Here is a 41,456-nt window from a genome sequence, read left to right as displayed (position 1 = left end):
TGAGGTGTTTCGGGATCACCTCACTATGAGCAGAGAAAAAAATCGAATCCTGGATTTTTGTTTCATTTCTGCTTCCTCCGTTTCTTTCCATTGCATGAAGGCATGATCCGGACCTTCATCATTCCAGAAGTTGCAGTATCATGCTGCAGGTAGGGTTCAACAGAGTTTTGTCGCTTGGTGGGCCCGTCCTTCTACTTTGTCCCGGGACTACCCGGGGTTGTCCACGAGCGGAGGCTTTCATTTACTTTTATTTATGTTTATCGGCGTCTCTACCCGCCTCTATGTCTTTGGGTCCTTCGGCGCAACTGCATCGAGGAGATCCGGTATGGCGGTGGTGTCATCCCGATACCCGTCAGATTGCAGAGGGATGTACTGCGGTATATCGCCGGGATTGAGGTGTTCAAGAAAGATCACTTCGATATGAACGCCATGAACACTTGCCGCCACGGTTCGCTGCATAGGTACATACCTCCGGAAGGACGAACCGGGCCGCGATATCTCGTGCTCGTTGTCACCTCTTTTGCGACGGACGGGAAGTTGCGAGAACTCTGTACAGACTTTAAATCCGTTAATTATTGGATTTACACGGGATTTCGGGGTGCGCCCCCTTCAGCACTCGACGCCCCGCTTCCTGAGTTCCTCCGACTTCTTCTTCGAGCATGCCTCGCACCGGAACTCGGGCGCCGGGTCGTCCGATTTGTCGTAGTTCTTCGCCCTGACCAGGCGGTAGCCCCGGGCGACCGTTCCGCAGTCCACGCACCGGACCTCCTCTTTGACCTCCCACTGAGCGGCGAGCGTCTCGGAGGTGAAGATGAACCGGTCGACCCAGAAGAAGATGAGGCCGCCGATGAGGTTTGCGACGATGGTGGCGGCGAGCGCTCCGAGACCCGCGAGCCAGTAGAGCACGACGGCGAGGATCGGCGTCGAAAGCTGCCACCGGATGAGGTAAAGGCCGTAGCGCTTAAAATTTACATTCACCTATAAAATTCAGCGTGGCCCCACTTAAAACCGGGGTCCGTAACCTTGCCGGCATCGTCAGGAGAGCACCAGTATCCGGCGGGTCAGGCTCCTGTGCACCCGCTGCTCGTGCTCCTGCAGGACGGTGAAACGGCGGGCGGCGATTGCCGCGATGTCGCGATGCGTGACGACGACCGCGCGTCTCCCGGGCCGGAGGATGCGCCGGATCTCGGCAAGCGAACCATCGTAGAGCCGGTCCATGCTCTCTGCACGGATCCGGACCGACTGGCCGTAGGGGAGGTCCGTCACGACCGCATCGAGGGCATGGTTGCAGATCGGGACCGCCGTGGCGTCGGCGATCATCACGTCCGACCCCGGGAGGTTCTGCCGGTAGCCGGCAACCATTGCGGGGTCGAAGTCGCTCCCGAAGACCCGGGCGCCGACCTCCCGTGCCTCAAGGAGGATGCCGCCGGTACCGCAGAACGGGTCGAAGACCACCTCGCCGGGCAGGACCAGGGAGATGTTCACGAGTGCGCGGGCCATCCGGGGCATCATCACGCCGGGATGGAAGAACGGCCGGCGCATGGGGTTCCGGGCCTCGAAAGCCCCCCGGTCGATCTTCAAAATGACGCGGCCGAAGTAGCAGCGGTCCCCCGATACGACGGCACGGTACTCTTCGACGGGCTCACGGAGCGAGACCGGACCGGCGATCAGGCTCCCGATCAGCCGTTCCAGTTCAAGGTGCGCAGCGTCCATCCCGCTCCCCTGGACCGTCTTCACCCGGCCCGCAAACGGTTTATCGGTCCGGATGGCGAGATGGCGGAGGAGGGCTGCGAACGCCTCCCGCGTGGGCTCGCACTCTCCGAGGTACTCCATCACCACATGCGTCAGGGCAAGGCGTCCGGTGGCCTCCGGGTCCGGACACTCGGCGACCGCGACCTGGGGGACCCGCCGCTCGAGCACGGTCCCCACGCACTCCAGTTCCGCGACCGGGAGGTCGGGGTGCTCGCCGGAGAGTTCGAAGAGCAGCTTCATTCCCATGGTATTGGGGTGCGAGGGGGATAAAGCGGGAGGATGGGGGGGCGAAGTTCTTCGAGGACTGGATACTTGGGGATTGTGAACCTTGCATCCCTGGTCGGTTGGACTTGAAACCTGGTGGACTATCGGCTTCCCGGAAACATCAGGTGGTGCGAGGAAAAAGCCCCGTGAAGTGGACCGTGGGGGCTATCGCATCTGGGGGGTGGGGGCAAAGACTACATTTTGTACTGTTCCAGCAAACACATCTTACCGCCGTCCCTATCTTGGGCTCATAAGACAGTTTTCAAGGGAGATCGTCAAGCCGCTTGCAGGGACGAGAATCTAAATACAGTGAAAATTCACTGGTGTATTATTAAAAAATCAAGAGGAGGAATATCCATGTTGAAAAATCCCCAAGCGGGAGTTTGTGTCCATACTATTAAGAGGCGGCGAATTAGAAACACAATGAAAATGGAGGAAATTTATGTTTACAATCTATGTTTACGTTCTTGATACTTTAGCCGACTGGGAACTGGGGTATGTTATTTCGGAGCTGAATTCTGGTCGATTTTTCAAAAAGGGCGAGCAACGTGTATCGCTCAAAACGGTTAGTTATTCTAAAGAGCCAATCAATACAATGGGCGGGATGACAATAGTGCCCAATTGCTTAATTGATGATATTGTTGTGAGTGAAACAAGCATGTTGCTATTACCGGGCGCAGATACATGGAACGACCCAAAGCATGGCGCTATCATCGAAAAAGCAAGCGAATTTCTCTCTTTAGGCGCTACGGTGTGTGCAATCTGTGGGGCTACCGCTGCGCTTGCCAACTTTGGGCTATTGGATAAGCGTCCGCATACCAGTAATGGACCGGGATTTCTTGAAATGGTTTCTCCTGGTTATAAAGGGCAAAGTTTCTATATAGATAAGCCATCTGTAGCGGATAACAACCTTATTACTGCAAGTTCCACCGGAGCTTTGTTGTGGGCGAAACAAATTATTGAGCATTTAGGTGTTTTTCAATCAAACACACTGGAGTCTTGGTATGAATATTTTAGTACCGGTGAGCCTAAACATTTCTTTGCCCTCATGCAAACTTTGCCGTCTAGCAATGAAAACTGATCCACCTTTGTCATAAACAGAACGGGAACATAGACCATATGGGATGTCTAACAAACAATCTTGAAATTTACCCGCCGCGCAAAGCGAAAAAAGAAAAAATCGTTGTTCGGTGGGTAGTTAGTTGTGTCCGAATACTGTTTTCTCGTCCCCGATGAGATGCGTGCTCTCATCGGGTGGTACCGGCAGAATAGAGGACATCTGAATCCATTCGAACTCACCATATTACTCCACACAAAATTTGAGATGATCCATCCGTTCGTCGATGGAAACGGACAGGTTGGACGAGCGTTGATGAATCTAATCCTGGAACGATCCGGTTATCCAACGCTCTACCTGGGTTTAGAACACCGGTCGGCCTACCTGAACGCGCTCGTGAAGGTGGATGAGGGGGACTATGCGCCAATCATCGAGACACTGTATACTATTTACAAGGAGCAGCACGGGCGTATCACAAAAGGGGTCAGGCAAAAACTTTCCGATGGAAACAGTGGCATTCAGGAGGAAAACGCCAGGATCATCCGGCAGTTCGGTGAACTGAAGAAAAAGGTTTGATACCCGATCGAGTAATCACCCGGAGTGCAGGAGCGACGACCCGGGTTCAGATCCCGACCGGAGCTCACAGCACAACGGGCTCAAAAAAGCAAACCGTTGAAGTAAGGGAACCCCTCACTTCACCGTCTCTTTCATCTTGTCGACGACATCCTGAAAGAATCCCTTGCCCTTCTTCGCGCCCTTCGCGGAGGGTTTGTTCCCTTCGATCTCAAGCAGACGGCGGTAGAGTTCGCGCTCCTCGTCTGAGAGGCGCGTGGGCACGACGATGTGAACCCGCACCAGCATATCGCCGGGTTTCGTCTGCCACCGCACCCCTTCGCCGGATATCCTCAGCCCGGTGTTGTCCTGCACCCCGGCCGGGATAGCGAGGGCGACGGTACGCCCGTCGATCGTCTGCACCTCCACCTCGGAGCCCAGGGCCGCCTGGGCGGGGGTGATGTCGACAGTCGTCTCCAGGTCGTCGCCGCGCCGGGTAAACTTCCGGTGTTGCGCGACGCTGATCTCGATGTAGAGGTCCCCCGGCGGCGCACCGTAATCGCCGGCGTCGCCGTAGCCCTCCATCCGGAGGCGCATACCGGTGTCCACGCCCGGCGGGATATGGACCTTCACGGTCTGCCTGGCCCGCCGGTGCCCGCTGCCGCCGCAGACCTTGCACCGGGACTCGGGTATCTTCCCCCGTCCGCCGCAGGCGGTGCAGGGCGTCATCCGGACAAAACTCCCGAAGATGGACTGGCTCATCTGCCGCATCTGGCCGCTGCCGCCGCAGGTCGGGCAGGTGACGAACTTCTTCGTCTCGCTCCCCGAACCGTCGCACGCAGGACAGGGCTCGATATGGTCGAGGCTAATCTCTTTCTCGGTCCCGAACACCGCCTCTTCAAGCGTCACCCGCATCTTCATCATGAGGTCGGCCCCGGGGCGCGGACCGGAACTCTGCCTGCCCCCGAAGCCTCCGCCGAAGAACGAATCAAAGATATCCCCGAATCCGGAGAAATCCGCGCTGAACCCACCGGAGAACCCTCCTCCGCCGGAGTACGAACCCCGGGACGCACTACTGTAGGCGTCGTGTCCCATCCGGTCGTACTGGGCGCGTTTCTGGGGGTCGGAGAGGACGCTGTAAGCTTCGTTGATGCCCTTGAACCTCTCTTCGGCCCCCGGCTCCTTGCAGACGTCGGGGTGATATTTCCGTGCCAGGTCCCGGTAGGCTTTCCTGATCTCCTTATCGTCGGCGTCACGCGAGACGCCGAGGATATCATAGTAGCTGTCCGGACCCATCGCCCTCACTCTTTGTCTTTGACTTCGTAATCGGCATCAACGACGGTATCATCCTTTTTCTTTTCCGCCCCTTCCGCCGCTTTCTGCTGCTGGGCGGCCTGCTGCTGTGCCTGCTGGTATATCTTCGTCGTGACCGCATATACCGCTTCGGTCAGGGCGTCCATCTTCTGCTTGACGGCGTCGAGATCGTCCCCTTCAAGTGCCTTCTTGAGGTCGGCGATCGCACCCTCGATCTTCTCCCGCTCTGCAGCATCGATCATATCCTTCGCGTCTTTCAGGGCCCGTTCGGCGGTGAAGATGGCGGTATCGGCGCTGTTCCGGAGGTCAATCTCCTCATGCTTCTTCCGGTCCTCCTCCTCGAACTTCTTCGCGTCGTCCATCATCCGCTGGATCTCGGTCTCCGAGGGGCGGGAATCCTGCGGCTTGATGGTGATCGACTGCTCGTTCCCGGTGCCGAGGTCTTTCGCCGAGACATGGACGATGCCGTTTGCGTCGATATCGAACGCGACCTCGATCTGCGGGATGCCGCGGGGAGCCGGCGGGATCCCGGTGAGCTGGAACCGGCCCAGGGTGAAGTTGTCTTTCGCAAGCGCCCGCTCACCCTGCACCACGTGGATCTCGACCGATGTCTGGCCGTCGGCGGCGGTCGAGAAGATCTGGCTCTTCCTTGTGGGGATGGTGGTGTTGCGCTCGATCAGTTTCGTCGCGATACCGCCGAGCGTCTCAATGCCGAGCGAGAGCGGCGTCACGTCGAGGAGCAGGACATCCTTCGTCTCGCCCGTCAGCACGCCGCCCTGGATGGCGGCGCCGAGGGCGACGCACTCGTCGGGGTTGATGCCTTTGTCGGGCTCCTTCTTAAGGATCTTCTTTATGGTCTCCTGGACGAGCGGCACCCGGGTCGACCCGCCGACGAGGAGTATGTGGTCGATGTCGTCGGCGCTCAGTTTGGCGTCGGCGAGCGCCTGTTTCACCGGGCCGAGGGTCGACTCGACGAGGTCGGCGATGAGTTGCTCGAACTTTGCACGGGAAAGATCGAAGTCCAGGAACTTGGGCCCGCTCTCCGTCGTGGTGATGTAGGGAAGGTTGATGTTGGTCTTCTGGACTGTGGAGAGTTCGATCTTCGCGTTCTCGGCCGCGTCCCGCAGCCGCTGCATGGCGACCGGGTCCTTTCGGAGGTCGATGCCTTCCTTCTTCCGGAACTCCTCGGCAAGGTAGTCGACGACAAGTTTGTCGAAGTCGTCGCCGCCGAGGCGGTTGTTGCCGGCGGTCGCCTTGACCTCGAAGACGCCGTCGCCGAGCTGGAGGATCGAGACATCGAACGTACCGCCGCCGAGGTCGTAGACGAGCACCGTGGCTTCGCCTTCCTTATCGATGCCGTAGGCGAGGGCGCTCGCGGTCGGCTCGTTGATGATCCGGAGGACCTCGAGGCCGGCGATGGTTCCCGCGTCCTTCGTCGCCTGCCGCTGCGCGTCGTTGAAGTAGGCGGGCACCGTGATGACGGCCTTTGCGATCTTCTCGCCCAGGTACTCTTCCGCGTCCAGTTTCAATTTCTGGAGGATCATCGCGGAGATCTCCTGCGGCGTGTAATTCTTTCCCTCGATGGTTACCTTCTCGCTCGTGCCCATCTTGCGCTTGATCGACTGGATGGTGCGGTTCGGGTTCGTGATCGCCTGCCGTTTCGCGACGTTGCCGACCAGCCGCTCGCCTTCCTTGGTGAACGCTACGACGGACGGGGTGGTCCTGCCGCCCTCGGCGTTGGCGATGACCGTCGCCCGCCCGCCTTCCATGATTGCCATGCATGAGTTGGTTGTTCCAAGATCGATACCGAGAATCTTTTCCGAAACCATGTGTTTATTCCTCCTTTCCTTTAGATACGACAACCTTTGCGCATCTGATGACCTTGTCCTGCATACAGTATCCGCGAACGGCCTCGTCGATCACGGTGCCTTCCTTTGCATCTGAAGGAACGTAGGCTATCGCCTCGTGCCGTTCAGGGTCGAAAGGAAGGCTGCGGCATTCGATGGGTCTGATGTCGTGCCGCTCAAGGATGGTCAGGAAGAGCTTCTTAATCTGCTCCATCCCTTCCTTGAGACCTGTGCCCTCGACCTTCTCCGCCCGCTCGAAGTTGTCCACGACATCGAGCAACTCCACCGCGAAATCTTCGATGGCAAACGCCGTACGGGCGTCGAGCTCCCGGGCCATTCGCTTCCGGTAGTTGTCGAAATCGGCCGCAAGACGCAGATAACGGCTATTAAGGTCGTCATATGCTTTTTGCAGCTCTTCAAGCGCCGGAGATGCTGCATCCGCCGTTTCAGCGAGATCCTGTTGCTTCTCGTTTGGTTCGGATGTATCCTCCTTCATACGCCTAACCTGCTTTTAAAATGATGGGTTTCTCGTGTTTGATTATTTATTGTAATGTAGTTCTATATATTATTAACTGATGTCGCAGGTATCCGCCCATTTTAATGGGTCGAATCACCCATCCGGAACCCTCCCACGAGTATTCTTCCGACGCTGCGCGGATCGACGGGTGAGGCATCGGGATCTCCGCAATCCGGACGCCAACGTATCCCGGTGGGAAAAACATGGCCAATCGAGCAGGCGGCGCCAAATATATATCCCTTTATCCCGCTCACATGTAACCATGAAGTGGGCACTGCTGTCTGTCTGGGATAAAACCGGCATCGTCGATCTTGCAAAGGTGCTCGTCGAGCATGATTATCGTCTCCTGAGTTCCGGCGGCACCGGGGCGGCGCTCGCGCAGGCGGGGGTTCCGTTTACCGAAGTCTCCGCCTACACCGGTTCGCCGGAGATGATGCACGGGCGGGTAAAGACCCTCCACCCGAAGATCCACGGGGGCATCCTCGGGCGCCGGGGTATCGACGACGCCGTTATGCAGGAGCACGGCATCGAACCCATCGACCTTGTGGTGGTGAACCTCTACCCCTTCGAGACGATGAGCGGCAGGGGACTCTCGCTTGATGAGACGATCGAGTACATCGATATCGGCGGTCCCGCGATGGTGCGGGCGGCGGCAAAGAACCATAAGTACGTCGCGGTCGTGGTGGACAGCGCCGACTACGGGATGGCGGCGGACGCCGTCAGGAGAGGCGGTTTCTCGGCTGAACAGCGACAGGCTCTTGCTGCAAAGGCGTTCGCCCGGACGGCGGCATACGACGGCGCAATCGCGAACTACCTGACCGGTATCGACCGGCCGTTCCCGGAAACCCTCACCCTCCAGTTCCGGAACGGGCGGACGCTCCGGTACGGCGAGAACCCTCACCAGGCGGCGGCGGTCTACGGAGATGCCGGCATCGCCGCGGAGCAGCCGCTCCAGGGAAAGGCGATGTCCTACAACAACTACCTCGACGTCCATGCCGCGGTCGGCCTGCTCCGGGAGTTCGACGACTGCGCCGCAGTCATCGTCAAGCACAACAACCCCTGCGGCGTGGCGACGGGCGGGGAACTCCTTCCGACCTACATCGCCGCCCGTGAGGTCGACCCGGTCTCGGCCTACGGCTCCATCGTCGCCCTGAACCGTGAGGTGACGGCGGATGTCGCCCGGGAGCTCATCGGGACGTTCGTCGAGGTCGTGATCGCCACGTCGTACGCCCCGGAAGCGCTTACGATCATGAAGGCCAAGGAGAACATGCGGGTGCTCCGGCTCCCGGAGCCGGTCGTGCAGGACGAGATCCGGAGCATCGACGGCGGCGTTCTGGTCCAGAGGACGGAGCCCTACCGCGAGAACTGGCGGGTCGTGACCGAGCGGGAGCCGGACGCCCACGAGATGCGGGCGATGGAACTCGCCATGAAGGTCTGCAAGCACACGAAGAGCAACGCCATCATCTTCGCGAACGAAACGGCAGTACTCGGGATCGGCGCCGGGCAGATGAACCGGGTCGAGTCCGCCGAGATCGCGGTCAAGAAGGCCCGGAGTTCTCTTGCCGGCTCGGCGGTCGCCTCGGACGCCTTCCTGCCGTTTCCCGACACCCTCGAGGTCGCGGCGGCGGCGGGCGCGACGGCGCTCGTTCAGCCGGGAGGCTCCATCCGCGATAAGGAGGTCATCGACGCGGCAAACCGGGCGAACGTTGCGATGGTTTTCACCGGGGTGCGGCACTTCCGGCACTGAGGCCCGCCCCGGGCCCCTTTTTTTTATGCGCAGTCCCGTTTGAATCGATCATACCTGCCTTCACCCCCGCAAGATAAATAAGGGTGTATATGAAATATGAAATAATGTCGCGCGACGAAACGGATTCATACAGTTACAAGGGTTGGCTGGTATCGGATAGCTTCTTTAAACGTGCATTTGCGGTATTTGGATACAATCTCGTTGCGGGTATTATAATCTGGTTTTGTTTATTCGTTCTCTTCATGTTATTTGCAGTGATTGCTGCGTTCATATTTGGAATGGCCGCTTTGTAACGGGTACAGAGGCAGCAACCTCTTTATTTTTCCGAGAATCCGCCGATCCTCTTGCATGTAGAGCACCCCAACATGAACCTGAACGCCCGTTGCGAGAGAATTACCGTTATAACATATCTGCAATAATTTATTATACGGTAATTCCTGCCCGAAGCAGGATAACCGACCTCCGGGGGAGTCGTCGAAGCAGGAGGCCGCGCACCGATGAGCACAGGGTAGTTCACGTCCCCGCTCCCCCCTCGTTGACGGAGTCTTGGGTGCCTTAGGGCCGCGGTACCTCCGTCTCTGCCGGAGTATGTGGACATCCTTGCCTGTTTTTCACAACAATCTCGGATGAACACCTGAATTTAAACAATACGTTTATATCCGGTTTTCTCACACTTACTCGTAGGTGATATACCTATGGACTATGGTAATGTAATCTCAAGGTCGTTTGAGTACGCCAAAGATGTCTGGTTGGAAAGTGGCTGCGATGGATTGCACTGATCATCCTGTCGATCATTCAGGCGTTCACGCTCTTCCTGGTCCCGCTCTTCAGCGGCTACATAGTGCGGGTCCTCTCCGGGAAGACACCGGCCCCCGAGATCGATCAGTGGGGCAAGCTCTTCGTCGACGGATGGAAACTGAACATCATCGTGCTAATCTACGCACTCCCGGCGATCATCGTCTTCCTGGTACTCGGCGGAGTCGGTCTCCTCGGCATCCTGGCAAACGAAGCAGCCGGCGGCGATGCGGCAGCGCTGGGTGCCGCTGTGCTGAGTCTCCTCGGAGGCTTCCTTCTCGCAGGGCTCGTTGCGATTATTGTTGGGTTCGTCGCCCTGTTTGCCGTACTGCGCTTCGCCCACACGGACAGATTCGGTGAGGCGTTCAACTTCGGTGCGATCTTTTCGCACATCGGCAAACTCGGCTGGGGAACCTGGATCATCGCGGTCATCGTTCTCCTTGTCCTTGCGTTCATCTACGACCTCGTTGTCGGTCTCATCATCCTGATCCCCTTCCTCGGCTGGATCATCGCTCTCTTCCTCAACGTTGCGTTCGTCGTCTTCTACACCCGTTACCTTGCCCAGGTCTATGAGGAAGTGCCTCCCCCCGCGTAAAACCGGGATAACCCTTCTTTTTCTTTCAAACGGAACCATTTTCTACCCCGGTCGTTCTTCCCCCGTACGGGCTTTTCTCCTCTGCGAACAAAACAGCGCGTTTATCCCCGTAAACGGTAGATCCTTACCGGAACATACAGTGATATCCATGGACTCCTTACGAATGCTCAGCGATGCCTTCGACTACACGAAGGAAGCCCTCTGGGGCAGGTGGGTCCGCTGGCTCCTCCTGATCGTCAGTACGATCCTCTTCCCGTTCATCTGCGGCTACACCGTCCGGGTCATGAGCGGCGCAAAGCCCGCCCCCGAGCTCAAAGGCTGGATCGGGCTTTTCGTCGACGGCATCAAACTGCTCGTCATCACGGTCATCTACGCCATCCCGATCTGGGTCATTGCGCTCGTAGGCTTTGTCGCGTACTTCATCCCGGTTTCGGCGACGACGACTCCCGGGCCCGGCTCCGGATCGGGCCTCGGCCCTGAGGCGGGCATCTTTGTAGCCATCGCCCTCTTCGTCGTCTTCATCGTCCTTGCCGTCGTCGTCGGCATCCTTTCGACCTTTGCGATGGTCCGGTTCGCCCGGACGGGGAGGGTGGGCGAAGCATTCCGGTTCGGCGCCCTCCTCTCCCACATCGGCAGGGTCGGGTGGCTCGACGTCTTCATCGCCCTTCTCATACTGGGCATCGTGGTCGCGGTGGCACAGTTCATCCTTCTCCTGATACCGGTTCTCGGTGTGCCGCTCCTGTTTATTCTCATGCCGGCGTTCATCATCTTCACCTACCGCTACATCGCCCTCGTCTACGAGAGCGCCCCGGCGTCGGCGTAGAGTCCTTTCCTCTTTTTGCCGCCCCGGCTGCCCAACCTTTAAGTACTGTCGCCTCCAACCCTCTGGTGGTGAAACCCACTATGAGTGATTGCTTTATTTGGTGAATCGATCCGCTTTTTTGACACAACGCTCCGGGACGGCGAACAGACACCGGGTGTCTCTCTCACGCCGGCCGAGAAGCTTGAGATTGCAACGCACCTCGCCGATATCGGCGTCCACGTCATCGAGGCAGGTTCTGCGGCCGCGTCCGCAGGAGAACGCGAGTCCATTCGCTCAATCGCCGACGCCGGGCTTGCCGCCGAGGCTTGCACCTACGTCCGGGCTCTCCCCGGCGATATCGACCTCGCCGCCGACGCCGGCGCCGACTCCGTCCACCTCGTCGTCCCGGTAAGCGACCTCCATATCAGCAAAAAACTCCGCAAAACCCGCGAGCAGGTCTGTGATATGGCCTGGAGCGCCGTCGAGTATGCGAAGAGCCGGGGGCTCATCGTCGAGCTCTCCGGGGAGGACGCGTCCCGCGCCGACCAGGCGTTCCTTGCCGAAGTCTTCAGGGAAGGAGTCGAGCGGGGCGCAGACCGGCTCTGCTTCTGCGACACCGTCGGCATCCTCACGCCCGAGCGTGCGGCCGCGGTCGTCCCGCCGCTCCTCTTCGCTCCGCTCTCCATCCACTGTCACGACGACCTCGGCTTTGGGCTTGCAACCACCGTCGCCGCCCTTCGTGCCGGGGCGTCCTGTGCTCACGTCACCGTCAACGGCATCGGGGAGCGGGCGGGAAACACCGCCCTCGAAGAACTGGTGATGGCGCTCGAGGTGCTCTACGGGGTCGATACCGGGATCGCGACCGAGAAACTCTACCCCCTCTCGACCCGCGTCGCCCGGCTGACCGGGGTGCCGCTTGCGACCAACAAGCCCATCGTCGGCGAGATGGCCTTCACCCACGAGAGCGGCATCCATGCCCACGGGGTGATGCGGGACGCAAGCACCTACGAACCGCTCCAGCCCGAACGAGTAGGAAGGCGTCGTCGCATCGTCCTCGGGAAACACTCCGGGTCGGCGGCGGTCGAGGCCGCTCTTCACGACATGGGGTATACCCCCGACAACGCGCAGCTTGCGGAGATCCTCGCCCGGATCAAGCAGGTCGGGGATGCCGGGGTGCGGATAACCGACGCCGAAGTCATGACGATTGCCGAGACCGTGATGGCAATCGAGTTTACGCCCTGCATTGAACTTCGCCAGTTCACCACCGTCTCCGGAAGTAACGCAATGCCGACCGCCTCGGTGACGCTGCTCGTCAACGGCGAAGAGGTGACCGGTGCCGCGGTCGGGACCGGGCCGGTGGACGCGGCGATCCGCGCGCTTCAGCGATCGGTCGCCGACGTCGGCAGCGTAAGACTTGATGAATACCGCGTGGATGCCATAACCGGCGGCACGGATGCCGTCGTTGATGTATCGGTGAAACTCAGCAAAGACGGTAAGACCGTCACCTCGCGGGGCGCGAGAACCGACATCATCACGGCGAGCGTCGAAGCAGTTATCGCCGGGATGAACAGATTACTCAGGGAAGAGCAATGAAGACCGGAGCCAAGACTCTGATTGAAGCGCTGCAGCGCGAAGGGGTGGACACCATCTTTGGCTACCCCGGCGGCGTGGTTTTGCCGATCTACGATGAACTCTACGATTCGTCGATCCGGCACATACTGGTAAGGCATGAGCAGGCAGCGGCGCACGCGGCCGACGGCTACGCGCGTGCAAGCGGCCGCGTAGGGGTATGCCTTGCCACCTCCGGTCCCGGCGCGTGCAATCTTGTCACCGGTATCGCGACGGCGTATATGGACTCTATCCCCGTCGTGGCACTCACCGGCCAGGTGCCGACCGGCCTTCTCGGAAACGACGCATTTCAGGAGTCGGACATCACCGGGATCACGATGCCGGTGACGAAGCACAGTTACCTGGTGAAGGACGCCGCCGATCTCGACCGTGTAGTCCAGGAGGCGTTCTATATCGCGCGAACGGGCCGTCCCGGCCCGGTGCTGGTCGATCTCCCTAAAAACGTCAGCACGGGCGAAGTGAAGAGCGCGAAGACCGCCCCCGCTCCGGTCTCCCTCCGGGGCTACCGGCCCACCTACCAGGGGCACGTCCGTCAGATCGATAAAGCGCTCGATCTCATCGCGAGAGCCGAGCGGCCGCTCGTCTACGCCGGCGGCGGGGTGATCCTCTCGGGGGCGTCGGCCGAACTCCTCGAGTTCGTGGAGGCCGCTGCTATCCCGGTGACGACGACCCTGATGGGGCTCGGCGCCGTTCCCGGCGACCACCCGCTCAACCTCGGGATGCTCGGGATGCACGGCACCCAGTCCGCGAACTATGCCGTCACGGAGTGCGACCTCCTGGTCGCCGTCGGCGTCCGGTTCGACGACCGGGTGACGGGCAAGATCGAGACCTTCGCGCCGAACGCCGCGGTCATTCACATCGACATCGACCCGGCGGAGATCGGGAAGAACAAGAAGGTCGACGTCCCGATCGTGGGCGACGTGAAAACGGTGCTCCAGGCCTTGATCCGGCGGATGCAGAAGCACGGCGATACGGCGAACTGGGTCGCCCGGATCAACGCCTGGAAGGCGCAGTACCCGCTCCAATATCGCGACGATGACCATCTCCGCCCGCAGTACGTCGTCCGGGAACTCTCCGACGTCCTGAACGGGGAGGGGATCATCACGAGCGAGGTCGGCCAGAACCAGATGTGGACCGCCCTCTACTACTGCTTCAGAAAACCCCGGACCTGGATCACGTCCGGCGGCCTCGGGACGATGGGCTACGGGTTCCCGGCAGCCATCGGCGCCCACTTCGCCCGGCCGGATGTGCCGGTCGTCGACGTCGCCGGCGACGGGAGTTTCCAGATGAACATCCAGGAACTCGGGACGGTGGCGCACTACGACATCCCCGTCAAGGTCGTGATCTTAAACAACATGTACCTCGGCATGGTCCGGCAGTGGCAGGAACTCTTCTACGACCGCCGCTACTCTTACACCGAGCTCCCGCCGGTGGACTTCGTGAAGATCGCAAACGCCTACGGGGTCGAAGGGATCCGGGTCGAGGAAAAAGACGGCGTCCGGGAGGCTCTGGAGGCTGCGCTCGCCGTCGACGGGCCGTTCGTCCTGGACTTCAGGATCGAGCGGGAGGAGAACGTCTTCCCCATGGTCCCGGCGGGGGCCGCCATCAACGAGATGATCGGGGTGCGTCAGGGATGAAGCCGCATACGTTGAGCGTCCTCGTCGAGAACCGGGCGGGCGTCCTCAGCCGTGTCGCCGGGATGTTCTCGCGCCGGGGGTTCAACATCGAGAGCCTCGCCGTCGGGACCTGCGAGGAGCCGGATATGAGCCGGATCACGATCGTGGTGAACGGCGACGATGCCGTGATCGAGCAGGTCATGAAGCAGACCAACAAACTCATCGACGTCATCAAGGTCTCGGACCTGACGGAGCGGGAGAGCGTGGAACGGGAGCTCGCCCTCATCAAGGTGACCGCCGAGCCGGGCACCACCCGCGCCGAGATCCTGCAGATCGCCGATATCTTCCGGGCGCAGGTGGTGGACGTCGGGACAAGGACGCTGGTGCTCCAGGTGACCGGGGATACGGAGAAGATCGACGCACTGGAGAAACTCCTGCACCAGTACGGCATCAAGGAACTCGTCCGCACCGGTAAGATCGCTCTCCTCCGCGGCGCTAAGACCGTCAAAAGTTCCAAATAACTCCCTTTTTGTGCTGGATGCTCATAGGTCCCGTCGGGACGGCCTCCCGGTCTTATACGATTGTGTTATATGTTAACATGTCACACACTAACCTAATATGTTCTTTGGATTACCCTTCCATACGGCCCTCATCGTGGGCAGTGTGACCCTCGTTGTCGTCATACTGCTCGCCCTCTGGGGGCTCAGGTTCAGGGAGGCCGCTTGAATGGCGGACCTCCTCACGCTCGGCATGATCGTGCTCTATTTCGTCGTGCTCGTCCTTATCGGAGGCTGGACTTCGCGGAAGATCCACAACACCGAAGACTACATCCTCGCCGGCAGGTCGCTCGGGTTCTGGGTCTTCACGCTCCTGATCGTCTGCTCCATCTGTAGCGGCATGAGTCTCCTCGGCGTCAGCGGGTTCGGTTATACTTCGGGCTGGCCGGGGATATGGGAGCAGATCTTCGTCCCGCTCGCGGCTTCGTTCTGCATCATCTTCTTCGGGGTGAAACTTCACACCATCGGGAAGGAGCGGGGGTATATGACCATCCAGGACTATCTCGCGGACCGGTTCGAGAGCCCGCGGGCGCTCCGGGGTCTCTCCGCCGTCTCAGGCATCGTCGTCTCGCTGATCTACCTCGTCGGGCAGTACGCCGCGATCAGCATCGTGCTCGTCTGGCTCTTCGGTATCCCGCACTGGCAGGCGCTGCTCATCTCCGGGATCATCGTCACCGCCTGCACGGTCGTCGGAGGGCTCTACGCCGTGTCATGGACGGGCCTCTTTCAGGGCGGCATCCTGATCCTCGGCGTACTCCTGATGGCCCCGCCCGTCATTGCCAGCGCCGGCGGGCTCGCCCACATCAATACCGTGCTCGCCGGGGTCGACCCGAACTTTATCGAGCCCTGGTTCCCGAGTCCGGCATACGCTTCGTACGCCTATACGACGCCCGAGTTCCTCGTCTCGTTCGCCGTCCTCCTGATGGTCGGCCTCGCCTGTGCGCCGCACGTCATCAACAATGTTCTGGCCGCAAAAGAGGACCGTTACTTCAAGTGGGCGCCGCTCATCGCGTTCGGCATCTACGCGGTCGTTATGTTCCTCGTAAAATTCGTCGGGTTCGCCGTGCGGTCGCTCGTCGAGGAGGGGAAACTCGTGCTCCCCCCTGCCGTAAACGCCCAGGACTATGCCTTCATAGCGGGCGTCGAGTATGCCCTGCCGAATGTGGCGTTCTGGGCGCTCTTTGCGGTGATCGTCCTTGCGGCGGTGATGTCCACGACCGACCGGCTCATGCTCACCGTCGGCACCTCGTTCGCATGGGATATCTACAAGAACATCCTCCGGCCCTCGGCGTCCGATAAAGAGGTGCTCCTCGTCTCGAAGGTCGTGATTGTCCTTGCGGCCGCCGGCACGCTCCTGCTTGCCATCAACCCGCCGCCGATGCTTGCGTGGCTGATCTGGATGGGTATCGGGGTCATGCTCGCGACGTTTGCGGTCCCGCTGCTCGCCGGGCTCTACTGGCGCGGCGCCACGGGAGAGGGGGCGGTCGCGAGCATGGCGACCGGGCTTGTCGCGTCCGCTGCCTTCGGTTACTGGCACCAGTTCGTGGCGCCGCTCCCGGTGCACTTCAGCCTCTACGCGCTCGTGTGCTCGCTTCTGGTCATGGTCGTCGTGAGCCTTCTCTCCACCAGGAACTCCGAGACCGCACTCGACAACACCCGAACCGGCTGGTATATCCAGTCGCCCGTTCGCTCTCCGCGGGTGGAGAGTCCGGGTGAGACCTTGTTCGTCGAGCAGGAATCTCACCGTCAGCAGTGACGGCGAAACGCTCCCGGCCCCCCGGGGCAATCGTTTTTTTCATCTTCGTGCGGTCCCGAATCTCCGGGTTCCCTACAAAGTCTATATCTCTATAATCAAATGCTTATACACACATGGACGACTGCAACGGACACCACCGGGACGATGGGCGTCTCCGATCTTGCCGGAAGACTCGGCATCTCTCAGCCTGCCGTTTCGCAGCACTTAAAAACACTGAAGAGCGAAGGGTTCGTGACGTCCCGGCGGGAGGGGTTTCACGTCTACTTTTCGTTCAACCGCGATCGGCTGGCACAGTCCCCGCCCCACATGATGCCGGGAGCAGAGGGACGGGGCCGATACCGGCACCCGGACCTCGCGGTTGCGGACATGGAAGCCCGGCGGCGATGGAAAGACACACTCCCGCCGGAACCGAGGGCGTGACAGGTCCATGAAAGACAGCAACCAATACCGGGAGGCGTTCAACGCCACGATCAGGGAGACCCTCTCCCAGGCAGTCCGGATCATAGCAGCAGTTCCGGCCCTCGCCATCCCTGGCGCCGCCATCCTGCGCCGCCAGCAGAAAGCGGTAGCGGTGCGGAAGCGCTACGAGCGGGAAGGCCTCCTTGTCCCGCCGGTGATGATCGTGAGCATCACCTCGCGCTGCAACCTCACGTGCGCGGGCTGCTACATGCACGGGCGGGGCGGCGAGAACCTGAAAGTCGAGATGACCCCGGAGGTCCTCGCATCGGTCGTGAGCGAGGCCGCAGGGCTCGGGGTCTCCGTCATCGTCCTCGCCGGCGGCGAGCCTTTTATCCGGCAGGAAGAGATCATCAATGTGGCAAAGGCCCACCCTCAGGTGCTCTTCCCGGTCTTCACGAACGGCCTTCTGATCGACGATATGGTTGCCGGGGCGATCGCGGTGTGTCCGAACGTGGTGCCGATCATCAGTTTCGAGGGCTTCCGTGAGCATACCGACCGGCGGCGGGGCGGCGGGATCTATGATCGGCTCCTCTCGGTCTGCACCCGCTTAAAAGATCGCAACGTCTTCTTCGGCTGCTCCGTGACCGCAACACGGGAGAACTTCGAGGAGGTCACGGGTGTTGCATTCGCCCGGGAGATGATCCGGGCCGGTGCCCGGGCCTTCACGTTCGTCGAGTACGTGCCGATGACGCCCGGCACGGAGGACCTCGTCCTGACCGACGAACAGAAGAAGACCCTGCAGACCGTCCTTTCGGACTACAACAGGAAGTTCCCGGCGCTCTTCCTCGGCTTTCCCGGGGATGAGGATACCTACGGCGGGTGTCTTGCCGCGGGCCGGGGGTTCGTGCACGTCAGCCCGTCCGGCGACCTCGAACCCTGCCCCGCGGCCCCCTACTCGGACGCGAACCTTACGGTCGTGCCGCTCAAAGACGCCCTGCAGTCCCGGCTGCTCAACCGGCTCCGCGAGACGCCGGAGGTACTCACGGAGTCGAGCGGCGGATGCGCCCTCCGGGCGAACCGTGCTTGGGTCGAGGACCTCATGGGCAGGGAGGGGTCTCCTGCCGGATTTTTGGGGATACGCGTGGTGCAGGACGTTCCGAAAGAGGGGATGACTGCCGTAGCGATGGAGCACGGCGATGAACCGGAGAGGTGAAGAACGTGCCGCAAGATCCGCAACGCCGTCGGGTGGTCGGCGCTCTGCCTCGCCGCTGACACCGGCCGTTGCCTCGAAGATGCTCGCGGGTTGTCCGATGGGCCTTGATCCCCGCGGCATGGTCCGGGAGAGGAGGACGGGTGCGACAAGAGGCTGCATCGGGGATTGCGGGTCAATTCGTCATCTTATCCGTTTGAGATGTACCTACCGCGACATGCGCCCGCGGGATAACGAAGGAAAGAGCAGAACTCTGATCTGCTCCACATTGCATAAGAAATATGGAAGAGAAAGTAGTTATATTTTTTCAATTTATAAATATAATTGTATATCGGTTGGTTGGAGGGTTCGCAATGTGAATGAACAGTTTATATAAAGCTTGGAATGTGCTGATCGGATTCAGCAGATTAGGTAGTAAGTAGCTCGGTGGCGAATCAAATTTTCTGCAGAGGCATAATGCCCCCCGTCAAGAGTTGTCCATTGTTATATAGGAAATGAGCTTGTTTTTTAGCACCCCATCCATCGCGAATCTCTGCATCGTACGTGTTTTTCGCTACTTTTACCCATTTGCCGTGATACGTCCCAAACTGACCAGACTCCGTGAATGTACCATCTGCATTGAACTGAAAAGTGAGTTCGTCTGGAGAGGATGCGTACCATTTTCCTACGATCGATTCATCTTGTGCTTTTACAGAAGTTGGAGTAGAACTTATTTGGGAGCATCCTGCTGTAAAAATTATAACAAGTGCACAGATAGAAACATAGGTAAAAAAATGGAAATTTCTCATATATATCATCCATCTGGTTCGAAGTCATGAGTCATAAACTTGTTGGTTCTGACCTTGGGCCTTTCTATTGTGCCCTCTATTCCTTTATTGTCTTAACGTCCGCGAATAGATTCCTATAAATTTTCAGTCTCCTCATCCACATCTGGGGTTCCGGGATACTTCTTCGCACAGTGAAGCCTGGATTCCTGGAATATATAACGGGTTAAATAACCTGCCGTATTACCATCCTTTAAATCCTAATCGCCCTTCAAATCAAGGTGATAGATCTATTCATCGTTATGTGTTAGCACGAGGTCACCCCACAATTATATTGGGCCTTGAATAAAACCCGGAGAGCATGGCATTCCGGGAAATCGATGACGAATTCTGGGCAATCATTGAGCCGCATCTCCCTCCTCAGAAACCTCATGTCGGGCGACCCCGAACCGACCATCGGGCGATGTTCAACGGGATTCTCGATGTCCTGACTATCGGTTATACCTGGAGTGACGTCCCTCGACAATACGGCACGAAATCGACGGTACATCGGTTTCACCTCTATCTTGCCGAACAAAGCATTTATCAGGACATGTTCCTCGACCTTCTCCGATCGGGCTATGAGATCCGAAAGACACGGAAAATCAGAGATTTTCCTGACAGGAAACTGCAGAGCAGTTTCCGTGTCGATCTCACCCACTGTTCCACCGATACCAAGGATATCCCGGCCAAAAAAGGGGATCGATCGGTTATGATGGCTATAAGAAAGTAAAAGGGAACAAGCTAAGTGCTCTGGTCGATCGGAACGGTCTTCCTCTTGCCTGCACCGTCTTCCCGGCAAATATCCATGATTCCCAACTCTATGAACCAACTGTTGAAGCGTTTACGATTCTGGAGATGCAGGTGCATCCCACGATCATCTCCGCAGATGCAGCCTACGATGCCCAGAAGATCCGTCAATACAACCAGAGACGAAGGATCAGGAGGAATATCCCGACCAACCCGAGATCCCGGGCACACTCGAAGCGGGGAAGGCCACGCCGGTTCGATCCGATACTGTATAAAGAAAGATGGGCTATTGAACGGTTCTACAGCTGGATTGAGGCGTTCAAGAAGATTGTTCCACGTTACGAGCGGTATGAGCACTCATTCCTCGGGTTGATCCACCGGGCATGTGCCAGCATGATCTGGAGGGTCATGGGATGACCTCGCAACCAGAGGGAAACAGGAAATGGGTGTTCCAGCCAACGGAGAAAAAAACTCCGGAAGTTCTCGGATACCAAAATCCAAAGACATTCACACCTCAAACTTGATGCGAACCCATTTCTTGACAGGGAGTATTTCTTGGAAGGGGTGAGGATGGCAACACCCTCTCCCTATTCGGCCGGGGCAATAAGGAGTTGAAACGGAGAACCAAGATAGTTGGGGTGTTCCCAAATGAAGAGGCACTACTCAGATTGGTCGGATCCATTCTGATGGATGTAAACGAGGAGTGGGTCACCGGCAGAAGGTATTTGACCGTGGAGAGGGAATGATCAGACAAGGAGACAGGGCTCAGACAAATTACAGAAAATATGAAACGTTGCCCAGCGGAGTTCGATAGCATGATTAAAAAGTTTGACCTCAATATAGAAAAAATACTGGAAGATTGGGAGATTTATCATGCCTTAAGAGAAATAATTGCCAATGCTATCGATGAGGAGTTACTGACAAAATCTGAAGAGATTGAGATCTTTAAAGATGATGGGAACTCATGGCATATTCGAGATTATGGAAGAGGGATTAACTCTGAGCATCTAACTCAAAAAGAAAATGACGAAAAAATTAAAAGCGCTCACACCATTGGAAAATTTGGCATCGGCTTGAAGGATGCTCTTGCAACCTTTGATAGAAAAGGTGTAAAGGTCTCAATAAAATCGCGTCACATCAACATGACATTAGAGAGAACCAATAAACATGGTTTCGCTGATATTGTCACTTTGCATGCGAATATAACTCCTTCGTCAGATAAGGGCTTCAAAGGAACAGAGTTTATATTAAAAAATTGTCCGGATATAGAGATTGAAAAAGCAAAAAATCTGTTTTTACGCTTCTCTGGTGAGAAAATATTAGAGGAAACACCAATTGGACAGGTTCTCGAAAAGGAGTCTGAGACTGCATGGATATATATCAACGGGGTACAGGTTGCGCAGGAAGATAATTTCCTCTTCTCCTACAACATTACTGAGTTAAATCAAACCATTAAAAAGGCGCTAAATAGAGAGCGAACAAACGTAGGACGAACAGCATACACGGATCGGGTTAAAAGCATCCTTAAAAAGTGTCAGAGTGAAACGGTTGCACGTAAACTGGTAGATGATCTGAGTAGATATGATACCGGAGGGCAGCATGACGAACTAACCTGGACTGATATAGCTGTTCATGCATGCAAGCTCTGCAACGAACGTTCTAGAGTCGTCTTCTTCACGTCTGAAGAGGTGATTTCTTCACCAAATCTGGTAGATCGAGTTCAACGAGACCAGTATGAGGTAGTTGTACTTCCTCAAAACATCAAAAAGAAGATCAGTGGTAATACAGATCTTTCTGGCAACCCGATCAGGGATATTGAACAATTCACCAGAGACTGGAATGAAAGTTTTAAATTTTCTTTTGTAACCGAAGACCAGTTAAAGCCCGGTGAGTTGCGGGTTTATAAACAAACAGATAAAATCCTGTCTCTTATCGGAGGGAAACCGGGAGATGTAAAAGATATATTGATATCTAAGACTATGCGCCTCGATAAAGAGACCTACTATGAGGTTGGTGGATTGTGGGAGCCCCAAGAAGGAAGGATTGTAATAAGATATGATAACCTGAAAGATCTCGGAAGTTATGCCGGGATTTTACTTCACGAGGTTGCTCACGCAAGAAGCGGGGCGACCGATTGTACAAGAAAATTTGAGAATGAACTTACTGACCTCCTTGGAATAGTTGTCCAGCAAACAATCGGCTAACCCATTCAGCACGCACCTTACTGTATGCTATCTTAGAAAACATATTCCGGGTAGCATTGATTCCCTGTTGAGGCGGATGGGAGCGGCTCCACGCCCTGAGATGATGGGCATATCAGAGTTCTCCAGGGGCCCTCGGACCCCTACTCTGGAGAGGATTCCTGGGGATGCCTCCCCGCCTCCAGGCCAGGAGGCTCTTACCTAATCCTAGGGACCGATATCAACCTCTTCAGAGCGGTTATTGGTCAAAGGCCTTCTCGAATCACCCTCAATGCGAACCCATATCTTGACAGGGAATATTTCTTGGAAAGGACGGAACGCATAAAACAACCAACACCCAGAGACGAGACCAGAGTAACCTTTGTTACGTTGCCGCCCCAAACAGGATAGCGGAATGCGCGAGCCGTATGCGCTGAAAGGCGCACGTACGGTTCCTCCTGCATTCCCGCCGACTCATAACGAGTCACATTCAAACAGGCTGCACTTCAGTCAAAATCCACAACAGAATGAATTTCGTTGGCGGATACAATCATGCTCGTTATGTGTAACGCATAACGATGAATAAATCTATCGCCTTGATTTTGAAGAATGATCCTAATTTAGAGTGATAGCAATGCAGCGAATTATTTAACTCGTTATGTATTCCGGGAATCCAAGGTTCTTGGAAGGGGAAAAAGGTGGCGACACCCTTTCCCTATTCGACATGTTGACAAAGGGGTTCAATTCATCCCCACGGCTCAAGCCGGGGGCTTTCTTGCACCCCCTTGAACCCCGGATCTGTAAGAGCCATCGATCGTTTTTAGATCCAGAGCCAAATCAAAAACAGGCGTCTGGTTACGAATGCCGCATCTCACTTTCCTGCATCACCCGGACCGCATGAGACGGCGGTCGCCGCGTAACCCCCTCTTCCCACAAGGTATATCCGCCCGTCCGCTTCAGATCCGTATATAATACACGAGCAGGTAAAACCATGCAGATCGCTGTCATTTCCGGGAGTCCCAAGGGAGAGCAGAGCGTCACCCTCCAGTACGTCCAGTTTCTCGAGCAGGCATTTCCAGATTATACCTTCACCGTCGTGCATGCAGGAAAGGAGATCCGGACGATTGAGCGGCAGGAAGAGGTGTGGGACGGGCTGCTCGCCACGGTAACGGAGTCCGACGGCGTGCTCTGGGCAACTCCGGTCTACGTCATGCTGGTCCCGGCCCAGTTGAAGCGATTCGTCGAACTGATCGACGAGCGGAACGCGACGGAGGTGTTCTCCGGGAAGTATACCGCCAGCCTCACCACCTCCATCCGCTTCTTCGATCACACCGCCCATGCCTACCTGCACGGGGTCTGCGACGACCTCGGCATGCGTTATGTCGGTTTCTGTTCGGCCCACATGCAGGATCTCGAGAAGGAGGCGTTCCAGGAGCAGCTCATCCTCTTCTTCTCCGATTTCCTGGAGGCGATCGAAGAGCGGCGGCCGATCCAGAGGGAGTTTCCGCCGCTGCCCGCGATCACTTCCTCCTACACCCCAAAGGCCCCGCCGATCACGGTGGATACGCACGGCAGACGGGTGGTCATCCTGCACGACGCAGAACCCGGTTCCGACCTGGAAGCGATGGTTGGCGAGCTCGCGGCGTGTTATGGGGGTTCGGCCCGGGTCGCCCACATCCGGGACGCCATGATGAAGGGTGCCTGCCAGGGGTGCTGCCGGTGTGCCTTCGAGAACACCTGTATCTACGACGACGGATTTCTGGCATTCTGGGAGAAGTACGTCATTGCCGCGGATATTCTGGTCCTGGCCGGGACCGTTCGGGACCGTTTCTTCTCGGCTGCCTGGAAGCAGTTCATCGATCGAAGTTTCTTCAGCGGCCATGTACCGGCATTTGCAGGAAAACAGGTCGCATACCTGGTGGAAGGCCCGCTCGGCCATCTCGCGACCCTCCGTGAGGTCCTCACGAGCCTGGTGATGACGGAAAAAGCCAACCTTGCAGGGATTGTGACCAACGAGCCGGACCCGGGCGAGATCGATGCTGCCCTGCACGCCCTGGCCGAACGCTCCGTGAGGCTCTCGGACCGGGGATATATCGCGCCGGTCACCTTTCTGGCCGTCGCCGGCCATAAGATCTTCCGGGATGAAATCTGGGGGGGAATGCGGGCGATCTTCAAGGCGGACGACCGGTATTACCGGCAGCATGGGCTCTACGACTTCCCCACCCGGGATTACCTGCAGAGGATCGGCACCCGGGTGACCGCTCTTGCGATGAGCATCCCCTCCGTCAGGCGGGAGGTGGTGAAGAACATGCCCGCCTACATGATCGAACCCCTGCAGAAGTCAATAGAAAAGAGTCCGGTCCTCGCAAAGAGAAGAGCAAAACGGTAGTGTACCGGGAGCCGCAAAACCGTTCCGGAGCGAACCCAACTCCACGCTTCCTGCTCATAAGTTCCTGGAGGAATGTTTTATATACGAGCGATGCCCCTCCCGGCACGCGTATCGTCGGAGGATACACGAACAGGAGAGGAGGACTGCCGCATGAAGATTGAACCCTTTACCATCGCCGTGCTGCAGGCCGTCCTCGACGACCTCGCCCGGCGGCTCGCCCGGACCCGTTGGCCCGACGACGGCGCCGGCTGGGCATACGGCACCAACCTTGGGTACATGAAAGATCTGGTCGACTACTGGGAGCACTCCTACAATTGGCGCAGACCTGAGGCGTACCTGAACAGATTCGCCCAGTTCAGGGCGGAGATCGACGGGATAGGTGTTCACTTCATCCACGAGCGCGGCAGAGGCCCGGACCCGACGCCGGTCCTCCTGCTCCACGGCTGGCCCGACTCCTTCTACCGCTACCACAGGGTCGTTCCGATGCTGACCGATCCGGCCCGGTTCGGAGGCGACCCCGGCACATCGTGCGACGTGATCGTCCCGTCCATCCCGGGGCAGGGGTTCTCGGACAGGAAGGCCATGACCACCGGCGATACCGCCGATCTCTTCGCCCGGCTGATGACGGAAGGGCTCGGGTACCGGAAATTTATCGCGGCCGGCGGCGATGCCGGAACCCTGATCGCCCAGTCCCTGGCAGAGCGCCGCGCAGACGCCCTGATTGGCGTCCACCTGACCGACGTCGGCTACCCGGACCAGACGACGGACACATCGACCCTCACGGAGCCCGAGATTGCGTTTGCAGCCTACATCCAGCAGTGGTGGATGAACGAAGGCGCCTTTAACATCGTCCAGTCGACAAAACCGCAGAGCCTCGCCTACGGACTGGCCGATTCGCCTGCGGGCCTCGCAGCCTGGATCATGAGTTTTATCACCACGGGCACGACCGGTGAGGAGATCGAGAGACGCTTCAGCCGCGACGAGTTGCTCACAAATATCATGATATACTGGGTTACGCAGACGATCGGCTCGTCCGTCCGCAGGTACTATCTTGACGCGCACGCCGCTTCCACTCCCTGGCGGCGCACACCGGTTCCGGCAGCCGTCGCTCACTGCCCCCTGGACGCCCCGCTGCCCCGCGAATGGGCCGAACGCAGGATGAACCTCCAGCACTTCACCGAACTCCCCCGCGGCGGGCACTTCGCAGCCTGGGAGGAGCCCGAGCTCTATGCAAAAGATTTACAGGTGTTTATAAGAGAATTTAACAATTTTTAAGCGTCTTATGTGCCGGTCGAGACCGACGCCCCCGTGGATCCGTTGCGGGAGAACAGGCGCACCCACCGTTTCCGGCCTGGTTTCTCCTGATTTCCCCTCGATACGCGGCAACCGTGGGGAACGGATGGTCAACCATATATGGCTTTGACATTAAACAGTAAGAACGTGAAATCGGCGGTACTGGGTGGCGGTCTCACCGGGATTACGCTGGCCCGCCTGCTCCGCGAACAGGGCGACGACGTGACCGTTTTTGAAGAGCGTGAGAGGATCGGGGGGCTCTGCCGCTCAAGGACGGAGGCGGGGTTCACGTTCGATGTCGGGGGCTCGCACATCATCTTCTCCCGCGATACCGAAGTCCTCTCCTTCATGCTCTCGGTCCTCGGTGAGAACGCCGACCGACGAAAACGGAATACGAAAATTTTCTATAAGGGGCGTTACGTCAAATACCCCTTCGAGAACGGTCTTTACCAGTTGCCCGACGAAGACCGCTTTTTCTGCATCGACGAGTTCGTGAAAAACCTCATCGCCGTCGAGAAGGGCGAGGTTGCGCCGCCGACGAACTTTGCCGAGTGGATCACCTACACTTTCGGCCGGGGCATCGCCGAATGCTACATGATCCCCTACAACGAGAAGATCTGGAACTTCCCGGCCGACCGGATGTCGCACCACTGGGTGGAGGGGCGCATCCCCCGCCCGCCGGTCGAGGACATCATCCGGTCGGCCATCGGGATCGAGACCGAGGGCTATACTCACCAGGCGGTCTTCTCCTACCCGGTGGAGGGCGGGATCGAGGCGCTGGTCCGGGCGATTGCGGAGCCGGTCCTCCCTGCCGTCCGGACCGGGTTTTCCGTCGCTTCCGTCCGCGAGGAGAACGGCGAGTTCATTGTCGGCGACGGGAAGGAGACCGTCCGTGCCGACCGCCTGATATCGACCATCCCGCTCCAGAACCTGCTCCCCTGTCTTTCGGACGTCCCGGCCGGGGTGCAGACGGCGTGCGACGCCCTCCGGTACAACTCGCTCTGTTCGGTCTTCATCGGGCTCGCGGGGGAGGTCCCCGATATCTCGTGGCTCTACGTCCCCGACCCGGCGACGGGCCTCTTCAACCGGGTATCGTTCCCCTCAAACTACAGCACAACGGTCGCCCCGCCGGGTCATTCCTCGATCCTTGCCGAGATCACCTATAACGACGGGGACGCGGTCTCCCGGATGTCGGACGCCGACGTGATCGAGCATACCGTCGCATCGCTCGTCGCCGCCGGGCTCCTCCTCTCCCGGGAGCGGATCGTCTACACCGGCGTCTCACGGCAGAAGTTTGCCTACGTCGTCTACGATACCGATTATCTGGAGAACATCAAGATCATCCGGGAGTTCTGCAGGGAGCGGGGCATCGACCTCGTCGGCCGGTTCTCACAGTTTGAGTACCTCAACATGGACGGCTGCATCCGGAGCGCGCTTGACTTCGTGAGGGCGAACGGATGAAGGTCAATATATTCGTCGAGGATTTTCGTTTTCTTCGGTATATCGGGTGCGCAACAGCGGCACGGACGTTGTATAACCACCTCGCCCGGCTCCCCGGCATGGAGGTCTCCCGCAACCTGTATCACGGCGACTTCGACCTGACGCATTACCACACCTTCGGGCCCTGGGCGCTGTATCACCTGAAGTTCACCGACGGCGTGAAGGTCCTGACCGCCCACTCGACCCCCCGGATAAACGAGGGGAATGTCGCCTTTTCGAAGCGGATAAACACCGTATACCCCAAAATTTACCGGCAATTCGACCACATCATCACGATCTCGGAACCCTGCCACCGGGAGATCGAGCAGCTCGTTCCCGACGTCCCGAAAACCCTCATCCCGAACGGTATCGACCGGGCATACTTCAAGCGGGATAAGAAGAAGCGCAAATCATTCCGCAACGAGTACGGAATCGACCACGATCAGAAAGTGGTCCTCTCCGTCGGCCAGCAGACTCCCCGGAAAGGCATCTACGACTTCCTGGACCTGGCCAGCCGGCATCCCGAGATGACCTGGGTCTGGGTGGGGGGGTTCCCGTACGGGACGTTCTCGAAGGACTATGCGAAGATCCAGATGCTCAAGTCCCATTCCCACGAGAACGTCATCTTCACCGGGGTCATCGACGACATCTCCCGGGCATACAGCGGGGCGGACGTCTTCTTCATGCCTTCGCACGCGGAGACCTTCGGCCTCGTGATCGTCGAGGCTCTTTCGGCGGGTCTCCCGGTTATCGCACGGGATATCTTCGAATTCCGGGAAATCTTCGGGGATTCGGTCCTCTTCTTTTGTGACATCGACGAGGCGCGTGACCTCGTGAACGACGATGCAGCCCTGCGGCGCTGCGCCGCACGGGCCCGCGCCTCGACGGAGAAGTACGACATCACGCTTATAGCAAAACGGCATCAACAACTGTATCGGGAGTTGATCGAGGGATGATCTCCGTCGTCGTTCCGACCTACAACGAAGAGCAGAACATCGAGCGCTGTCTTGAGTCTCTCGCCGACCAGACGGTGCCGAGGGAGACTTACGAGGTCATCGTCGTCGACGGGAACTCAAAGGACCGGACCCGGGAACTGGCGGAACCTCTTGCGGACAGGGTCTTTGTCCAGACGAGCAGGAGGGTCGGCGGGGCGCGGAACGACGGGGCGATGGCGGCCACCGGCGATATCGTCGCGACGACCGACGCCGACTGCATCCTCCCCCGGGACTGGGTGGAGCGGATCGAGAGAAACTTTGCGGAACGGGAGATCGTGCAACTCTACGGTACGGTCTACCCGATCGAGGACGGTTTCCGGAACCGGCTCTCGCTTGCCGGTGCAAACATCTTCTCGCGCATCGGCTACTACACCCGGACGATCTACTTCACGCTCGGGTGCAACACGGCTTTCGACCGCGAGACGTTCATCCGGGCGGGGATGTATCGCTGCATCGATGCCGGGGACGACCTGGAGATAGCGCAACGGATGCGAAAGATCGGCAGGGTCCATCTCGATCCCCGCCTGAAGGTCGGGTTCTCGATGCGGCGCTACCAGCAGTTCGGAACGCTCAAATCGATTGGGGAGTGGCTGTATATCGTTCTTCGCGGCGGCAATGCCGGCGGCGTCACCTACTCGAAGCGGGAGTACAAATAGCCTCATGAAGAAGACCGCATCCGTCCCGGAAGCCTACGCCGAAGCAGTGCACCGGTCCGACACCTGCGGGTTTGCGCGCCTGCTCGGCATGGAGGTCACGGAGATCGCCGGGGGCTGCGTCAGGGTGGCCATGCCGACCGCAGGAAGGGAGAACGGCCATGGTATGACTCACGGCGGCGCAATCTTTGCCCTTGCGGACCACGCTTTCGGCATCGCCGGAAACCTTGACGGGGTGGACCAGACGGGGATCTCCGCCCATATCCGCTATTTTTCTCCGCCTGCGGGAGAGACCCTGGAGGCGGTCGCCCGCAGGGTCTCGGAGACGGAGAGGACGTCCGTCTACACCGTCGACGTCTACTCGGGCGGGCGGCTGGTCGCCTCGCTCGAAGGGGTCGGGTTCAAGACCGGGGTTCCGGCGAGGGGGGAGTGAAGGGGGGTTTGGTGCTGATTTAGAGGCGCCTGCCCTGCATCACCAATCATTAGCGTATTTCTCTAAATAGTAGGTATGAGAGCAAGCCCGATGCAGTAGACCGTGGGAACTGCGCACCTCGGTGCTCAAGCTCGCTCCGCTCGCACCTCTGGTGCCCCTGCCTTCTGGCCAGTCGCGTAACGAACCACGGATTTTGTGGGGATATCGCCACGCACTGCCCCCGCCCCGAGGGGCGGGGGAGGAGCGCGAAGCACGGGCGGGGTGGGGGTTGCATGTTAGCCCTACGGGGTAGAGACAGGGGAGGGAGTCTCCCCCCTCCCCGTCGGCCTCACCCCCAATGGCGATAGCCACTGGAAAGCCGTGTACGGGGTTTGTGGAGTGCCATGTCCCATAGGAGCAGAGGTTAGGAAATCTCGCTCCCTCTAGCCGCAGCCAGACAAATGCCTTTCCCCGAATAAACCCCCTTCCGTCCCTCTACCACACCGTCCTGCAGTGCCCGCCGCCGTGCTTCGCGAAGTACTGCTGGTGGTACTCCTCTGCCCGCCAGAACGTCCCCGCGGGCTCGATCGCGGTGACGATGGGGCGCCCGAACCTGCCCGAACGGTCCATCTCCTCCTTCGATGTCCGCGCCTCTTTCTCCTGCTCCGGGGTGTGGTAGAAGATCACCGACCGGTACTGCATCCCGATGTCGGGCCCCTGCCGGTTCGGCGTGGTCGGGTCGTGAGCGTTCCAGAAGACGTCGAGGAGATCGCGGTACGAGACCTTTTCGGGGTCGTAGGTCACCTGTACGACCTCCGCATGTCCGGTCCGCCCGGTGCAGACCTCGGAGTAGGTCGGGTCCTCGGTGGTGCCCCCCATGAACCCCACCGCCGTATCCACGACGCCGGGGACGTGCCGGAACGTCTCCTCGACGCCCCAGAAACACCCTGCGCCGAACGTAGCCTTCTCCGTTGACATGGCAATCAGGGCCCGGTTAGGCGGGTTCTGGGAAAAACGTATCGGTGTCCTCGATCCGGGCATACCCTTATCTCCGGTCGGCACCATGTATGCACATGTTCTCTGAATCAGATGCCGTAGAGATGGTCGCCAGGCTAATGGCGCTCTCTGCACGCACCGCTCCGAAGGCCCGTGGCGTCGACGTCATCAAGACGCAGATCGTTGCCGGAGAGGAGCGGAACGTGCTCGCGGGAGCGATGCGGGAGTTCGGGGAGCGGCACAACGTTGCGTTCTTCATCAGGGATGCCGCGAACGTCGCCGCAAGCGACGCATGCCTTCTCGTCGGTTCGTTGTTCGCCGACGCCACGGGCCTCGACTGCGGCGCGTGCGGCTACTCGACCTGTGCGGAGATGCTCGATGCACAACGGCAGTCGACGGTCACCCCGTTTATGGGGCCGAACTGCGCCGTCAGGATGACGGATCTCGGGATCGCGGTCGGTTCCGCGGCGAAGACCGCAAGCATCCACAACGTCGACAACCGGGTCATGTACTCGGTCGGTGTCGGCGCGCTCGCGCTCGGGTGGCTGGAGGGGTGCGGCGTCGCCTACGGCATCCCGCTCCGGGCATCTGGTAAGGATATCTTCTTTGACCGGCCCCGCTAACCGGGTATTATCATGCCCATCATGAAGATCCGCGGAGGGGATCTGGACCTCGTCGAGTACGAGTTCACCTCCTTCTCCCCGGGCGAACACATCCGGATGTGCGGCCTCCGGCGGGACTATCCGCTCGCGCCGGTTGCCGGCACCGTCGTCGCCCGCGCGCCCGCACGGATTCATCTCACCGTGCTCGACATGAACCGGTTCTCCCCGGACCACCCCGGGGGCGGCGGCATCGGGTTTGCCATCGGGGTCTACTGCACCGCCGAGGTCGAGTGCACGGAGTCGGGGCTTGAGATCGACTACTCCCGCGAACCGCTTCTCCGGCACTTCGTCGAGGCCTTCCGGCAGGTCGTCGGCTACACGGGAGGATTCCGGGTCCGTGCCCGCGACCACCACTATGAGCACGTGGGGCTCGGGTCCACGAGCACGATCCTGACCGCAGTTGCAAACGCTCTCAACACCGCCGTGGGATCGCCCCTGACCCGCGACCAGCTCCGCCTGCTCCTCGGCAACAACTACGTCGAGGAGACCGCGGCCGGGAACGTTGCGTTCGGGTTCGAGACCGGCGTCGGCGCTGCCGCCAGCACCTACGGCGGGATGGCGGTGATGGGGGACGACCTGACGCTCGTCTACCGGCACGCCTTCGCGGCAGGGAGACGGGTCTACATCGTCATCCCGCCCTCCGATGTCTCGTCGGCGGGCGAAAAGGAGTTTGGTCTCCTGATGAACAAGGCCCGGACCCTTGACTACCGCGACCGCACGCTGAAGTCCTACCTCATCCTGATGGACCTCATCCCTGCGCTGGAGCAGGACGACCTTGCAAAGATCGGCGACGTGATCTGGGAGATCGAGTTCCGGGGCTCAAAGCGCGCCGAGGTGGAGCACCACGGGTTTGAGATCTACCGTTATATGGCGGCGCTCCGGGACGCCGGCCTCGAGTTCGTCGGCATGAGTTCGGTCGGCCCCTCCATCGCGGTCATCACCGACCGGCCGGAGGGGGAGGTGGCGGCGATCCTCGCATCGGCGGGGCTCCGGGTCGAGATCGCGACGACGGTCGACAACGAGGGGCTGAAGATCCGGGTGGAAGAGAAGGCCCGACATTCCCCACTGGTCTAACACCGGGAGAGGCTTCTGTCCGATCGCGCCGCCTTTTTTAAGCAACCGGTTCAATCCCGATCAGACACAGTTCTTCCGGTAATCGTACTCTCCGCTCGCGATCCGCTCCATAACGGTCTCGCCTACGGCGCCAAGAAGGCTCCCGGAAAAATACCCCGACGAGACGCTCGTGCCCCCGGTCGAAGAGAGCAGGTACACCCTCCCCTGCGAGACGCCGAAGATCCTGGCGACCGGCCCCTGCGTGATCCTGACCATCTGCACCTTGTCGTAGTTCATCACGACGGTCTCGCGGTCGACTGCGCCGTTCACGAACGTGAAAAGGTCCTTCCCGGCGTCAAACTCCGTGATCCGGTAGGAGACATGCGCGGCATAGAATATCGCGAAGACCGCGAGGGCCGTAACCAGGGGCAGCACGTACGGCAGGACCGCGCCAGCGGCCCCCGGGAGGGCTGCAGCCCCGCGGTAAACGTAGAGCGACGGGTAGGTCATCGCCACGGCGAGCGCGAGAGACGCCGTCGCGGCCCGGATCAGGAGCACGCTCTTTGCGCTTTCGGGCTGCTTCTCCGGACTGCGCTCGTAGACGAACTCCGGCACCACCTCCCGGAGAAGTTTTTGGACCGTTGCGTCGTCTTTCAGGAGACAGAGAACGGGACGAAGGTTCTCTCCGCTCCCGGACGCCAGCCCAACGACTTCCGCCTCAATGCACGACCTGTGCATGAGCCTTGCCGCGAAAGTGCTTTTGATGCGGACGGCGTTGATCCTCGATACATTGAAGGATGTCCGGTAGGTCCTGACCAGGCCGTGCTGCAGGTATACCGTATCGCCTCTGCGGTAGATCCTGTAGTTGTAGTAATGGAAGATCAGCGATACCGACGGCCCTATCTGGATCAGAACGAACATCATCAGAGAGACAAGCGCTTTGCCGTCCGTCCCGAGTCCGGGCCCGACGGAGAGATACTGTTCAAACAGGGAGTAGGCCAGGAATACAGAAGCAACGACGGTCTGGTGGGTTGGAACGCTGAAGAGACCGTGGATGATCACGTCCGCCGGAGAGAACGAGACGAGGGAACCGGCGATCTCATCCTCGCCCGGGGAGGCCTCGCGGTCGTAGATGCGTTGCGACACCACGGAGCGTATCCTCTCCGCCGTATCCTGCCGAAACGTCAGGACCGCCTCCGGGACCGTGGCGCTGCTCCCCGAGTTGATGTTGATCTGCAGTTTCGAGGTCCCGAAGAGCCTGTTCAGGATGCCCCGGTTCACGTTGACCGATGCAATCTTCGAGTAAGGGAGAGTCTTTTTCATCTTAAAGAGGGTGTCCCGCTCCACCACGACGTCCGTTTCGTTAAACTGAACGGTCGTCAGTCTCCATTGCCGGTAGTTGAATAGCAACAGCGCGGCGAGAGCGGCTACAAGTATGGCCGCGACCGCGGTCCTGTCGAGCTGCGTAGCGAGGACCAGCGCCAGAAGCACCATCGCGGAGAGCGACGAGAGCGACTTCTCCACGATGACGCTTTGGTGGTATCGGATCTTTTCGCCGGACATGCTCATTTCAATCGTTTGCAAGCCCCGGTGGGGCGGCCGGGGCCGTTTTCCTCCTCTCAAGGAGCATTCTCCCGATCAGGCCGTTCAGCAGTTCGGCTACCTTCTCCGCCTCGTCAATCTCCAGGTAGTTGATGGTCGCCTCTCCCCCTGCAGTGGTTACGGTGACGTCCGCGAGGCCGAGCATGCTGTTGATCGGCCCCCTGGAGACTTCCACCTGGTGCACCCTCTCGATCGGCACCAGTATGTGGCGGATCACGATGACGCCATACCGCACATCCACCCGATCTCTGGTGATCCGGTATCGGTATCGGGCGTAGTAAACCGGCGGAACCGCCGCCATGTAGACCAGGACAACCACAAGAACCGCCGCAAAGGCGTGCAGAACGAGATCGTAGTACTGACCGAGGAACCCCTGGGCGTAGGTCCTCGCAAGGAGATAAACCGCCAGATATATCGCGTAGGATATGGCATGATCGATGTACATCGAGAGCATGCACTTCCGGTTCAGCCGCCTGTAGCCGTCTCCTCCTCCATCCCCCCCATCAACCTGCCCATCCGGCGGGCTCAAACTCATGGTTAATGGTTTATGCTGCGCTCATATCAAGTTATTTCCAGAGACTGCCTGCGATCTCCGCTCATGATCTTTTGCGGTTGCAGGGGGAGAAAAAAAGGTGCTGACCGATTAAAAGTCAGTCATGATGCGGAACTGGTCGATCTCTTCGGTGTTGAGTTCGTTCAGGAACTCCTCCGCCGCGTGCTGGATGTTCTTGCTCCCGGTAATGGCCCGGCCTACGACCAGGATGTCGGCGCCCGCCTTGAGTGCGTCCTTCACGACACCCTGCCGGATGCCGCCTGCCGTCGCGACCAGCAGCCTTTTTCCGCCCGCCTTCTTGATCGCCGGGATGTCTCCCCAGGCGTACTCCGTGTTCTCGATATCGATACCGCGGTGAAGCTCCACAACGTCCGGTTTCACCTTGAGGTGCTCGACAACGGCACGGGGGTCTTCGACGTTGAGCATATCGACCACCGTGTAGATGCCGGTCTTCCGCGTGTCCTCGATTGCCTTCTCGATCGTGGAGAGAGGCGCAAGACCGGATATCACGACGGCATCGGCACCGGCGTCGGCGGCCATCCGGGCCTCGAGGTTCCCGGTATCGAGGGTTTTTAAGTCGGCGACGATGAACGCGCTCGGGCGGACCTCGCGGATCTCGGAGATGATCGAGAGGCCGAACTTCTTGATCAGGGGTGTTCCGGCCTCGATGATCAGGTGATCGTTCTGGGGCAGCTCTTCAAGAACCTTCGTCATGTGGTTCTTGTCCACAAGGTCCATCGCGACCTGCAGGTACGGCGGGTCCCAGAGGCGCTGCACCTTGAATCCCATGACCGCATGGGCCGCCCGGTCCTTCTCGTGCAGGAGCGTATCGATGTCGGGGAACCGGTCGAGAGCCCGGCGGAGCGCGAGTTTCATCGCACCGTAATTGAACCGGTAGATCTTGTTGGCGTCCTCTGCAGAGGGATCGAGGAAGACGCTTGCCATGATGACGGTGTCTTCAATGTCGACCCCTTCAAAGACGCCTTCTTCGACCGAGTCGGCGACGGCCTTCGCTACCGCTGCCTGGACGGGCCCGAATATCTGGTTCACCTGGTATTCCTTCTTTAGGGTAACCTTAGGGATGACGAGCGTCGAGGGCTTCGTCGGCAGGTTCGGCCTGATGACCGCGAGGAGCGGCGTGTGCCCCTTCGAGAGTTGCGAGAGAGCGTTTGCAAATGCCTGGCCTACCGCTCCCTCTTTGTTCCCCATCATTAGATCTATGTGCGCAAGTTCCGCGCCGTCTCCAACCAATGCTTCACCGATGAGATACATGTGCATGCCCTCAGATAGTGCAGAAATATTGGCGGGACAGGTATTAAAGACCTTGCGGGTATCTCTGTGCGGAGAGAAAATTGAGGCGGTCGGGCAAGACCGTATCCGGGATGCATCCCTCACGCGTCGAGCCGCGTGCGGTTGCGACCGGGACGGAAACAACCAAAGATACCCGGGGGTATCCGGCAAAAAAATCATAAGAACGTGGGGTCGGTGAGATTTGAACTCACGATCGACGGGTCTCTCCGACATGCATCAGTGCTCCAACGGGTCATCATCCCTCTGTCAGGAGACCCATTGTTCATCACGTGCAAAGACCGCTGGAGCCCGTCGCCATTCCGGACTAGGCCACGACCCCTTATCCTCTATACTTTTGATGCCGTCTGCTATAAGTGTTGTGTTCAAAGAACCCGAAATCATAATTGCTCCTGCTTACCTATTCAAATAGAATGGCTGAGGGCAGTTACGCGTGTGGGAACTCGCAAAAACCTCTGCTCGGCATCACCATTGGTGAAATGCTGAACCGAATCGCCGCGGCGCACCCGGACAGCGACGCGCTCATCTCCGTCCACCAGAACATCCGGTGGACGTATGCGGAGTTTCTTGAGCACGTCGACACCCTGGCGCGCGCCCTCATGGCGCTCGACGTCGAGCGGGGCGACCGGGTCGCCATATGGGCGATGAACTACGCGGAGTGGGTGCTTGTCCAGTTTGCCACCGCAAAGATCGGCGCCGTCATGGTGAACATCAACCCGGCCTACCGGACCTACGAGTTCGAGTACGCCATGAAGCAGTCCGAAGTCCAGACGCTCATCATCCAGGGGCGGTTCAAGACCTCCGACTACGTCGGCATGTTCTACGAGTCCTGTCCCGAGGCGTTCGAGGCGAAGCCGGGCCGAATACAGAGCGACAGGTTCCCGTTCTTGAAGAACGTCGTCTTCCTCGGTGAGATCCCCTACAACGGCATGTACACCTGGGATGAACTTCTCGCGAAAGCCGACCTCATCAGCCCCGACGAACTCCGGGAACGCGAGGCGTCGCTCGACTTCGACGATGCGGTCAATATCCAGTACACCAGCGGGACAACCGGGTTTCCGAAAGGGGTTGTCCTGACCCACCATAGCGTCCTGAACAACGGCTACATTATTGGCGAGGGGATGAAGTTCACCCATGAGGACCGGCTCTGCATCCCGGTGCCGTTCTACCACTGTTTCGGCATGGTCCTCTCGAACATGGCCTCCGTCACGCACGGCACCGCGATGATCCTGCCGTCGCCGGCCTTCAACGCCGAGGCAGTCCTTCGTGCTGTACAGGACGAGCGGTGCACGGCGCTCCACGGCGTGCCGACGATGTTCATCGCCGAACTCTCCCATCCGGACTTCGCGAAGTACCGGCTCGATACACTCCGCACTGGGATCATGGCCGGGTCGCCCTGCCCGATCGAGGTGATGCGGGAGGTCAACCAGAAGATGCACATGTCCGATATTGTGATCGTCTACGGGCAGACGGAGACCTCCCCCGGCGTCACGATGACCACGACCGTGGACCCCCTGGAACGGCGTGTCTCGACGGTGGGGAGGCCCTTCCCCCACACCGAGATCAAGATCCTCGACCCGCACACGAAGAAGATCGTCCCCCGGGGGGAGACCGGCGAGATCTGCGCCCGGGGCTACTGCGTGATGCGGTGTTACTACAACAACCCGAACGCCACCCATGCAACGATCGACGCGAGTCACTGGAACCATACCGGCGACCTCGGAGTGATGGACGAGGAGGACTACGTCAAGATCGTCGGGCGCCTGAAGGACATGGTGATCCGCGGCGGGGAGAACATCTACCCGCGCGAGATCGAGGAGTTCCTCCACACGCACCCGAAGATCGCCGACGCCTACGTGATCGGCATCCCGGACAGGAAGTACGGCGAGGAACTGATGGCCTGGATCAAGACGGAGAACGGTTCGACCCTCACCGAGGAGGAGGTAAAGGAGTACTGCCGCGGCCGGATCGCGCATTTCAAGATCCCGCGCTACATCAAGTTCGTCGACGACTTCCCGATGACGGTTGCGGGCAAGATCATGAAGTTCAAGATGCGCGAGGCGGCAATCAAGGAGCTCGGCCTTGAGAGCGAGTCGACGATAGAGACTGCGTAATCTTTTTTTAAAAAGGGAGTGCTTCAGGAGGCCTCTTTCGCCCGCCCCACAAGCGCCCGGGCCGCGGCGGCGGCTTCCCGGACGATCTTCTCCTCTCCCGGCACCGTCCGCTCGTGCATCAGGACCCGTCCCTGGCAGAGGACGGTCCTGACCGCGCCGCCGTTGCAGGCGTAGACGAGGTTCGATTCAGGGTTGAAGAGCGGGGTGTTGCAGACCGCACGGGCGTCGAGGAGGACGATATCGGCCGGAGCGCCCACGGTCAGGGTTCCGGGGCCGGTTCCGAGCGCCCGGGCGCCCGCCGCGGTCGCCATCGCGATTGCCTCGCCGGCGGGAAGGAGCGTCGGCGAGTTCCAGGCGAACTTCTGGAGGAGGGCGGCAACCTTCATCTCCTCAATGAGGTCGAGGTTGTTGTTCGAGGAGCAGCCGTCGGTTCCGAGGCAGACGTTCGCCCCGTACCGCTTCAGCCAGTGGTAGGGCATGGCCCGGTTGACGGCGAGCTTCATGTTGCTTATGGGGTTGTGGGAGGCGTGGACGCCCCGTTCCCCGAGGAGCCGGCACTCGGCCTCGTCGAGCCAGCAGCAGTGCGCGACGACGGTCCGGGGGGTGAGACAGCCGCACTCATCGAGGAGGAACGCCGGGCGTTTGCCGAACTGCGCGACACAGTCGACGACCTCCTTCTCGGTCTCGGAGAGGTGGACGTGGATGCCGATCCCCTGCTCTTTTGCAAACCCGGCGCACCAGGAGAGGCCCTCGGGCGAGACGGTGTAGACGGAGTGGGGGCCGACGGCCGCCCGGATGCGCGGGTTTGCGAGCGATTTTGTGTAGGCGACGAGGGTTTTTGTCGCTCTTATCTCGGCCTCCCGTTTCTCTTCGTTCCCGAGGTCGATGAACCCGTAGGCGAGCGTCGCCCGCATACCCATCTCGGCGGCCGCCTCCGCCGTCCTGTCCATGAAAAAGTACATGTCGTTGAACGCGACGGTGCCGCTTTTGATCATCTCAAGGCACGCGAGTTTCGTCCCCCGGTAAACGTCGTCGCCGGTGAGGTGGGCTTCGAGCGGCCAGATCTTCTGCGCGAGCCAGTCCTGCAGCAGCATGTCGTCGGCATACCCGCGTAGCAGGGTCATCGCGGCGTGGGTGTGGGTATTTACGAGGCCCGGGACGGCGATCCGGTCGGAACCGTCGATGACGATATCGGCGTCGACCGCTCCCCGGGCGTCCTTTCCAAGCCCCGTAATCGTGCCGGTCTCGTCGATTGCGATGTCAACTGTCGATCCGTTGATGGCGGCGCCGGTGATCAACACCGATCCCCGGGCGGTAAAGATATCGTCTGACTCAGTCATGCAAATTGCTCCACGATATTTTCAAGTATCTTCTCGGTCCTCCGGCAGTTCGCCCGGGAGGTTGCAAGGATGTGTTCGTAGGTCAGGACCTCTTCCCCGAGGCCGTTTGCATAGTTGTCTACGGTGCAGACGGCGGCAAACCGCATCCCGAGTTCCAGGGCGAGCGTCGCCTCGCTTGCGACCGTCATCCCGACGATATCCGCTACGCGGGAGAGCGCCCGGACCTCGGCGACGGTCTCGATCCGCGGTCCCGGGGTCTGGGCGTAGACGCCGCCCGTCCGGGCCTCCGGCACGAGTTCGCCGAGGGTGCGGATGAGGTCCGCGTCGAGTTCGGGGCGGACGTGGTTGATGGTGCACTCGTGGATGGACGGGATGTCGGTGAGGCTGACGTAGTCGGTGGGGATGACGATCGAGCCCGGCGGGATCTCCGGCTGCAGGGAGCCGGAGGAACCGAAGGCGATGATCTTATCCACCCCGAGGACGGCGAGCGCGGCGAGACACGCCCGGTAGTTGATGCGGTGCGGGGGGAGGTTGTGCTGGTGGCGCAGGAGGAGCGCGAAGGCCCCGGTGTGCACCTCCGCCTTCCCGTAGGGCGTGGAGACGGTCGTTTTCTCGAGCGGGGGGAGGTCGGCGAAGAGAAGACTCGTGCCCCCGATGATCCCGAGCACTAGACCCACCTCTCCAGGCGTGCTCTTCTGGCCGATATAGCAGTATGCGCTCGTCTGTATGACATTCCGTTTATCGGGTCAACGTCTTAGCGGAAAACCTCATCTATATGATGCTTGAGGTGCGGTTCAACAAAGATTTACGTCTCCAGCGACAACCGGAATGGTCATGGGCAGATTTCTGGTCGTCGACGAGAAGACCATTCGCGACGGGAAGTGCACGGATGTTTATTTCCAGCGGGTTTCTGAGATCATGGAGAAGGACGGCGTCAACCCGCACGTTACGATGGAGGTGACGGCCGCGGCGCTCCCCGATCCCTGGGGGGTCTTCTGCGGTCTTGCCGACGTCGTCGAACTGCTGGAGGGCGTCCCGGTGGACGTTGACGCGATGCCGGAGGGGTCGATCTTCTCCCCGACCGAGCCGGTGCTCAGAATATCGGGGCGCTACCGCGACTTCGGGATCTACGAGACCGCTATCCTCGGGTTCCTCTGCCATGCATCGGGAGTGGCGTCCTCTGCGGCCCACGTGAAACTCGCCGCGCGGGACCGTCCGGTTTACGCTTTCGGCTCGCGCCGCCAGCACCCGGCTATTGCGGAGATGATCGAGCGGGCGGCCTGGATCGGCGGGGTGGACGGGGCGAGCAACACCTGTGCGCCGGCGGGGATTCCGCTCGCAGGGACGATGCCGCATGCGTTCGTGATGTGCTATCCGAGCGAGGAAGAGGCCTGGCGGGCGTTTGCGCGGGGAGCGGCTCCGGAGGTGCCGCGGATCATGCTCACCGACACCCTGTGCGACGAGAAGGTCGAGGCGGTCAGGGCGGCGGAGTGCGGGGCGACGGCCGTCCGGCTTGACACGCCGCGGTCGCGGCGGGGGAATATGCGGGCGATTGTCGAGGAGGTGCGCTGGGAACTGGACGTCCACGGCTACCCGGACGTGAAGATCTTCCTCTCGGGCGGCCTCTCGCGTGCGGACGTCGCCGCCTACCGCGACGTCGCCGACGCCTTCGGGGTCGGCGGGGCGATCGCGAACGCCCCGGTGATCGATTTCGCGATGGACATCGTCGAGGTCGAGGGGCGGCCGTACGCGAAGCGGGGGAAGCGGAGCGGCGCAAAACAGGTCTACGAGACTCCCGACGGCCGGCGCGTCACGCTCCCCCTCGCCGCTCCGGCGCCGGAGGACGGGGTCCCGCTCCTCGTCCCCTGCATCAGGGACGGCGCCGTTCTTGCGCGCTCAGAGATGGAGGATGCGCGGGAACGGGTGCTCTCCCGGCTTTCCGGCCTTGCGGCGGAAGGATAGGGGGCGGTATGCCCCAATCCTTATTATGTGATCGCGATCAACATTGTAGGGTAATAGGGGCCGATAGATCAGGGGTAGATCGCTACCTTGGCATGGTAGAGGCCGCGGGTTCAATTCCCGCTCGGTCCATACTGTTTTGCGAAAGAACTGTTATCGACGGTTTAATTGCTAGAATAACATCAATAATGACCGTATCGATGAATCAGCTGATGTTTCCGACGCGGTTTTTTAGGTAATCATGGACTTCCAGAGCGATGGTGATGTGGAGCACGTCTTCCTGGATAGTTGTTTCGGAGTCTTTTCGCCATGTTTTCATCTCTGTTCCGTTCATTCGGAGCATACATGCACTTGCAACGGTATACACTCCTCTGGAACATTATGATAAGAAGGTTTTTAGAGAGATTACAACATGATTTTGAAGGAAGCGCTCTTCTGATATGTCCCTTCAAGAGATTAGTATTCTAATTTCAGTCAACTATAGAGATGATCCCGAAACACCTCAG

At 59.5% G+C, this 41,456-nt stretch carries 36 protein-coding genes, 2 tRNA genes and 2 pseudogenes; 26 read left to right on the top strand and 14 right to left on the bottom strand.

Going from position 1 to position 41,456, the window contains the following annotated elements; translation table 11 throughout:
• Positions 1–279: 279 nt before the first annotated feature.
• The 3 genes from BP737_RS13060 to BP737_RS13050 form a co-directional block, all read right to left on the bottom strand.
• Positions 280–459: a hypothetical protein gene (locus BP737_RS13060; RefSeq protein ID WP_292406941.1), complete on the bottom strand. Its 180-nt coding sequence runs from the start codon at positions 457–459 to the stop codon at positions 280–282.
• A gap of 150 nt (positions 460–609) precedes the next feature.
• A complete protein-coding gene (locus tag BP737_RS13055; protein WP_292406937.1) occupies positions 610–978 on the bottom strand; it encodes a hypothetical protein in 369 nt (122 codons plus the stop codon).
• 57 nt (positions 979–1,035) lie between these two features.
• On the bottom strand, positions 1,036–1,992 hold the full coding sequence (locus BP737_RS13050; protein WP_292406935.1) for a methyltransferase domain-containing protein: 957 nt from the start codon (positions 1,990–1,992) through the stop codon (positions 1,036–1,038).
• 466 nt (positions 1,993–2,458) lie between these two features.
• Here BP737_RS13050 and BP737_RS13045 point away from each other — a divergent pair, with 466 nt between their 5' ends.
• Together BP737_RS13045 and BP737_RS13040 are read left to right on the top strand one after the other, a co-directional pair.
• Positions 2,459–3,097 (top strand): type 1 glutamine amidotransferase family protein, encoded by a 639-nt coding sequence (locus BP737_RS13045; protein WP_292406933.1) that lies wholly within the window; start codon positions 2,459–2,461, stop codon positions 3,095–3,097.
• Between the two features lie 123 nt (positions 3,098–3,220).
• Complete coding sequence (locus tag BP737_RS13040; RefSeq protein ID WP_292406929.1) at positions 3,221–3,649, top strand: Fic family protein; 429 nt, start codon at positions 3,221–3,223, stop codon at positions 3,647–3,649.
• 114 nt (positions 3,650–3,763) lie between these two features.
• Here the strand turns inward: BP737_RS13040 and dnaJ are convergent, their stop codons facing one another.
• Genes dnaJ through BP737_RS13025 form a run of 3 tightly spaced genes read right to left on the bottom strand, consistent with a single transcriptional unit; the run spans position 3,764 to position 7,282 of the window.
• Positions 3,764–4,921: a molecular chaperone DnaJ gene (gene dnaJ, locus BP737_RS13035; RefSeq protein ID WP_292406926.1), complete on the bottom strand. Its 1,158-nt coding sequence runs from the start codon at positions 4,919–4,921 to the stop codon at positions 3,764–3,766.
• A 5-nt stretch (positions 4,922–4,926) separates the two neighbouring features.
• The gene (dnaK, locus tag BP737_RS13030; RefSeq protein ID WP_292406923.1) at positions 4,927–6,768 is read right to left on the bottom strand and encodes a molecular chaperone DnaK; all 1,842 of its coding nucleotides are present in this window, start codon (positions 6,766–6,768) and stop codon (positions 4,927–4,929) included.
• Between the two features lie 4 nt (positions 6,769–6,772).
• Entirely contained in the window at positions 6,773–7,282 is a 510-nt protein-coding gene (locus tag BP737_RS13025; RefSeq protein WP_292406920.1) for a nucleotide exchange factor GrpE, read from the bottom strand.
• 283 nt (positions 7,283–7,565) lie between these two features.
• Here BP737_RS13025 and purH point away from each other — a divergent pair, with 283 nt between their 5' ends.
• The 9 genes and pseudogenes from purH to BP737_RS12980 all read left to right on the top strand — a co-directional run bounded on the left by purH (position 7,566) and on the right by BP737_RS12980 (position 18,412).
• The gene (gene purH, locus BP737_RS13020) at positions 7,566–9,050 is read left to right on the top strand and encodes a bifunctional phosphoribosylaminoimidazolecarboxamide formyltransferase/IMP cyclohydrolase (protein WP_292406917.1); all 1,485 of its coding nucleotides are present in this window, start codon (positions 7,566–7,568) and stop codon (positions 9,048–9,050) included.
• Positions 9,051–9,891: 841 nt separating this feature from the next.
• The gene (locus BP737_RS13015; protein ID WP_292406915.1) at positions 9,892–10,440 is read left to right on the top strand and encodes a DUF4013 domain-containing protein; all 549 of its coding nucleotides are present in this window, start codon (positions 9,892–9,894) and stop codon (positions 10,438–10,440) included.
• Between the two features lie 148 nt (positions 10,441–10,588).
• Positions 10,589–11,263 carry a DUF4013 domain-containing protein gene (locus BP737_RS13010; protein WP_292406913.1) on the top strand — a complete coding sequence of 225 codons (675 nt, stop codon included), beginning with the start codon at positions 10,589–10,591 and terminating at the stop codon, positions 11,261–11,263.
• Positions 11,264–11,347: 84 nt separating this feature from the next.
• Positions 11,348–12,860, top strand: a pseudogene (locus BP737_RS13005) (2-isopropylmalate synthase).
• On the top strand, positions 12,832–14,508 hold the full coding sequence (gene ilvB, locus BP737_RS13000; protein WP_292406910.1) for a biosynthetic-type acetolactate synthase large subunit: 1,677 nt from the start codon (positions 12,832–12,834) through the stop codon (positions 14,506–14,508). Before BP737_RS13005 ends, ilvB begins: the two are co-directional and overlap by 29 nt.
• The gene (ilvN, locus tag BP737_RS12995) at positions 14,505–15,008 is read left to right on the top strand and encodes an acetolactate synthase small subunit (RefSeq protein ID WP_292406907.1); all 504 of its coding nucleotides are present in this window, start codon (positions 14,505–14,507) and stop codon (positions 15,006–15,008) included. The genes ilvB and ilvN overlap by 4 nt, the downstream gene beginning before the upstream one ends.
• Before the next feature lie 205 nt (positions 15,009–15,213).
• Positions 15,214–16,800, top strand: coding sequence for a sodium:solute symporter family protein (locus BP737_RS12990; RefSeq protein WP_292406905.1), 1,587 nt, complete (start codon positions 15,214–15,216; stop codon positions 16,798–16,800).
• A gap of 99 nt (positions 16,801–16,899) precedes the next feature.
• Positions 16,900–17,220: an ArsR/SmtB family transcription factor gene (locus BP737_RS12985; protein ID WP_292406902.1), complete on the top strand. Its 321-nt coding sequence runs from the start codon at positions 16,900–16,902 to the stop codon at positions 17,218–17,220.
• Positions 17,221–17,227: 7 nt separating this feature from the next.
• Positions 17,228–18,412, top strand: coding sequence for a radical SAM protein (locus BP737_RS12980; RefSeq protein WP_292406898.1), 1,185 nt, complete (start codon positions 17,228–17,230; stop codon positions 18,410–18,412).
• A gap of 431 nt (positions 18,413–18,843) precedes the next feature.
• Here the strand turns inward: BP737_RS12980 and BP737_RS12975 are convergent, their stop codons facing one another.
• The gene (locus BP737_RS12975) at positions 18,844–19,197 is read right to left on the bottom strand and encodes a hypothetical protein (RefSeq protein WP_342686253.1); all 354 of its coding nucleotides are present in this window, start codon (positions 19,195–19,197) and stop codon (positions 18,844–18,846) included.
• Between the two features lie 337 nt (positions 19,198–19,534).
• Here BP737_RS12975 and BP737_RS14825 point away from each other — a divergent pair, with 337 nt between their 5' ends.
• From BP737_RS14825 to BP737_RS12925, 10 genes and pseudogenes are all read left to right on the top strand, one after another.
• Positions 19,535–19,945, top strand: a complete 411-nt coding sequence (locus BP737_RS14825; RefSeq protein ID WP_342770378.1) for a transposase — start codon at positions 19,535–19,537, stop codon at positions 19,943–19,945.
• Positions 19,873–20,379, top strand: coding sequence for an IS5 family transposase (locus tag BP737_RS12965; protein WP_292407007.1), 507 nt, complete (start codon positions 19,873–19,875; stop codon positions 20,377–20,379). Before BP737_RS14825 ends, BP737_RS12965 begins: the two co-directional genes overlap by 73 nt.
• Positions 20,380–20,558: 179 nt before the next feature.
• Positions 20,559–20,708: pseudogene (locus BP737_RS12960) on the top strand (transposase); the annotation flags it as partial.
• Positions 20,709–20,777: 69 nt separating this feature from the next.
• Positions 20,778–22,166: an ATP-binding protein gene (locus BP737_RS12955; RefSeq protein WP_292406890.1), complete on the top strand. Its 1,389-nt coding sequence runs from the start codon at positions 20,778–20,780 to the stop codon at positions 22,164–22,166.
• 967 nt (positions 22,167–23,133) lie between these two features.
• Positions 23,134–24,531, top strand: coding sequence for an NAD(P)H-dependent oxidoreductase (locus BP737_RS12950; protein ID WP_292406887.1), 1,398 nt, complete (start codon positions 23,134–23,136; stop codon positions 24,529–24,531).
• A gap of 150 nt (positions 24,532–24,681) precedes the next feature.
• Positions 24,682–25,806 (top strand): epoxide hydrolase family protein, encoded by a 1,125-nt coding sequence (locus BP737_RS12945; RefSeq protein WP_292406884.1) that lies wholly within the window; start codon positions 24,682–24,684, stop codon positions 25,804–25,806.
• A gap of 165 nt (positions 25,807–25,971) precedes the next feature.
• Positions 25,972–27,285, top strand: a complete 1,314-nt coding sequence (locus BP737_RS12940) for a protoporphyrinogen/coproporphyrinogen oxidase (protein WP_292406881.1) — start codon at positions 25,972–25,974, stop codon at positions 27,283–27,285.
• Complete coding sequence (locus BP737_RS12935; protein ID WP_292406878.1) at positions 27,282–28,259, top strand: glycosyltransferase family 4 protein; 978 nt, start codon at positions 27,282–27,284, stop codon at positions 28,257–28,259. The genes BP737_RS12940 and BP737_RS12935 overlap by 4 nt, the downstream gene beginning before the upstream one ends.
• Positions 28,256–28,954, top strand: coding sequence for a glycosyltransferase (locus BP737_RS12930; RefSeq protein WP_292406876.1), 699 nt, complete (start codon positions 28,256–28,258; stop codon positions 28,952–28,954). Before BP737_RS12935 ends, BP737_RS12930 begins: the two co-directional genes overlap by 4 nt.
• Positions 28,955–28,958: 4 nt before the next feature.
• Positions 28,959–29,384 (top strand): PaaI family thioesterase, encoded by a 426-nt coding sequence (locus BP737_RS12925; protein ID WP_292406874.1) that lies wholly within the window; start codon positions 28,959–28,961, stop codon positions 29,382–29,384.
• Positions 29,385–29,858: 474 nt separating this feature from the next.
• On the opposite strand, the gene msrA is transcribed toward BP737_RS12925, so the two are convergent.
• On the bottom strand, positions 29,859–30,341 hold the full coding sequence (gene msrA / locus BP737_RS12920) for a peptide-methionine (S)-S-oxide reductase MsrA (RefSeq protein ID WP_292406871.1): 483 nt from the start codon (positions 30,339–30,341) through the stop codon (positions 29,859–29,861).
• Between the two features lie 95 nt (positions 30,342–30,436).
• On the opposite strand from msrA, the gene BP737_RS12915 reads away from it, so the two are divergent.
• Both BP737_RS12915 and BP737_RS12910 read left to right on the top strand, forming a co-directional pair.
• Positions 30,437–30,982 (top strand): ferredoxin domain-containing protein, encoded by a 546-nt coding sequence (locus BP737_RS12915; protein ID WP_292406867.1) that lies wholly within the window; start codon positions 30,437–30,439, stop codon positions 30,980–30,982.
• Positions 30,983–30,994: 12 nt separating this feature from the next.
• Positions 30,995–32,095: a GHMP kinase gene (locus BP737_RS12910; RefSeq protein WP_292406864.1), complete on the top strand. Its 1,101-nt coding sequence runs from the start codon at positions 30,995–30,997 to the stop codon at positions 32,093–32,095.
• A gap of 60 nt (positions 32,096–32,155) precedes the next feature.
• Here the strand turns inward: BP737_RS12910 and BP737_RS12905 are convergent, their stop codons facing one another.
• The 4 genes from BP737_RS12905 to BP737_RS12890 form a co-directional block, all read right to left on the bottom strand.
• Positions 32,156–33,637 carry a PH domain-containing protein gene (locus tag BP737_RS12905; RefSeq protein WP_292406862.1) on the bottom strand — a complete coding sequence of 494 codons (1,482 nt, stop codon included), beginning with the start codon at positions 33,635–33,637 and terminating at the stop codon, positions 32,156–32,158.
• Positions 33,638–33,644: 7 nt separating this feature from the next.
• Positions 33,645–34,211: a PH domain-containing protein gene (locus BP737_RS12900; RefSeq protein ID WP_292406859.1), complete on the bottom strand. Its 567-nt coding sequence runs from the start codon at positions 34,209–34,211 to the stop codon at positions 33,645–33,647.
• Positions 34,212–34,319: 108 nt separating this feature from the next.
• A complete protein-coding gene (locus BP737_RS12895) occupies positions 34,320–35,501 on the bottom strand; it encodes a bifunctional 5,6,7,8-tetrahydromethanopterin hydro-lyase/3-hexulose-6-phosphate synthase (protein WP_292406855.1) in 1,182 nt (393 codons plus the stop codon).
• A 205-nt stretch (positions 35,502–35,706) separates the two neighbouring features.
• Positions 35,707–35,859 (bottom strand) — tRNA-Trp (locus BP737_RS12890).
• A gap of 91 nt (positions 35,860–35,950) precedes the next feature.
• Between BP737_RS12890 and BP737_RS12885 the strand changes: the two genes are divergently transcribed.
• The gene (locus BP737_RS12885) at positions 35,951–37,651 is read left to right on the top strand and encodes an AMP-binding protein (RefSeq protein ID WP_292406852.1); all 1,701 of its coding nucleotides are present in this window, start codon (positions 35,951–35,953) and stop codon (positions 37,649–37,651) included.
• 23 nt (positions 37,652–37,674) lie between these two features.
• Here BP737_RS12885 and BP737_RS12880 read toward each other — a convergent pair whose 3' ends face one another.
• Together BP737_RS12880 and BP737_RS12875 are read right to left on the bottom strand one after the other, a co-directional pair.
• Positions 37,675–38,991, bottom strand: a complete 1,317-nt coding sequence (locus BP737_RS12880; protein ID WP_292406849.1) for an amidohydrolase family protein — start codon at positions 38,989–38,991, stop codon at positions 37,675–37,677.
• Positions 38,988–39,659 (bottom strand): MTAP family purine nucleoside phosphorylase, encoded by a 672-nt coding sequence (locus BP737_RS12875; RefSeq protein ID WP_292407005.1) that lies wholly within the window; start codon positions 39,657–39,659, stop codon positions 38,988–38,990. Before BP737_RS12875 ends, BP737_RS12880 begins: the two co-directional genes overlap by 4 nt.
• Before the next feature lie 166 nt (positions 39,660–39,825).
• On the opposite strand from BP737_RS12875, the gene BP737_RS12870 reads away from it, so the two are divergent.
• Entirely contained in the window at positions 39,826–40,953 is a 1,128-nt protein-coding gene (locus BP737_RS12870) for a nicotinate phosphoribosyltransferase (RefSeq protein WP_292406846.1), read from the top strand.
• 57 nt (positions 40,954–41,010) lie between these two features.
• Positions 41,011–41,082, top strand: a tRNA-Ala gene (locus BP737_RS12865).
• The last annotated feature ends 374 nt before the right edge of the window (positions 41,083–41,456 follow it).

Origin of the sequence: Methanoculleus sp. UBA291, from assembly GCF_002499755.1 — an archaeon.
GTDB lineage: Archaea > Halobacteriota > Methanomicrobia > Methanomicrobiales > Methanoculleaceae > Methanoculleus > Methanoculleus palmolei.
This window is presented reverse-complemented; position numbering and strand designations above follow the sequence as displayed.

Coding starts and splice junctions, on each gene's coding strand:
- BP737_RS13060 (WP_292406941.1), bottom strand. CDS start 459: ATGCAGCGAACCGTGGCGGCAAGTGTTCATGGCGTTCATATCGAAGTG.
- BP737_RS13050 (WP_292406935.1), bottom strand. CDS start 1,992: ATGAAGCTGCTCTTCGAACTCTCCGGCGAGCACCCCGACCTCCCGGTC.
- BP737_RS13045 (WP_292406933.1), top strand. CDS start 2,459: ATGTTTACAATCTATGTTTACGTTCTTGATACTTTAGCCGACTGGGAA.
- dnaJ (WP_292406926.1), bottom strand. CDS start 4,921: ATGGGTCCGGACAGCTACTATGATATCCTCGGCGTCTCGCGTGACGCC.
- dnaK (WP_292406923.1), bottom strand. CDS start 6,768: ATGGTTTCGGAAAAGATTCTCGGTATCGATCTTGGAACAACCAACTCA.
- BP737_RS13025 (WP_292406920.1), bottom strand. CDS start 7,282: ATGAAGGAGGATACATCCGAACCAAACGAGAAGCAACAGGATCTCGCT.
- purH (WP_292406917.1), top strand. CDS start 7,566: ATGAAGTGGGCACTGCTGTCTGTCTGGGATAAAACCGGCATCGTCGAT.
- BP737_RS13010 (WP_292406913.1), top strand. CDS start 10,589: ATGGACTCCTTACGAATGCTCAGCGATGCCTTCGACTACACGAAGGAA.
- ilvB (WP_292406910.1), top strand. CDS start 12,832: ATGAAGACCGGAGCCAAGACTCTGATTGAAGCGCTGCAGCGCGAAGGG.
- ilvN (WP_292406907.1), top strand. CDS start 14,505: ATGAAGCCGCATACGTTGAGCGTCCTCGTCGAGAACCGGGCGGGCGTC.
- BP737_RS12990 (WP_292406905.1), top strand. CDS start 15,214: ATGGCGGACCTCCTCACGCTCGGCATGATCGTGCTCTATTTCGTCGTG.
- BP737_RS12985 (WP_292406902.1), top strand. CDS start 16,900: ATGCTTATACACACATGGACGACTGCAACGGACACCACCGGGACGATG.
- BP737_RS12980 (WP_292406898.1), top strand. CDS start 17,228: ATGAAAGACAGCAACCAATACCGGGAGGCGTTCAACGCCACGATCAGG.
- BP737_RS12975 (WP_342686253.1), bottom strand. CDS start 19,197: ATGAGAAATTTCCATTTTTTTACCTATGTTTCTATCTGTGCACTTGTT.
- BP737_RS14825 (WP_342770378.1), top strand. CDS start 19,535: ATGGCATTCCGGGAAATCGATGACGAATTCTGGGCAATCATTGAGCCG.
- BP737_RS12955 (WP_292406890.1), top strand. CDS start 20,778: ATGATTAAAAAGTTTGACCTCAATATAGAAAAAATACTGGAAGATTGG.
- BP737_RS12950 (WP_292406887.1), top strand. CDS start 23,134: ATGCAGATCGCTGTCATTTCCGGGAGTCCCAAGGGAGAGCAGAGCGTC.
- BP737_RS12945 (WP_292406884.1), top strand. CDS start 24,682: ATGAAGATTGAACCCTTTACCATCGCCGTGCTGCAGGCCGTCCTCGAC.
- BP737_RS12935 (WP_292406878.1), top strand. CDS start 27,282: ATGAAGGTCAATATATTCGTCGAGGATTTTCGTTTTCTTCGGTATATC.
- BP737_RS12930 (WP_292406876.1), top strand. CDS start 28,256: ATGATCTCCGTCGTCGTTCCGACCTACAACGAAGAGCAGAACATCGAG.
- BP737_RS12925 (WP_292406874.1), top strand. CDS start 28,959: ATGAAGAAGACCGCATCCGTCCCGGAAGCCTACGCCGAAGCAGTGCAC.
- msrA (WP_292406871.1), bottom strand. CDS start 30,341: ATGTCAACGGAGAAGGCTACGTTCGGCGCAGGGTGTTTCTGGGGCGTC.
- BP737_RS12915 (WP_292406867.1), top strand. CDS start 30,437: ATGTTCTCTGAATCAGATGCCGTAGAGATGGTCGCCAGGCTAATGGCG.
- BP737_RS12910 (WP_292406864.1), top strand. CDS start 30,995: ATGCCCATCATGAAGATCCGCGGAGGGGATCTGGACCTCGTCGAGTAC.
- BP737_RS12905 (WP_292406862.1), bottom strand. CDS start 33,637: ATGTCCGGCGAAAAGATCCGATACCACCAAAGCGTCATCGTGGAGAAG.
- BP737_RS12900 (WP_292406859.1), bottom strand. CDS start 34,211: ATGAGTTTGAGCCCGCCGGATGGGCAGGTTGATGGGGGGGATGGAGGA.
- BP737_RS12895 (WP_292406855.1), bottom strand. CDS start 35,501: ATGTATCTCATCGGTGAAGCATTGGTTGGAGACGGCGCGGAACTTGCG.
- BP737_RS12885 (WP_292406852.1), top strand. CDS start 35,951: ATGGCTGAGGGCAGTTACGCGTGTGGGAACTCGCAAAAACCTCTGCTC.
- BP737_RS12880 (WP_292406849.1), bottom strand. CDS start 38,991: ATGACTGAGTCAGACGATATCTTTACCGCCCGGGGATCGGTGTTGATC.
- BP737_RS12870 (WP_292406846.1), top strand. CDS start 39,826: ATGGGCAGATTTCTGGTCGTCGACGAGAAGACCATTCGCGACGGGAAG.